General features: G+C 57.4%; 46 protein-coding genes and 2 pseudogenes. 34 read left to right on the forward strand and 14 right to left on the reverse strand.

What is annotated here, in order from left to right:
- Positions 1-52: 52 nt before the first annotated feature.
- From JRJ26_01525 to JRJ26_01645, 25 genes and pseudogenes are all read left to right on the forward strand, one after another.
- Positions 53-742 (forward strand): ATP-binding cassette domain-containing protein, encoded by a 690-nt coding sequence (locus tag JRJ26_01525; protein ID MBW2056155.1) that lies wholly within the window; start codon positions 53-55, stop codon positions 740-742.
- Positions 742-1,455, forward strand: coding sequence for an ABC transporter ATP-binding protein (locus tag JRJ26_01530; GenBank protein ID MBW2056156.1), 714 nt, complete (start codon positions 742-744; stop codon positions 1,453-1,455). Before JRJ26_01525 ends, JRJ26_01530 begins: the two co-directional genes overlap by 1 nt.
- A 2-nt stretch (positions 1,456-1,457) precedes the next feature.
- Positions 1,458-2,327 (forward strand): branched-chain amino acid ABC transporter permease, encoded by an 870-nt coding sequence (locus JRJ26_01535; GenBank protein ID MBW2056157.1) that lies wholly within the window; start codon positions 1,458-1,460, stop codon positions 2,325-2,327.
- Positions 2,328-2,331: 4 nt separating this feature from the next.
- Positions 2,332-3,321, forward strand: a complete 990-nt coding sequence (locus JRJ26_01540; GenBank protein ID MBW2056158.1) for a branched-chain amino acid ABC transporter permease — start codon at positions 2,332-2,334, stop codon at positions 3,319-3,321.
- Between the two features lie 49 nt (positions 3,322-3,370).
- Positions 3,371-4,225 carry a polysaccharide deacetylase gene (locus JRJ26_01545; GenBank protein ID MBW2056159.1) on the forward strand — a complete coding sequence of 285 codons (855 nt, stop codon included), beginning with the start codon at positions 3,371-3,373 and terminating at the stop codon, positions 4,223-4,225.
- A complete protein-coding gene (locus tag JRJ26_01550) occupies positions 4,222-5,046 on the forward strand; it encodes a polysaccharide deacetylase family protein (protein ID MBW2056160.1) in 825 nt (274 codons plus the stop codon). Before JRJ26_01545 ends, JRJ26_01550 begins: the two co-directional genes overlap by 4 nt.
- A gap of 149 nt (positions 5,047-5,195) precedes the next feature.
- On the forward strand, positions 5,196-6,488 hold the full coding sequence (locus tag JRJ26_01555; GenBank protein MBW2056161.1) for an ArgE/DapE family deacylase: 1,293 nt from the start codon (positions 5,196-5,198) through the stop codon (positions 6,486-6,488).
- Positions 6,489-6,513: 25 nt separating this feature from the next.
- Positions 6,514-7,758: an aminopeptidase P family protein gene (locus JRJ26_01560; GenBank protein MBW2056162.1), complete on the forward strand. Its 1,245-nt coding sequence runs from the start codon at positions 6,514-6,516 to the stop codon at positions 7,756-7,758.
- Positions 7,759-7,773: 15 nt separating this feature from the next.
- Positions 7,774-9,078, forward strand: a complete 1,305-nt coding sequence (locus tag JRJ26_01565) for an agmatine deiminase family protein (GenBank protein MBW2056163.1) — start codon at positions 7,774-7,776, stop codon at positions 9,076-9,078.
- A gap of 329 nt (positions 9,079-9,407) precedes the next feature.
- Complete coding sequence (locus JRJ26_01570) at positions 9,408-11,015, forward strand: amino acid permease (GenBank protein MBW2056164.1); 1,608 nt, start codon at positions 9,408-9,410, stop codon at positions 11,013-11,015.
- Positions 11,016-11,109: 94 nt separating this feature from the next.
- Complete coding sequence (locus JRJ26_01575; protein ID MBW2056165.1) at positions 11,110-12,093, forward strand: metallophosphoesterase; 984 nt, start codon at positions 11,110-11,112, stop codon at positions 12,091-12,093.
- An 18-nt stretch (positions 12,094-12,111) separates the two neighbouring features.
- Positions 12,112-12,954: a hypothetical protein gene (locus JRJ26_01580; GenBank protein MBW2056166.1), complete on the forward strand. Its 843-nt coding sequence runs from the start codon at positions 12,112-12,114 to the stop codon at positions 12,952-12,954.
- A gap of 40 nt (positions 12,955-12,994) precedes the next feature.
- Positions 12,995-13,666, forward strand: a complete 672-nt coding sequence (locus tag JRJ26_01585) for a hypothetical protein (protein ID MBW2056167.1) — start codon at positions 12,995-12,997, stop codon at positions 13,664-13,666.
- A 261-nt stretch (positions 13,667-13,927) separates the two neighbouring features.
- Positions 13,928-15,229, forward strand: a complete 1,302-nt coding sequence (locus tag JRJ26_01590; GenBank protein MBW2056168.1) for an aspartate aminotransferase family protein — start codon at positions 13,928-13,930, stop codon at positions 15,227-15,229.
- A 24-nt stretch (positions 15,230-15,253) separates the two neighbouring features.
- The gene (locus JRJ26_01595) at positions 15,254-16,237 is read left to right on the forward strand and encodes a trimethylamine methyltransferase family protein (protein MBW2056169.1); all 984 of its coding nucleotides are present in this window, start codon (positions 15,254-15,256) and stop codon (positions 16,235-16,237) included.
- Between the two features lie 12 nt (positions 16,238-16,249).
- Positions 16,250-16,708 (forward strand): trimethylamine methyltransferase family protein, encoded by a 459-nt coding sequence (locus JRJ26_01600; GenBank protein ID MBW2056170.1) that lies wholly within the window; start codon positions 16,250-16,252, stop codon positions 16,706-16,708.
- Positions 16,709-16,765: 57 nt separating this feature from the next.
- A pseudogene (gene mtbB, locus JRJ26_01605) lies at positions 16,766-18,175 on the forward strand ([dimethylamine--corrinoid protein] Co-methyltransferase).
- Between the two features lie 82 nt (positions 18,176-18,257).
- Positions 18,258-18,938, forward strand: a complete 681-nt coding sequence (locus JRJ26_01610) for a corrinoid protein (protein MBW2056171.1) — start codon at positions 18,258-18,260, stop codon at positions 18,936-18,938.
- Between the two features lie 41 nt (positions 18,939-18,979).
- Entirely contained in the window at positions 18,980-20,464 is a 1,485-nt protein-coding gene (locus tag JRJ26_01615; GenBank protein ID MBW2056172.1) for a trimethylamine methyltransferase family protein, read from the forward strand.
- Positions 20,465-20,558: 94 nt separating this feature from the next.
- The gene (locus JRJ26_01620; protein MBW2056173.1) at positions 20,559-21,467 is read left to right on the forward strand and encodes an ABC transporter permease; all 909 of its coding nucleotides are present in this window, start codon (positions 20,559-20,561) and stop codon (positions 21,465-21,467) included.
- Positions 21,464-22,255, forward strand: coding sequence for an ABC transporter permease (locus JRJ26_01625; GenBank protein MBW2056174.1), 792 nt, complete (start codon positions 21,464-21,466; stop codon positions 22,253-22,255). Before JRJ26_01620 ends, JRJ26_01625 begins: the two co-directional genes overlap by 4 nt.
- A gap of 178 nt (positions 22,256-22,433) precedes the next feature.
- Positions 22,434-23,567, forward strand: a complete 1,134-nt coding sequence (locus JRJ26_01630; GenBank protein MBW2056175.1) for a spermidine/putrescine ABC transporter substrate-binding protein — start codon at positions 22,434-22,436, stop codon at positions 23,565-23,567.
- 146 nt (positions 23,568-23,713) lie between these two features.
- Positions 23,714-24,856, forward strand: coding sequence for an ABC transporter ATP-binding protein (locus JRJ26_01635; protein ID MBW2056176.1), 1,143 nt, complete (start codon positions 23,714-23,716; stop codon positions 24,854-24,856).
- Between the two features lie 72 nt (positions 24,857-24,928).
- The gene (gene speB / locus JRJ26_01640) at positions 24,929-25,885 is read left to right on the forward strand and encodes an agmatinase (protein ID MBW2056177.1); all 957 of its coding nucleotides are present in this window, start codon (positions 24,929-24,931) and stop codon (positions 25,883-25,885) included.
- Entirely contained in the window at positions 25,882-26,952 is a 1,071-nt protein-coding gene (locus JRJ26_01645; protein ID MBW2056178.1) for a 4Fe-4S binding protein, read from the forward strand. The genes speB and JRJ26_01645 overlap by 4 nt, the downstream gene beginning before the upstream one ends.
- A gap of 30 nt (positions 26,953-26,982) precedes the next feature.
- Here the strand turns inward: JRJ26_01645 and JRJ26_01650 are convergent, their stop codons facing one another.
- Both JRJ26_01650 and ggt read right to left on the reverse strand, forming a co-directional pair.
- Positions 26,983-27,324: an MGMT family protein gene (locus JRJ26_01650; protein ID MBW2056179.1), complete on the reverse strand. Its 342-nt coding sequence runs from the start codon at positions 27,322-27,324 to the stop codon at positions 26,983-26,985.
- A 68-nt stretch (positions 27,325-27,392) separates the two neighbouring features.
- On the reverse strand, positions 27,393-28,979 hold the full coding sequence (gene ggt / locus JRJ26_01655; protein ID MBW2056180.1) for a gamma-glutamyltransferase: 1,587 nt from the start codon (positions 28,977-28,979) through the stop codon (positions 27,393-27,395).
- Positions 28,980-29,441: 462 nt separating this feature from the next.
- Here ggt and JRJ26_01660 point away from each other — a divergent pair, with 462 nt between their 5' ends.
- The 6 genes from JRJ26_01660 to JRJ26_01685 all read left to right on the forward strand — a co-directional run bounded on the left by JRJ26_01660 (position 29,442) and on the right by JRJ26_01685 (position 36,979).
- Entirely contained in the window at positions 29,442-30,140 is a 699-nt protein-coding gene (locus tag JRJ26_01660; protein ID MBW2056181.1) for an isoprenylcysteine carboxylmethyltransferase family protein, read from the forward strand.
- Between the two features lie 195 nt (positions 30,141-30,335).
- Positions 30,336-30,647, forward strand: a complete 312-nt coding sequence (locus JRJ26_01665) for a hypothetical protein (protein MBW2056182.1) — start codon at positions 30,336-30,338, stop codon at positions 30,645-30,647.
- A gap of 122 nt (positions 30,648-30,769) precedes the next feature.
- On the forward strand, positions 30,770-31,849 hold the full coding sequence (locus tag JRJ26_01670) for a radical SAM protein (protein ID MBW2056183.1): 1,080 nt from the start codon (positions 30,770-30,772) through the stop codon (positions 31,847-31,849).
- A 16-nt stretch (positions 31,850-31,865) separates the two neighbouring features.
- The gene (locus JRJ26_01675) at positions 31,866-33,851 is read left to right on the forward strand and encodes a RiPP maturation radical SAM C-methyltransferase (GenBank protein MBW2056184.1); all 1,986 of its coding nucleotides are present in this window, start codon (positions 31,866-31,868) and stop codon (positions 33,849-33,851) included.
- A gap of 170 nt (positions 33,852-34,021) precedes the next feature.
- Entirely contained in the window at positions 34,022-36,277 is a 2,256-nt protein-coding gene (locus JRJ26_01680) for a B12-binding domain-containing radical SAM protein (GenBank protein ID MBW2056185.1), read from the forward strand.
- Positions 36,278-36,541: 264 nt separating this feature from the next.
- Complete coding sequence (locus tag JRJ26_01685; protein ID MBW2056186.1) at positions 36,542-36,979, forward strand: NifB/NifX family molybdenum-iron cluster-binding protein; 438 nt, start codon at positions 36,542-36,544, stop codon at positions 36,977-36,979.
- Here the strand turns inward: JRJ26_01685 and JRJ26_01690 are convergent.
- Together JRJ26_01690 and JRJ26_01695 are read right to left on the reverse strand one after the other, a co-directional pair.
- Positions 36,900-37,184, reverse strand: a complete 285-nt coding sequence (locus tag JRJ26_01690; GenBank protein MBW2056187.1) for a hypothetical protein — start codon at positions 37,182-37,184, stop codon at positions 36,900-36,902. The genes JRJ26_01685 and JRJ26_01690 overlap by 80 nt on opposite strands.
- 99 nt (positions 37,185-37,283) lie before the next feature.
- Positions 37,284-37,463, reverse strand: a complete 180-nt coding sequence (locus JRJ26_01695; protein MBW2056188.1) for a hypothetical protein — start codon at positions 37,461-37,463, stop codon at positions 37,284-37,286.
- Positions 37,464-37,755: 292 nt separating this feature from the next.
- Here JRJ26_01695 and JRJ26_01700 point away from each other — a divergent pair, with 292 nt between their 5' ends.
- On the forward strand, positions 37,756-39,228 hold the full coding sequence (locus JRJ26_01700; GenBank protein MBW2056189.1) for a sodium:solute symporter family protein: 1,473 nt from the start codon (positions 37,756-37,758) through the stop codon (positions 39,226-39,228).
- A 158-nt stretch (positions 39,229-39,386) separates the two neighbouring features.
- Here JRJ26_01700 and JRJ26_01705 read toward each other — a convergent pair.
- The 5 genes and pseudogenes from JRJ26_01705 to JRJ26_01725 form a co-directional block, all read right to left on the reverse strand.
- Positions 39,387-39,551 (reverse strand): annotated as a pseudogene (locus JRJ26_01705) (histidinol-phosphate transaminase).
- Between the two features lie 158 nt (positions 39,552-39,709).
- Positions 39,710-41,092 carry a monomethylamine:corrinoid methyltransferase gene (locus JRJ26_01710; protein ID MBW2056190.1) on the reverse strand — a complete coding sequence of 461 codons (1,383 nt, stop codon included), beginning with the start codon at positions 41,090-41,092 and terminating at the stop codon, positions 39,710-39,712.
- A 247-nt stretch (positions 41,093-41,339) separates the two neighbouring features.
- On the reverse strand, positions 41,340-42,227 hold the full coding sequence (locus tag JRJ26_01715; protein ID MBW2056191.1) for an ABC transporter substrate-binding protein: 888 nt from the start codon (positions 42,225-42,227) through the stop codon (positions 41,340-41,342).
- Between the two features lie 126 nt (positions 42,228-42,353).
- Positions 42,354-43,787: a trimethylamine methyltransferase family protein gene (locus JRJ26_01720; protein MBW2056192.1), complete on the reverse strand. Its 1,434-nt coding sequence runs from the start codon at positions 43,785-43,787 to the stop codon at positions 42,354-42,356.
- A gap of 108 nt (positions 43,788-43,895) precedes the next feature.
- Entirely contained in the window at positions 43,896-45,281 is a 1,386-nt protein-coding gene (locus JRJ26_01725; protein ID MBW2056193.1) for an FAD-binding oxidoreductase, read from the reverse strand.
- Positions 45,282-45,638: 357 nt separating this feature from the next.
- On the opposite strand from JRJ26_01725, the gene JRJ26_01730 reads away from it, so the two are divergent.
- Together JRJ26_01730 and JRJ26_01735 are read left to right on the forward strand one after the other, a co-directional pair.
- Positions 45,639-47,375: an FAD-dependent oxidoreductase gene (locus JRJ26_01730; protein ID MBW2056194.1), complete on the forward strand. Its 1,737-nt coding sequence runs from the start codon at positions 45,639-45,641 to the stop codon at positions 47,373-47,375.
- Positions 47,376-47,606: 231 nt separating this feature from the next.
- The gene (locus JRJ26_01735) at positions 47,607-48,449 is read left to right on the forward strand and encodes a transporter substrate-binding domain-containing protein (protein MBW2056195.1); all 843 of its coding nucleotides are present in this window, start codon (positions 47,607-47,609) and stop codon (positions 48,447-48,449) included.
- Positions 48,450-48,521: 72 nt separating this feature from the next.
- On the opposite strand, the gene JRJ26_01740 is transcribed toward JRJ26_01735, so the two are convergent.
- The 5 genes from JRJ26_01740 to JRJ26_01760 all read right to left on the reverse strand — a co-directional run.
- A complete protein-coding gene (locus JRJ26_01740) occupies positions 48,522-49,406 on the reverse strand; it encodes an amino acid ABC transporter permease (protein ID MBW2056196.1) in 885 nt (294 codons plus the stop codon).
- Between the two features lie 63 nt (positions 49,407-49,469).
- Entirely contained in the window at positions 49,470-50,222 is a 753-nt protein-coding gene (locus JRJ26_01745; protein MBW2056197.1) for an amino acid ABC transporter ATP-binding protein, read from the reverse strand.
- Positions 50,223-50,271: 49 nt separating this feature from the next.
- Positions 50,272-51,084: an amino acid ABC transporter permease gene (locus JRJ26_01750; protein MBW2056198.1), complete on the reverse strand. Its 813-nt coding sequence runs from the start codon at positions 51,082-51,084 to the stop codon at positions 50,272-50,274.
- Between the two features lie 55 nt (positions 51,085-51,139).
- Complete coding sequence (locus JRJ26_01755; protein MBW2056199.1) at positions 51,140-51,535, reverse strand: VOC family protein; 396 nt, start codon at positions 51,533-51,535, stop codon at positions 51,140-51,142.
- Between the two features lie 51 nt (positions 51,536-51,586).
- The coding region (locus tag JRJ26_01760; GenBank protein ID MBW2056200.1) for an FAD-binding protein at positions 51,587-52,788 on the reverse strand (1,202 nt) is incomplete at its 5' end.

Raw genomic sequence — 52,788 nt, forward strand, 5'->3', positions numbered from 1 at the left:
GGACAGCGTATTTCATTGAACGGAGATGTTGCTTTCAGCCAGAAACCTGAGTATGAGATTCGGGAACCTCCTCGCCCTGAACTCGGTCAGTTTCGACGTGGCCGAGGGTGAGGTGTTCGGAATCGCAGGGCCCAACGGTGCGGGCAAGACAACCCTTTTCAACGTCATCACAGGATTCTATCGAGGGACGGGCAAGATTCTCTTCGGCGGCGGGGAAATTCAGGGCCTTCAACCTCACCAGATCTGTCACCGCGGCATAGCGAGAACCTTTCAGCTTCCCAACATCTTCGCAAGCCTTACCGTCTATCAAAACATCAGATTCGGAGCACACTTCGGCAACCCGGGAAGCCCGACCAAGGACAAGGAGATCGAGGAGATACTCGAGCTGACCGAGCTGGAAGAGAAGAGGGATCTGCGTACGAGAAGCATCGATCTGTTCGCCAAGAAAAAAACAATGCTTGCCAGCGCCGTTGCGACAAAGCCGAAACTCCTTCTCCTGGATGAGCCGATCGGAGGGCTCAACCCTGACGAAATCGATCATTTTCTGAATCTGATTGGAAGAGTGAGAGTCGAACTCGGTGTTACCTTCATGATCATCGAGCATCTGATGGAGTACCTCATGGAGCTCTCCGATCGTCTGATGATCTTGGATTTTGGTGAAAAAATCTGTATCGGTACCCCTTCGACGGTTGCCAGAGACAAAAGAGTCGTGGAGGTCTATCTCGGGGAAGGGTCGGCCTGATGCTGCAGGTGACAAGGATAGACACCTACTATGATGAATTCAGGGTCCTCAAAGAGATTTCTCTATCTGTTTCGGAGGGAGATCTTGTTCTTGTGTTCGGCCCCAACGGCCACGGGAAGAGTACACTGCTGAAAACCATCTCGGGACTGATAAAGCCGTCAACCGGAACGATCGAGTTCGATGGAAGAGAAATCCACCACCTCCCTATCGACCGGATCGTCGCGATGGGATTGGTCTATATTCCGGAAGAGAGACACCTGTTCACCGAAATGACCGTGCTGGAAAACCTCAAACTCGGGGCATACAACCCGTCGGCCTGGCCGAAGCTGCAACAGAGTCTTGAATTCGTTTTCAACCTGTTCCCGAGGCTCGAAGAGAGGAAAAAGCAGATCGTCTCGACCCTGAGTGGAGGGGAATTGAGGATGCTTGCCATAGGCCGAGGGCTCATGGCGGGAGCCAAGTTTCTGGCGATAGACGAGCCGTCTCTGGGATTATCGCCGATCCTCACAAGAGAGGTCTTCCGCAAAATCGAAGAAATCAACAGGAACAACATCACCATCCTCCTGGTAGAGCAAAACATAAAGGAGACCGCTTACATGGCCCGCCGTGTCTATCTCATGGAGGACGGCCGCATTACTTTTGGCGGCACCAAGGAGGAGGCTCTTCTGAATTCTAGAGTCAGGCAGGCGTTTTTGGGGAGAAAGAAGGCATAAAAGTGACCAGTCTCTTCGTTGAATCTCTCATAAGCGGCATTACCCTCGGAGCCGTCTATGCCGTAATTGCCATGGGGCTTTGCCTCGTCTACGGAGTGTCGAAAATCTTCAATTTCTGCCACGGAACGATGTTCACCCTGGGCGCCTATTTCGCGTGGCTCTGCATCAACAGGTTCCATCTCAACTATGGACTGACCTTCCTCATCGTCCTTCCCGTGATGTTCGGAATCGGTCTGGCCCTTGAGCGAATCGTGATCCATCCTCTCCGATGGAAATCCGACTGGCAATTCACGACCATTGTGGCGACCCTAGGAGTGGCCATTCTCTTGGAAAACATGATCCAGATAGTCTTTAACCCGAGAACCAAGATGCTCCCCCCGATTCTCGAAGGGACGGCTGGAATCGGCGGGTATGTGATCAGCAGGCACGAAGTGATCATCTTTTTCGTGGCCATTTTGACCATCGTCCTGACACAGTTCTATCTCACCAAGGCCAAGACGGGAATGGCGGTTCGAGCTGTCTCGCAGGACACCGAAGGGGCACAGATCGTCGGAATAAGGGTGGACCGTCTCTTCTCTTACACATTCGGCATTTCTGTGGTCATGGCGGCCATCGGCGGCATCCTGATGGCCCCAAAATTCTATATCACCCCCTCGGGAGGATGGGTACCACTGATCAAGGGATTCATCATCGTGTGTTTCGGAGGGCTTGGAAGCATCCCGGGAACCCTATACGCCGCATTCATATTGGGGATCTTCGAGGCCATGGTTTCGCTCTACATTGGACCTCTCTGGGTCTTTCCCTTTTGGACCCTTCTTTTCATTCTGATCCTCTCCTTCAAGCCGCGAGGGCTTTTGGGTGCATGGGGCTGAGTTCATGACCGACCGCAAGAAGTACATCGCACCACTCTTTTTGCTGTTCTTCCTGCTGTTCCCCCTCTTCGTCCGGGACCGCTATATCATTCATATCGTCATTCTGTGTTTCATATGGGGTGCGGTAGCCGAGTCATGGAATCTGATCATGGGATACGCGGGCATCTTTTCCCTCGGCCAAATCGGTTTTTTCGTGATCGGGGGCTATACCTCGGCCATGCTCTCCAAAGCCCTCGGCTTGTCCCCATGGCTGGGAATGCCGTCCGGCGGACTGCTGGCTGTCGCCGCAGGCCTGATAATCGGCCTCCCATGCCTCAGGCTCAAGGGTGTCTATATCGCCTTGCTCACACTGGCCTTTGCGGACTCTATTCCATACCTCATCATTCTGACGGAGGGAATCGGGAGTGGAGGGTCGAGCGGTTTGCCGGGCATCCCTTCCCTGTCTCTCGGGGGCTTCGATTACGGGTTCGAAAAAATACCTTACTACTACACGGCCCTCGTTCTATCCGGAATCTGTCTCTTGGTCATATACAAGGTGATCCGCTCGAACATCGGGCTGGGCTTCATGGGGCTCCGGGACTCGGAGGATTTTGCCAAGAGCCTGGGAATCAACGAGTATAAGTACAAGCTCCTCGTATTCGGAATCTCTGCTTTTCTAACGGGCATAATGGGGGCGTTCTACGGTCATTACGTTTCGTCCCTGGGTCCCAAGCTCCTTGGGCTAGATCTGTTTCTAACCGTTATCATGATGGTCGAGTTCGGTGGAACCGGACGCTTTCCAGGGGCCCTCCTCGGGGCGTTCATCATCACTCTGCTCAATGAATTCTTGAGGGCGTTCGGACTATACCGGCTCGTCATCTTGGGGGTCGTGGTTGTTTCATCCATTATCTTCATGCCCGAAGGAGTGATCGGGTACGTCGACTACATCGGTCGAATCCGTGTTCTGGCCGGAGCAGGCAGAGCAAGACAGAAGGGCGACACGGATAAGCTTTGAAGTGCCTCGTTTCCAGGCACCTGAAAGAGTATCGAACTCCGGGAGCCCTATGGATACTTTCAAGTGGCCACAAGGTTACAATAGCGCCGCCACTTTCAGCTTCGATGTGGACGCCTCTGCCGAGGAGATGCTCCATCACGGAACCGTTTCCGGGGCCTACTCGGCCGGAAACTACGGCCCCAGGGCCGGTCTCCCCCGCATTCTCGACTTACTCGACGGGCTCGGTGTAAAGGCAACTTTCCATGTACCCGGCTGGGTCGCGGAAGTCTTCCCGAGGGAAATCAAGGAGGCCCACCAGAGGGGACATGAAATTGCAGCACACGGATACCTTCACGAGAATATCAGCCTTCTTGATTCCGACACAGAGAGGGAAATCCACAGGAAATCCCACGGAATACTCGGCGATTTGACCGGTACCCCCCCTAGAGGCTTCAGAACACCCGGAGGTCCTTTGACTCCGAGGACCATCGAGATGCTCCTCGAGTTGGGTTATGATTATGACAGCAGCTCGTGCAGCGACTATTTCCCGTCATTGCTCACGGTGGGAGAGCACAGAGTCCGAATGGCTGAACTCCCCTGGTCATGGCTCCTCGACGATTTTCCCTTTTTCTGGGGAGGGGTGGACAGCGGCAATTTCGCTCCTATCAGCCTTCCAGACGATGCTCTGGAATACTGGATCGCCGAGTTCGACAGTATCCACGAAATCGGCGGTCTCTGCGTGCTTGTCAATCATCCCCGCTGTATCGGCAGACCTTCGAGAATCCGTATCCTGAAGGAGTTCATCAATCACGTCAAGGACACCCCCGGTGTCTGGCTCACCACCCAGGAAAGGGTCGCGGACTGGGTTTTGGGAAAGCATGAAACCGGTGACAAGCCCCTTGGAAGTCCGGGGAGTCGGCAATGAGGTTTTCATGGCCAAAAGGGGAAACCTGTGCCGTTTTGCTGAGCTTCGAGTTTGATGCTGAAAGCGTGGAATGGGGATATAAGAGGACCATTTCAGGGGCGGACGACATCGGCGGGTTTTCTCCGAAGTTCGGCATACCCCGAATCCTGGAAGTCCTCAACAAATACCGGATCAAGGCGACCTTCTTTGTTCCCGGGTGGGATGCCGAACGGTATCCCCGAAGTGTCCGAGAAATCGTAGAGGAAGGCCACGAGGTGGCGGCGCACGGCTACGTCCACGAGGACCTCTCCCGACTCGACGCGGGTGAAGAAACAGAAGTCTTTCGAAAAACCCATGACCTTCTGAGAGAAATAGCCGGAACCCCGCCTTGCGGGTTCAGGGCCGGAGCATACAACACGCCTCTGTCCCCCCATACACTTGCTATTCTGCAGAACCTCGATTATCTCTACGATAGCAGCTTCCTCGACCATGACCTGCCGTACCGTATCTCTCTGGATGGCAAGACCACGAAACTGATTGAAATTCCTTGGAGTTGGCCCCTCAACGACATCGTTTTCGCCTCTCCCCCTATCTCCTGTGGCCTCGGGTATGTGCTTCCGCCCAGGACTCCCGGATGGATTCTCGAGTACTGGAAAGAAGAATTCGAAAGCCTTTTCACAGAAGTAGGGTTTTTCCACCTGGTAATGCATCCAAGAGACATGGGGAGAGGTTCTCGTATCCCTATTCTGGACGGGCTCCTTGATTTCATGAGGGGCCGGAGTATCTGGTTCGCCACCTGCAGGGAGCTTGCCGAGTGGTGCTCAGGGCAGTTGGAGACGTGACAGCTAACCCTGGATGCGGCCCTGTGGCCTGTATCCCATGGGAGGCGGTGCCTCAGCGATTCAGAGAGACCCTCTCTCTTCACATTTCCCTTTTCCGGTGCTATACTGCACCCTGTTCCTGCCTGACGGAGTCACCGAAGGGGGAGGCCATGCTTTCCGAAAAAGAGAAGAGTCTCCTGGGCCTCATCGACGAGAACAGGGACGGGATTGTTCGATATCTTAGAAAGCTCCTCGCCTTCAGGACAGTGACACCAGCACAGGGTCAAAGAGCCGAAACCGGCGACTTTCTGGAACATCAGCGGGTCGTCTCCGAGACACTGGAAGAAAGCGGATTCCGAGTCGAGACGTGGGAAATCGAACCCTCGAAACTCGAGCCGTTTCCGGGGGTATACATCGATCCAGAGAGAGATCTCAGCAACATGCCCGTTCTGGTGGGAAGGCTCCGTGGACAGGGAGGGGGCAGATCCCTGATACTGAACGGCCATTACGACGTGGTACCCCCCGGTATCGTCGAAAACTGGAAGCATGACCCCTTTGGAGCGGAGATAGAAGACAACAGGATCTTCGGCCGCGGGTCCAGCGACATGAAAGGCGGCATCGCCGCCATGGTCCAGGCCCTGCGAATTATCCACACGTCGGGGATAAGACTAAATGGGGATGTCACCGTGGAGATCGTCCCGGACGAAGAGGCGACCAGCATGGGGACCCTGGCATGCTGCCAGAAGGGTTACAATGCCGACGGAGCCGTGATCCCCGAGCCTACGGACATGAACGTGCTCATTGCCGTGCGCGGCAACCTGAGCGGTACCATCACGGTCTTCGGCAGGGCCGGCCATGCCGATATCAACCAGCCCCACTGGAAGGAAGGAGGGGCCGTCAACGCCATTTCAAAAGCCGCCAAGATCGTCCTCGCCCTCGAGGACCTCACGCGGGAGTGGAGAGACAGACCCGACAAGAGGCATCCCTACCTCGACCCGGATATCATCGTCCCCACGACAATCAGCGGCGGCAAGTGGGTTGTCTCTTATCCTGAGGAGGTCAAGATAGGATTCACCGCAGACTTCAACTCGCCGGCCGCCAACCTCAGAGAAGAAATAGAGGCACAACTCAAGAGGGTGGCAGCAGCCGATTCCTGGATGAGGGAGCATCCGCCCCTCCTTGAGGCAGATCTCATGTACGGAGCGGAGATCGACAGAAACGAACCGATCGCAATGGCGGCCTTCACGACCCTCGAGGAACTCGGTTTCCAACCGCGGTTCTGCGGTTGGGGCACACTGACCGATGCCATCCACCTTGTGAACTATTCCAAGATCCCCACCGTCTCCATCGGGCCTGATGGAAGGACGGCCCATGAGACCGATGAATACCTCGACATAGAACAACTCACGGCTACGGCCAAGGCGCTGGCTCTTCTCATTCTGAGGTGGTGCGGATCGGAGTAAACAGAGCCCGTGCGGGAGAAGGACGATGAAAAAGGGCTTACGATATCGAACCAGGGAACTCTACCACCCGGAAAGGATCTCCATCTTCCCCATCGAAGAGTACACAAGCAGGATGACCAAGGTGAGGGAGGCCATGGCACGAGACAGGATAGATCTGTTGTACTGCTCCGCCCCCGAAAGCCTCTTCTACCTCACAGGTTACGAGAGCAGTTGGTATAGATCCGGAAGCCCCCGGGAGTGGCCGCCCCTGAGCGGGCTGGTCATCAAGCAGGATGTCGACGACCCGATCTTCTTCGAAATGGCGGAAGAGGAGGTTCTCGTGCGGACCACCTCCATAGTTGCCGATGTACGTATGCTGGATTTTGAATCCGCGGAGTACATAATCGACTTCGTGCTCAAGAGCCTCGACCACCAAGGGTGGCTCAGGGGAACGGTCGGTTTTGAGAAGTTGAGCTATCGCCCCCACCCTTACGCGAGCGGGCTCTTTCAGTCTGCCCTGGAAGAGCGGGGCCTGAGAGTCGTTGACGCCTCCCATATCGTCAGAGAGATACGGGCCGTCAAGTCCCCTCTCGAGATGGCCTACGTGCGGGTGGCCTCGAGAATCGCCGACATAGGCCTGAAGGCCGCTCTTGACCACGTATGCCCGGGCATGACCGAGATCGAGCTCCGCGCCGAGATCGACTATGCCTGTGCCAACGCGGGAGGAGAGAACCCCGGGCTTGCTACTTACGTCCACGGGGGACCAAAGAGCGCCGCCAACCACATGCTCGCCTCCCGGCGGATCATCAAGCCGGGCGACGTGGTGTACATCGATCTTTGCGGGGTCTATCACCGCTACCATGCGGACGTGGCACGGACCCTATGCCTGGGGGAACCAGACTCCGCAGTGGCCAGACAGGTCGAACTCTCTGCAAAGGCCTGGCCTCTCCTATTGGAAACCATAAGGCCGAACCTGCCATTTGCCGAGCTGACCAAGACCATGCGGGCCTATTATGAAGAGGCCGGAATCTGGGAAGACCGATGGTGGGTCGGCGGCTATGACCTCGGCATTGCCTTTCCACCGGACTGGGTGGGCGTCTTTTCATACGATCCGGAAACAGATCCCGGTGAGTGGGCCATGGTCCCGGGCACCGTGGTCAACTACGAGTCGGACTTCTACCTGCCCAAAGGTGCGGGCATGTCGGCCATCATGGATACCATAGCCGTCGGAGAGGACAAGGCGGAGATACTGAGCACGATCCCCCAGGAGCTCATCGTCGTGGAAGAATGAAAGGAATCCCAGGTCATGGCAAAGGCAGCCTGGAGCAGTGGTTTCTATCCTTTCCCTTTTTGGGCCATGGACCAGAAGATCTGGTACAGGTACGTCCAGGCCCTGCGGGGAGATGACCGCAGGAATCTGTCGAGTTATCCTTTCAAGTGGGCCTATGTGCCACCTGACAGTCCGGAAGAGGCGGTGGAATTCCTCAACGATACGGGAACGGAAATAGATCTGGTGAGTGCAGACTCGGTCCTCGGCAAGCTGGAGAACATGCTCGATTTCGAAGGGATGAGGCGCCAGGGGCTGGTGGAATGGAGAGATGCGAGGACCGGCGAGGAGCCGGCAGACGGTTTTCGAATGATCGCGGAATGGGAACCCATGGCCGGTGTGCTTCTCAACTGGCCGATCTTCTACCCCCCTCTCTGGGATACTTTCCATCAGATTATCGCCGCCCTGGACCACACAACAACCTTCCTCAGGATCCCCGAGGGTTACCTGGGAGCGGCCGTGCTGGCCTGGCTCGAAGCAAAAGGAATCGACCTCGACCGTGTCCGTCCCATCCCCGGTCCGGTGGGCGACATCTGGGCGAGGGACTACTCGCCGATATACGGGGTGAGCGGTTACAGCGGCAGGGGGGTCGCCCACAAGTTCTCCTTTGCCGCATTCTATCCGGACTACAGGATCACCTGCCGCCCGATCGTGGAGATAGATGACAGATTCGCCTGGACAGGGGGATTCACCCTCCGTCGCTCGACGATCCTGCTCGATGGGGGGAGCCTCATCACGAACGGACAGGGAACTTACGTGGTCACCCGAAGGGTACTGAAGGACAACTCGGCACTCCCGAATCTCCTGGCCCAGCTCGAGCACTGGCTGGGTGCGCGGCGGATGATCGTCATCGATGAAGAGCCCGGGGACCAGATCGGGCACATAAACTCTCTCAAGTTCATCGGTCCGAGCACGATCCTCGTGGGAAGGCCCGACAGGGAGAACTCTCCGATTTCAAAATACTACGCCGCTGTTGCCGGCCTCCTCGAACGGGAAGGTTTTGAAATCGTAGACATCCCCTATCCGGCCGGTCTGTCCCGTCCCCTGCCCGATGGGGAAAAGAGCGCCCACGGCCTTTACGCGAACTGTCTCATGATAAACCGCCGCCTCCTGGTGGCCCGGTTCGGAAGCGACGACTATGACGCCCGGGCTCTCGAGGTGTACCGCAAGGCCCTGCCCGACTACGAGATATTCGACATCGACTGCTCGGTTCTCGCAAATGGCGGTGGCGCCATAAACTGCAGTACCAAAGAGATCCCCGATGCATCGAAGGCGAGTCGATAGGAGATGCAGCTGAGGCCGATGAGTGTTCTTCTGCGAGAAAGACGCGGCCGTAAGGTCGACAAGTTCCGGGAATCCTTGACCGAGAACCTGGAAAACCAGGGTCTCTTTTGTCTTGACAAAAGACATCCCCTATCTTATAAGCTTTACTCTGTCTCATGTGGTATTTTGAAAGAATGCATGGGTTTCAAAAGAGGGTATCTGCTGGAACCCAACAAGGGGTTGTGAGGGCAGTCAAATCACAAAAGGGAAAGGAGGTGGAATCTCTAGGGATCTGACCCTTGTCGGTAGAGATATCCAAAAAGGGAAAAACAGAGGAAGGAGGGAAAGAAATGGCGAAAGAAGGAGTGGTATTTGCAAGAAAGGCCAGTGGGTTGACAAGAGAAGCGGGGCTTCTCGATACCACCTACTTCGGCATAATGAACAATGCCGTTCCTATCAGCATATGGTTTGTCCTGATGGCGTTCTACTGGCTTCCCGGGGCGAGTCTCACCCTTGCATGCCTGCTCGCCCTCGCAATGGTCGTCTTCGGTTTCGCCTCGGTCTGGGGTATCCTCGGGGGTTCCATGCCGCGAAGCGGAGGCAGCTACGTCTACAACTCGCGGATCATCCATCCGGTCATCGGCCTCGGCGTCAGTTTTGCCAATGCCGGCTTCGTCATGCTCTCCTGGATATGGGTGCTCGCTCCATGGGTGGGGGAGGTCGGCTTCCCCATCATGGCGGGCTGCCTGGGGATCCCCCTCGAGTCCGTTGAACCCTTTACCTCCGGGTGGGGTCTCTACGCGGTGGCGACTATTGTCAATGTCACAGCCTTTGTTGTGGTCATGTCCGGGATGAGGACCTACTTCAGAATCCAGAAGATCTTTGTCACCTGGTCTCTCATCGGGGCTGCCATTGCAGGTATCATAATTACGGCTACCTCCAACAAGGAGTTCGTGCAGGTCTGGAATAACCTTGCGGCCAAGATGGGATCGCTGGATTGGAATACCACCGTGGCTGCCGCCACAAAGGAGATCGGGGAGATACCGGATACCTGGAATTGGAAATCGACGATCGGGATGATGCTGCCGGTGAGCTGGGTAGCCATATACGGCTATATCATCACCTTCATCGGCGGCGAGATCAAAAGCCCCAGGAAGAACATCTTCACGGCCCAGATCCTCAATGCCGTCATCTGTATCGGTTTTCTCCTCTGGGTTGGGCTGGCTTTCAAGAGCATGACCGGCTGGAAGGGACTCCATGCGATCTCGTTCCTGAGCGACACGGAGAACACATTGAACGGGTACACGTTCCCGTTTCACACGACCTATATCAACGTGGCCTCCATGCTTGTGAACTTCAATGTCGTGCTTGGGATCATCATGGCCGGCGCCTTCATGGTGGCTGACTGGCTCTGGATCGCTTTCTCCTACATCGCCTGGAGCCGGGCGGCCTTTGCGTGGGGCATGGACGGGCTCGGACCTAAATGGTTCACCGACATCTCTCCCAAGTACGGCCAGCCGGTGAAGCTGCTGCTCGCCATGTTCATCGCGGCCCAGATAGCCCTGACAGAGTACGCCTTCAACCCCGAGGTTCTCGCCTCCATCTCAGTGGAGGTAGTCCAGCTCGGATCGGTCTTCGGCGTGACCTGTCTCGCCTGTCTGATATTCCCCTATGTGGGGAAGACTTCCCACATCTGGAACGCATCGCCTTACAAGAACTGGCGCATTGCAGGTATCCCCTATGCAACCATCGCCGGCATCATCGGGTTGGCTCTGGTGGTGATGATGGTGTACGCTTACTATATCACCGAGGAGTTCGCCTTCATGCACAACATCTGGACACTGATCTACGGGATCGTGTGGGCCATAGGGATCACATGGTATTTCGTCTGGAAGAACAAGAGGGCTAAAGAGGGCATCGACGTGACCCTCGCCTTCACCGAGATACCGCCTGAGTAAAGCAAGCCCTCAGGGTCTTTCGGCTTTTCCAGCGGACTTGAAATCCGGTCCGCTGGAAAAGCAAAACCTAAACGAGACAGGAAGGAGCCGGTTTGTGAAGATACTCTTTTCCACTGACGTTCATGGATCCGATGTCTGCTTCAGGAAATTCCTCAACGCCCTCAAGATCTACAAGGTCGACGTGGGTATACTCCTGGGCGACCTCTGCGGCAAGATGATAAACCCCATCATCAAACAGCCGGATGGAACGTATATCGTCCATCTCCTCGGAGAAAGGCGGCAGCTCAAGACCGAAGAGGAGCTCCAAACCGCACAGAAAGAACTCGCTGCCATGGGCAACTACTACATCCTGACCGATCCCGAAGAGGTGGAGGTTCTCAAGGCCGAGGGAAAGACCGTTGCCGGAAGGATCGATGAGCGGGCCACTCAGATCTCACTTAGTGCGGGAAAGGTCGAGACCCTGTTCAAGAAACTCGCCCTGGAAAGGCTCGAGAGCTGGATGAGACTCGCCGAGGAGAGACTGGAAGGCAGCAACATCGAGATGTTCATGGCCCCTGGAAACGACGATATCTTCGAGATGGACGAGGTCCTGGACCGGTCGACGTACGTAGTGAATGCGGATAATCGAAAAGTGGACGTCAAGGGCCACGAGATGATCACCCTTTCCTGGTCGAATCCCACGCCCTGGGACACACCGAGGGAGTGCTCAGAGGAGGAACTGGAAGAGAAGATCGAGAAGCTCGTCTCCCAGGTGCAGGACATGGAGACCGCCATCTTCAACTTCCATGCCCCTCCTCATGGAACCATGCTCGATGAATGCGCCAAGCTGTCCGAGGACCTCGTCCCATCCACGGAGGAGAGTATTTCAGCCGGGAGCGTGGCGGTCCTGAATGCCATAAAGAAGTACCAGCCTCTCCTGGGACTCCATGGACACATCCACGAATCCCGGGCCGTGCAAAAAATCGGAAGGACCACCTGTATAAACCCTGGCAGTGAATATACAGAAGCAATCTTGAGGGCCGTACTGATCACCCTCGAGAAGAACAAGGTGAAAAACTACATGTTTGTGGGTGGATGAGCGGGGAGAGGACAAGAAATGGAGACATTCAGACTCCCTTCCGAGATTCCGGAAGAAGAGTGGCCTGACCCATCTGTCTTCATCGAGGAGGCAAAGGCCTGCGTCCAGGAGGCCCAGGAAAAAGGAATAGTCATCAGGATCATGGGCGGTATGGCGATATACCTCCATTCCCAGGAGCATGAAGAACTCTGGAAAAGGCTCGGAAGACTCGGAAAGAAGGTGTTCACCGACATCGACTACGTCAGTTACGGCAAGTACCGAGCCAAGCTGCTCAAGTTTTTCGAGACCAGAGGATTCACCATAAACCAGAGAATGCTCTACCTCTACGGGAAGGCCCGGCATATCTACTATGGAAGCAGGATCCCCATGGTGGAGGTCTTCTATGACAAGCTGGAGATGAATCACACCATCCTCTATGCGGGAAGGCTTGAGGCCGATTCCCCTACCCTGCCCCTTGCCGAGTTGCTGCTCCAGAAGATTCAGATGGTGCACATGAACGAAAAGGACGTCAAGGATACCATCGTGCTCCTCCGGGCCCACGAGGTCGGGGATGACGACGATGACAGGATAAACCGCAAGGCGGTGGGTGAGAGGCTTCTCTCCGATTGGGGGTTTTACTACACCGCAACAAGCAATCTCAAGAAGGTGAGAGAATCTCTCACCGGCTACGACGCCTTGGATGAACAGGACGTTTCAGTGGTCGACAAGAGACTGGGCGAGCTCCTCAAGTACCTGGAAGAGGGCCCCAAGAGCGTAAGATGGAAGTTGAGAGCGAAGCTGGGAACAAAGGTGAAATGGTACAACGTCATCGACGACTGGGATGTCATCAGCAAGGAATCCTCTGAAACCGAGAAAGAGTGATAGAGGGGCTTGAATCCGGGTACAAGAGGTCCAGGCCGTTATGTTTCGATCAAAGAGGGCCCGACAAGACAGGACACCATCGAAACTGGAGCACCTCTGCTATCTGGTTGTACAGCTCGACTCGATCAGGGCCTTCAAGAGGATCGCACTAACGGAGATCGAACGATCCTTCCAGGAGATCCACCAGAGCAAGCTCTGGGAGGAGATCCGGCCCGACGTGGAGAAAATCGTCTATTTCCCTTCCACAATCCCTCGCGCCCTGAAACTCATGCAGGTCTCCGCCCTGCTCAGGCGGCTGTTCCCGATCTGCCTCTTCTCGGTGATTCTCTTTGTGCTCGATCAGGCTGGAATCGTATCGTTGCCCACTTCACCTGCGGCTTCTTTTGTCTTCATCATTCTCCCCATCGCCATCTTGATCGCTTTCGTCTACGCCGACCTCCTCACGAGGCGCACGATAATCCAATACGAACGCAGGCACCCGAATATGCAGACCAAGCAGAAGGAACACATCAAGACCGCCATTGAAAGGCTCATCCAGGAACTGAACAGAGAGATTCAGGCCGTGGGGAGGAAGCCCGGCAACTACAAGATGGAAGTCTTCTTTACAGATTACAGAGGAATAAACATCGTGAGGGAGAACAGGGCAAGGCTGTCGAGAAGGAAGTATCCCGTCTATCTCGCCATACCCGCCCCGACGGGGGCGGCCGAATAGTCGAGACCCGGCCCTTTAGACCAGAGTCCAACCATGACCCAACTCAAAGCCATACGGATGGAGACTCAAGGCGTTGCCGGGGCCGTCTCCACGGCTCTTTGTGTCTCCTCCCTTACCGAATCTCTCTTTCACCGAGTCCCACCGCACGCCCAACAGACTGGAAGGCCCAGAGGGTACCAGAGAAAGTCCCGAGGAAACCCTGTGCCCATCTTTCTGTTGTGTCGTCATAACACCAAACCCAAGAAGGAGGTATGAAAGGTTATGGAGAGTGGCAAGAAAAGCCGGGAAATGCTGAACAGAGCCCAACAGGTCATCCCCTTGGGGGTTAACTCGAACTTCAGGTACTGGGGTGACGACAAGACCCTGATCATCAAAAGGGGCCAGGGAGCCTATATCTGGGACCAGGATGACAGGAGGTACATCGACTACCGCCTCGGTTTCGGCCCCACCATCCTAGGGCATGGGTATCCCTCGGTCGTCGAGCGGGTAAAGGAGGCCCTGGAGATGGGGAACGTCTTTGCCATGACGAACGAATACGAGATCTCAGCCGCGGAGAAGATCAAGAAGCTCACAGGAGTAGACCTGGTGAGATACGCGAACTCGGGGACAGAGGCCACCATGCACGCCATCCGGATCGCCCGGGCGTATACGGGCAGGGACAAGGTGCTCAAATTCGAGGGATGCTACCACGGCTTCCACGACTACACGCTCTGGAACTGCCAACCTCCCATTCCCGGCGCCGGCTATAGAAGATCACCGGTGCTCGTGGCACAGGGCTCGGGAATCCCACAGGTCATCGCCCAATTGGTCTATTCCATTCCCTTCAACGACGAGGAACTCCTTGAGAAAAAGGTGAGAGAGAGCTGGGGAGATATCGCCTGCATCATCATCGAGCCTCTCATGGGAAACACGGCTTCCATCATGCCCAAGAAAGGCTTTCTCGAACTCGTCCGAAGCCTCTGCGATCAGTACGGAATCGTCATGATCATGGACGAAGTCAAGACGGGTTTCAGGATCGCAAAAGGCGGGGCCCAGGAATACTTCAACATCAAGGCCGACCTCGTGACCTATGCCAAGGCCCTGGGAAACGGCTTCCCCATAGCGGCCATCGGCGGCAAGAAGGAGATCATGGGCGAGATCGGCTGGCAGAAGATTCCCCACGGCGGAACCTATTGTGCCAATGCCGTGGCCGTCGCTGCCGCCGATGCGACCCTCGACGCCATCGCAGGAGGGGCTCTTGAAAAGGTCGATGCCCACGGCAGGATCCTGGCCGAGGGGCTCAAGAACGTCTTGAAAGAGAGAGGCGTTCCCGGAATAGTCCAAGGCCCTCCATCCATGCCGGGGGTGGTCTTCACGGAAAAGGAGGAGGTCCGCGAGTATCGGGACTGGGCCGATTCCGACCACGACACATACGAGGAGGTCATCCTGAAGCTCTTCGAGAAGGGCGTGATGCCGGACAAGGACTCCAGAGAGCCATGGTTCATCTCGGCCTCCCACAGCGACAGCGATGCGGACCAGGCAATCGGGGCCTTTGACGAAGCCGTGAAGGAAGTGTTCGGCTGAAATCCGGAGAAAGGAGGTGAACTCATGCGGAAAGGTCCAGTAGCAGGCACCGAGATGTCGACAGGCTGGGGCCTGAAGACCCTCACACAGGACGGCCTCGAGAAGATCCATGCGGCCACGCTCGATGTCATGCAGACCACGGGGATCTCGGTGGGGAGCGATGAGGCCCTCGACATCCTGGACAAAGGCGGGTGCTGGGTCAACAGGAAAACCCAGGTGGTGAGATTCCCCCCCCACATAGTGAAGGAAGCCCTTTCCACCTGTCCTGGCCGCATCCTGCTTGCCGGCCGTGATCCGGCCGACGATTTCATGATGGGCGGGCGGGAAGTCGGGTTTACGACCTTTGGAACAGGCGTCCTTGTGGTAGATCCCGAGACAGGAGAGGTCAGGCCTTCGACAAAACACGACATGGGGATGACAGCCCTTCTGGCAGACGCCATGGAGAACGTGGACGTACTCACAACTCCTGTAGCAGCCAGGGACAAGCCCGATTCATCCTACGATCTCCACATGGCCGAGGCGAGTTTTGTCAACTGCTCCAAGCACCTTCACAGCGATGCCGAGGACGGCCAGAGGGCGATAAAGATCATAGAAATGGCCTCGGCCATCGTGGGAGGCGAGGAACAACTCAAGGCGAGACCGATCGTCTCCTTGGCCATCTGCCCCACGAGCCCTTTACAGCTCATCGAGCCCATGGCGGAGGTGATCATCGAGGCTGCCAGACACTGGATTCCCATCGACGTCCTCAGCATGGCCATGGCCGGCGCTTCAAGCCCCATCTCGCTCTCGGGGGCCATGGTCACCCACAACGCAGAGGTCCTTTCGGGTATCGTCCTGGCTCAACTGACCAGCCCCGGCGCCCCGGTGATCTATGGCAGTTCCACCACGACCTTTGATATGAAAAGGGGAACCGCGGTCGTGGGGGCGCCGGAACTCGGGATGATAAGCGCCCTGGTGGCGGAGCTTGCCAACTACTACAACCTTCCGAGCTATGTCGCCGGCGGGTAGGCTGATTCGAAGATATCCGATGCCCAGGCAGGCCACGAGAAGACCGTTACGGCTCTGCTGCCGGCCCTGGCAGGGGCCAATCTCATCTACGGTCTGGGCATGCTCGAGATGGGCATGACCTTCAGCTTCGGCCAACTGGTCATCGACGATGAGATCGCGGCGATGGTCAAGAGAGTGGTTGCAGGGGTTTCTGTCGAGGACGAGCCGATGGGTGTGGATCTGATCAAGCAGGTGGGCATAGGGGGTAACTTCCTGACCCAGAGGCACAGCCTCAGGCACGTGGCCACGGAGCAATCTCAGGTGAGGATCTTCGATCGTCGCATGCGAGGAGCATGGGAGAAGAGAGGATCCAAGGATCTGCTTCAAGTGGCAAACGAGAGAGCCCTGGAGTTGCTGAAAACCCACAAGCCCCTTCCGCTACCCGACGGAGTCGAGGAACAGCTAGAAAGGATCGTGGCCAGTGCGGAATAAATCGCATGAAGGAATCTGTGGTCCGAAGAGAAAGGATTCTCCATCGAGGAGGGAGAAATGACGACCAATATCTTGACCAGGATGGGCGACGGGGAGAGGGTCTCCATGTTGCCCGACCAAGTCAAAGAGGACCTCTGGGCAGGGACCAGGGATGCGGCCCAGAGGGGTGGAATTCCGGAACTTTCCCAGGAGGAGGTGGAGCAGCTCTTCGATATTTTTGCCGACACCAACCGCATCGTCAGTGTCCGTCCAGGCCACGAGGTTGTCATGACGGACGATGGCGGTGCCATGTTGCTTGTCTGCGAGCAGAGCGATGGAGGGGTGGGGATTCCCATGAGCCGGCTCCAGTCGATTCTAACCTATGAGCGGGGTTGCGCGGCCGACACTGCATCGCTCGGACACCACGATTACAGCTACAAGGCCGTGAAGCCCCTGGTCTTCTATGAGATGCAGGAGTATTACGCCGCATCTCAGGTAACCACTATCCCCCTCTTTTACGGTTCGCAGCCCAATCTGGGCCTGTATTACCAGCCTGACGGCCCCTTTCCCAATCCAGCGGATCTTCTCCCCCAGGGCAAGATCAGGGAAGCCAGAGAGACCCAGGAAAAGGCGGCCGACCGCCTCAGGAAGGACATGGTCTATATCGGCACCAAACTCTACGAGGTCGGCTGCGAGGGCATCAACTTCGATACCGCGGCCTCAGCCGGGGACGCGGATTTTTGGGCGACCCTGGAGGCCGTGGCCGAACTCAAGGGTGCGGCCCCACACATGGCCGTGGAAGTGGGGATGTCCAGTGAGTTCGTCCTGGGCATGCACGGCGAGATCAAGTTCGACGGCAAGCGGCTCGCAGGTATGTATCCCCACGAACAGGTAAAGGTCGCGGAGGCTGCAGGGGCGGATATCTTCGGTCCAGCCGTGAACGTAAACACCACGAAATCGATGCCGTGGAACCTCGCCAGGGCTGTGACCTTTGTCAAGGAGACCGTTCGAGCTGCCAGAATTCCCGTCCACGTCAACGCAGGCATGGGGGTGGGAGGAGTCCCCATGTTTGAGATCCCTCCTATTGACTGTGTGACCAGGGCATCCAAGGCATTGGTCGAAATCGGGAAGGCAGACGGGTTGTAGGTGGGCACGGGGGATCCTTTCGGCATGCCTATGGCCCACATAATGGCTGCGGGTATGGGTGGCATGAGGACCGCCGGAGATCTGGTGGCCTGGATGCAGATGACCCGGAAGATGAAAATAGGCGAAGCCAAACATTATGTGGCAGAGAGATTGGGCCTGAGACCGGTGGACCTGTCAGACGAGGAGGTCATGCGCCGGGTTAGGGAGGAGCTCGGCATAGGCGTGATCACGGCGGTGGCAGGGGATGCTAAAGGAATAGCGGCCAAACTCAAGATCGCCGAACTGCTCGATATTCGGATCAATTCGGTCGATCTGTTCAAATCCAGGATCGGCTACCCGTGAATTGAGTCCAGAGCGGCGAGATCACTTTTCGTGATTCAAGGTCACCCGGTGAGAAGAGCTGTTCCAGGGAGGGATTCGCAACATGAACGAAGAACTCATGGCTGAGGCCAGAAAGTCCATTACGGAAGGCGATAAGAACAAGGCCGGAGAAATTGCAAGGAAAGGTCTTTCACAAGGACTCGACCCCATGGCGCTTCTTGAGGATGGCTTTATTCCGGCGATAACAGAGGTGGGAAGACTCTTTGAGCAGGAGGAGATCTTCCTGCCAGAGCTGATGTTGGCCGCCGAGGCGATGAAGACTGCCGCCGCGATCTGTAACGGGGCCCTGCCCAAGGAAAGGGTGAAGCAGATAGGTCGAGTGGTCATAGGAACAGTCGAGGGCGATATCCACGACATCGGGAAGAGCATCGTTGAATCCTTTCTCTCTGCCCACGGCTTCGAGGTCCACGATCTTGGCAGGGAGGTACCCACCGATGAGTTCATCAAGAGGGCCGTTGAGCTGAAAGCCGACGTCATCGCCACCAGCGCCATGCTGACAACCACCATGGGGGCACAGCAGGACCTGGAGGATGAGCTGAGGAAGAGGTTTCTCCGCGACAGGTTCAAGACGATCATCGGAGGAGCACCTGTGGACCAGCAGTGGGCGGATACAATCGGTGCTGACGCCTATGCAGAGGATGCCTCTGAGGCCGTGCAGAAGATCAGGGAACTCCTCGGATCCCAGGCCTCCGCGGCCCCTGAGAAAGGTCGAAAGAATCGGTAAAAGGGGTTCAGGCGGCCAAGACCGGAGGGGGGAACTAATTCATGGACACATGGCGAGAGAGGGCCAGAAGCGGCATAACCCCCATTGTGGTCAGACCTGGGATGAGAATTGAGCTTCTCAGTGGCAGAGAGCTCGAAAGGGTTCACCAGGCTACGCTGACGGTTCTCGGGCAAAGTGGCGTGAGATTTCCCTATGAAAGGGGTCTCAAGATCTTTGCGGAAGCAGGCGCAAAGGTCGATTTCGAAAGTAAGATCGTCCGGATCCCGGCTGATCTGCTGATGAGAAGCCTCGCCAACGCGCCGAGAACCATCGCCATGGCTTCCAGAGGCCCCGAGGATCTCGATCTCTATCTGGATGGAACCAGGAGTTACTGCGGGACCGAGGGGACTGGGCTGGCCGTAGTCGATCTGGAGACTCGCAAGCGAAGGCCTTCTACAAAAAGAGACGTGGCCATGATGGCCCAGATCTGCGACTATCTTCCTTCCATCGGCTTTTACTGGCCCATGGTGAGTGCCCGTGACGTCCCTCCGGGGGTGATCTCACTCCACGAACTCGAGGCATCCTTTACCCACACGGAAAAACACGTCCATATCATCAGCTGCACAGAGGCGAAGACCGCAGGTTATGCCGTTGAGATGGCCAGAGCCGTTGCAGGCGACAGCGAATCGCTGAGAAAACGCCCTCCCCTTTCCCTGCTGGTCTGTGCAACTTCTCCACTGACACAGGACAAAGGCTCACTGGAGGCGGCCCTGAGATTCGCCGAGGCGGGACTCCCTGTATGCTTCTGCACCATGCCGGTCGTGGGCTCCACCGGCCCGGGTTCCATGGCAGGGACCATGATCATGGGAAATGCGGAGATCCTGAGCGCCCTCTGCCTCATTCAACTGGTCTATCCCGGAGCGCCGGTCTGTTACGCTTTTTTCCACGACATGATAAACCCCTTCACCGGTCAATGCTGGGCCTCGGCGCCCCAGAAGGCGGGATTTCATACGGCGGTCGTACAACTCGGGCACTACTACAATCTCCCGGTAATGAGCGGCTATGGAGGCACCGACGCTCGCAAGCCGGAAAGTTGGCAGACAGGGAAAGACAACGCCATCGATGCCCTGTTCTCCTTTCTCACAGGCCCTGACCTTATGCCTTCTCTGGGGCTTCTCGAGGCCTACACTCTTCTGTACCCGGAGAAGATCCTCTTGGACACCGAGATTTTCAACTCCGTCAAGACCATGACAGAGGGAGTCAGAATCGATGAGGGGGCACTTGCCCTGGATGAGATCATGGCTGTTGGTCCTGGTGGCCACTTCCTCGACAGGGATTATACCTGCGAGAATCTCCGCAAGCTCTGGCAGCCCGGTGTCGCCAACCAGTGGTCTCCCCAAGCTGGAGGCTTTCTCGATCCACAGGAGGCTGCAATAGAAAAGATCAGGTGGATTCTTGCCAACCATCACCCGAACCCCCTTGAGGAGAAGGTGGAGAAAGAGCTCGCGAGGATCATCAGGACAGCCGAGAGAGAACTGCTGGGCTAGTCTCGATGGGCGAAGAAGAACCTCCAAAGGGAAGACAAGACATGAAAAAAGAGGCAGGATTTTCCGGCCTGAGACCCGAGCAAGGAGAATCCACGTGGAGGCGATCGAGATCAGCCGGGAGGCGGAAGCGGGTCTGAAGAAAAGACCCAAAAGCCTTTTTCCCTGGGAAATACCCTTCTACATGGGGCCGATCACGGTCCTGGTAGTGGTCTTTGTCTTTGCTCCCCTGGTGATCATCCTGTTTTTCAGCTTCCTGAAAGCAGGCCCTCTGGGCGAGATAGTGTACCGGTTCAACCTCGATAATTTCCGGGCCATCCTTGGAGGCGGCTATGGAAAGGTCTTTCTTTACTCCTTTTATCTTGCTGCACAGACAAATCTGGCATGCATCGTCTTGGCCTATCCGCTGGCCTACTTTATCGCGAGGTACGGAGGCAGATGGAAGATCTTTCTCATCTTCATGGTCATCATCCCCTCCTGGGTGGCCTATCTTATCAGACTTTACGCCTTCAAGACCATAGTGGGAAAACAGGGCCTCATCAACAGCCTCCTCATCCACCTCGGGCTCATCTCAGCCCCCATCGAGATGCTCTACACACCCTTTATCGTCATGGTCGGCCTGGTTTACACGTGGTTGCCCTTTATGGTTCTCCCTCTCCATGCCTCCCTGGAAGGGCTCGATCCGGCCCTACTCGAGGCTGCCACGGATCTGGGGGCCACACCCATCCGCCGCTTCTTCAGGGTCACCCTCCCCCTCACCCGGGGGGGGCTCATCGCAGGATCGATACTCGTGTTCATCCCCACTCTGGGAGACTGGCTCGTTCCCTATCTGCTGGGTGGGTCGAAGGTTATGATGGTTGGAAACCTGGTCGCCGAAAAGTTCATCATGCTGGGCAATATCCCGGAGGGCTCCAGCCTAGCCGTCATGCTGGCAGCCACGCTGGTCCTGATTCTATACCTTTCCATCAAATGGGGGGGGAAGGAAGCGATGGAGAGAATTCTGTGAACCGAAGAAATGTCGCCTCGAAACTCCTCGGCCTGATGTCTTTCTGCATCTATTTCTTCCTATGGGCTCCGGCTCTTGTCATCATCGTCTTTTCTTTCAGCAGCAATAAGTACGGCGTAAAATGGGAAGATTTCACCACCCGCTGGTATGTTTTCCTCTTTCACAACATGGATGTGAGAGATGCCCTCTTCCGGAGCCTTGTGGTCGCATCCGTCACGGTCATCGTCTCCACAGTGATAGGAACCATCACGGCATACGGCCTCTACAAGTTCCGTTTCAGGGGCAAACAGCTCCTGCGGACATCCATCCTTATTCCAATTGTCTTGCCCAGTGTCGTGACAGGAGCTTCGTTGCTCGTGTTTTTTACTAGGCTGATACACATCCCCCTGGGATACCCGAGTATCATCCTGGCCCACATAACCTTCAGTACGCCCCTGGCCGTATTTGTCATCCTCGGGAGAATGCAGAGAATAGACTGGGCCTGGGAAGAGGCCGCACTCGACCTGGGAGCAAACCGGGTCCGCACTTTCCTGAGAGTGACCGGGCCCCTCTTGCTACCGGCCATCATAGCCTCGGCGGTTCTGATCTTTCCATGGTCCTTTGACGATTTCGTTATCACTTATTTTGTGGCGGGAATCGGTACCACGACTCTACCGATCTATGTGTTCTCCCAGATTCGGTTCGGCGCCACCCCTGTCATCAATACCATCGGGACGCTCTTTGTGGCCGTGACCATAGGAGCGCTCATCGTTTTTCGGCTGGTAGAGAAGAAGGGGGAATCCATTTAGGGAAGGCGGATCTGGGGGAGAGAGACCAGGCCTCTTAGTCCACCTTCACGAAAGGGGGTGAGAGAAGAGCTTTCGGTATGGAGACCACATGGATCAGGAGAAGATTGATTCTTGAACAAAGGCTCTGTTCCATGAAGCCCTTGCAGAAGTAAGAACCTGCAGGAAGGAGGTCACTCAAATGAAGATGAAGAATCTCGGCAAGGTTGGCATGGCTTTTTTCTTCTCGATTGTTTTCACCATGGGTGTGCTGTCCGGCGCCCTGGCCGAAGGCAAATACAAGGATTACCCGGTACCAAAGGCCTGCATGGATCAGGTCCGCAAGGAGGGGAGCAGGCTTTTCATCTACGACTGGGCCGAGTGGTGGCCCGAGGATCTGTTTGCCAATTTCACAAAGGAATTTGGCGTAAAGATCACGAGGGATCATTTTGCGGACTCAGAGGAGATGGTGACAAAGATCAAGCTCAATCCCAAGGCCCCCTACGACCTTGTCACAGGCATAGGGCCTGAACATGTGATGCGGCTGAAGGGGTTGGGCCTGGTCCGGCAGCTCAACCATGACTGGCTTCCCAATGTGGATGCCTATCTGGAAGACCAATACAAGAAGCTACCCTATGATCCGGGCAACCATTTTCAGATCGGCGATTCTGTCTACTTTACGACCTACACGTACAACTCGAAATACGTGGACCCCAACGACCCCTTGATCCCCTCGTGGAAGCTGCTTTTCGAGGGCAAGAAGTACGCAGGCAAGATTACCATGATCGACAACATGTTCGAGACTGTCGGCACGGCCTTGAAGTATCTCGGATACTCGTACAACTCTGTGAACGAGAAAGAGCTGGAAGAGGCAAGAAAGGTTCTGCTCAAGCAGAAACCAATGGTGATGGCTTACGATTCCTGGCCGAGGCGACTCCTGGTGGAAGAGGAGGCCTGGATCTCGCACCTGTGGGTCGGAGACAGTTGGCTCCTCCATCAGGATATGCCCACTATACTGGGGGCCCTGCCGACAGAGGGGACTTTTATGGCCCTGAACACGGACTTTCTTCCCATAGGCGGTAAACATCCGGCGGCGGCACACCTGTTTCTCAATTATCTTTTCCGGACGGATGTGAACGCAAAGCTGATCCAATGGATCGGCTATCCTCCTGTCCACAAACACGTCATGGAGCTGATGTCCGATGAGATGAAGAAATGGCCCGGCTTCATCATCAAACCGGAATATGCCAAGAAGTGTGACATCTTCGATATCAAGGCTGTTACCGGAAGGGGAAGAGAGCTGAGAGCTAAGATATGGGAGGAGCTGAAAAAATAGCTCCTCTGCCGTCTCTGATACAGTGGGGAGGGGGGATTTCTTTGTTCCCCCCTCCCTGCTGGGGGGGCTTTGTAGTGCCTTGGGCGAGCAAGAGGAAAGCGCCGGAATCCTCTTGTTCTACTTTGCAGGACGAAGGGTCATAAGGGATGAAAATTGGGAACGGCAAACCGCCAGGCGCTGGCCAAACAGGACTCGCCCTGGAGGTAAGAGACGCGGTAAAACGGTTTGGAGAAATCACGGCGGTCGACCATGTAAGCCTGGCCATCAGGGAAGGGGAGATATTCTCGCTTCTCGGCCCCAGCGGTTGCGGAAAGACCACTCTCCTCCGGATTGTGGCAGGCCTGGAAACGCCGGACGAGGGTGATGTCCTGATCGCCGGGAGGGTGGTCAACAACGTGCCTCCTTACAAGAGAGACTGCAGCATCGTATTCCAGCAGCTGGCCCTTTTCCCCCACATGTCGATCTTCGACAACATCGCCTTTGGTCTGGTCGAAAGGAGGGTGGCCAGGGAGGAAATCAGGCAGAGGGTTTTGGAGGTGCTTGCCTTTGTCAACCTGGAAGGAATGGAAACCAGGAGGCCGAGCCAGCTCAGTGGCGGCCAGCAACAGCGGGTCGCTCTGGCACGTTCTCTGGTTCTGAAGCCCAAGGTGCTGCTCCTTGACGAACCTCTCGCATCCTTGGACCGGAAGTTGAGAAAGGAGATGCAGGTCGAACTGAAGAGAATCCAGCGGGAGGTGGGAACAACCTTTCTCTATGTTACCCATGACCAGAAGGTGGCACTCAGCCTTTCCGATAGGATCGGTGTGATGAAAGACGGAAGGGTCGTTCAGATAGGGACATCGAGCGAGATATACGAGACCCCTAAGACCACCTTTGTAGCTTCTTTCATGGGAGCAACCAACATTTTCCTGGGAGAGATGATCTCCAGGGGGAATGGAAAGATCCAGCTCGAAACCCGGGAGGGTCTTAGGATACTGGCCCCCGAACCTGAGGAGGCGGAGTGCGAGAAGATTACGGGCTGCTCCGTTCACCCGGAGCTGATTCAGGTTCTTTCCGAGACAGGTGAGGGACAGCCCCTTGACCCGGAAGAGAACAACGCCTTTCACGGCACAATCGACGAGGTCTTCTACCAGGGCGACTTCTCTGAACTCACGGTTTTGATACGACCGTCCGACACCCCCCTTACAGTTCATCTCGGTAGAGGCGAGGCACAAAATATAGAAGCTTCACCTGGCAAGGAAGTGATTGCGCGTTGGAACTGGCGCCAGAGCAACGTGTTGGTCGGCTGAGAAGGCTGGCTGTAGGGTTGAACACGAATACGGGCTCTGGGGATTTCAACTGCTTTTGGAGGAGAGATGGCTATGGAAGAACCAGATCCAGCCTATGGGGCCCATCTCATGGCCTACGCTGGGATCCCAACTTTCATGCACCGGCAAGCGAGCCGCAGGCTCTACGGAGTAGATGAGGCCATCGTAGGCATCGCCTTTGACAGCGGTGCCAGCAGTTTTCGTAGCGGCACCAGATTTGGCCCGCGGAAGATCCGCGAGGCTTCACTCGCTATTTGGGGATACAACAGGATTCTCGGTGTCGCACCCCTTGAAGTCATGAGGATTGTGGACTACGGTGACGTAGCCGTGCAGCCCACCGACATTCAGACCACCATAGAGGCCATAACCGCCGAAGTGGGGGCTCTTCTGGATCGTGGTCCTAAGGTTATCGCACTAGGGGGTGACCATTCCATCACCCTCCCGCTCCTCCGGGCCCATGCGGCAAGGCTAGGCCAGCTGGCCGTGGTACATTTCGACTCGCATGCAGATACCATGGAGGGAAGGATAGATCACGGAACACCTTTCCGCCACGCCATTGAAGAGGGATTGATCCATCGGGATGCTTACATCCAGATCGGTATAAGGGGTCCTCTTCTCGACTCAAGAGAGCTTGCAGCCGCAGAGAGCCTCGGTGCCAGGATACTGCCCATAGAGGCCTGTTTTGAAATGGGCATGCCCTCGGTAATCAGGACCATTCAGGACCTGATGGGCGGTCGTAGGGTCTACGTGTCCCTTGACATCGACGCGGTCGATCCGGCCTACGCTCCCGGCACGGGAACGCCGGAGATCGGCGGCTTTACAAGTTACCAGATGCTGCAGATGGTGCGGGGATTGGCGGGACTCGACCTGGTGGGATTCGACCTAGTAGAGGTGAGTCCCCCTTATGATGCCGGAGAGATCACCTCTATTTTGGCAGCAAACCTTGCATTTGAGTTTCTCTCTCTTCTGGCTGTGAACAGGCTATCATCCGAGAGGAGACCTGCAAGATGAATCATGACATGGGCATTTACGAAAGGCTTGCAGGGGCCTTGGACAGGCTACCCAATGGCTTTCCTAGAACCCTCTCCAACGTTGAGATACCGCTTCTCAAGAAGATCTTTTCTCTGGAAGAGGCGGCCCTTGCCTGCCAAATGGGTCGCACCTTTGAACCTGCAGAGACCATAGCCGAGAGGGCCAAACATCTTCCCGAGGAGACGAGGGCCCGGTTAATGAAGATGGCAGAACGGGGCCTTGTCTGGGTCGATCAAGACCTGCCCCGGCCGGGATTCAGACTGGCACCCTTTATCATCGGAATCATCGAGGACCAGGTTCTCCAAACCAGGGATCCCGAACTCGCCCGGCTCGCAGACAGGTATATGGCAGAGGGCGGCGCAAGAGGGATCATGAGTCCGGATCCGGCCCTTCACCGTGTCATTCCTGCACGGGGGTCGGTCAAGTCTGAATGGGTACTGCCCTATGACGATGTTCGAGCTATCCTGCTCACATCCAAGACCTTCCGTGCCAGGGACTGCTTCTGCCGAACCCAGCAGGATTTGGTGGGAGGCCGGCGGTGTAGCTATCCCATCAGAAACTGCCTTATTTTCTCGTCGGAGTCCTCGGCACATTCTTCTGAGCACGAAATCTCCCAAAAGGAAGCTCTTGCCCTTTTGGACGAAGCAGAGCATATCGGCCTGGTTCACACGGTGAGCAACGTGGCAGGAGGGATTGGTTATGTCTGCAACTGCTGCGGATGCTGCTGTGAGATCCTCCGGGCAATCAACGATTGGGGGGTGGAAAACTCGGTCGCTGCTGCCAACTACTTCGCGGTCATCGACCCTGACAGGTGCGTGGGATGTGGAACATGCATCGATCGATGCCAGGTTCATGCCATCTCTAAGCAGGAAGGGGTGGCCCTTGTAGACCTGAAGCGCTGCATCGGGTGCGGCCTCTGCGTCACAGGATGCCCCAACGGTGTGGCAAGGCTTGAAAGAAAACAAGAAAAAGAGCTCCTCCAACCACCGACCGACTACATCACGTGGGAAGAAGAGCGCCTCCGCAACCGCGGACTGACCGAGTAGCAGCGGCCTTTCCCGCCATCCCTTACCGGCCTAGAGATCGTCAAAACGGTAGACATCCTCTCGCCTGGAAAGCCGGTCGCCGTCGAACCTCACCCCTTCGCGGGCCAGAAGCGCCTTCTTCTCCTCAATACTCGGGCCTTCGACCTGTCCGGAAAAACCACCGATCGTCAGGTCGGAGCGGATCACCCGGTGGCACGGAACCTCGGGTGCAAAGGGGTTCACTCTGAGCGCCTGGCCCACGGCCCGGCTAGAACCACAACCGATCGCCCGGGCCAGATACTTGTATGTGGTCACCTTTCCTCGGGGAATCTTTCTCGCAGCAGCATAGACCCGGTTTTGAAATTCGGTGACCTCTCCACGCTTTCTCTTCATAGCCATTGGGCCTCCTCTCTCGGGCCGCATATTCCTTCAAGAAATCTCCCTGCCTTCCTCGTAGCCTTTCAGTATCCGATGGCACACCCGTCCTTTCGTGGATCAGATCCACCTATCAATACGCCTCCTGAAGGCTCCAGCCACACGCCCTGAAATCCACCGAAAACATCAACGGCCTCCCTTATCCTGTGCCCCCGTGCAAGGAGCTTCTGCCTGGTCCTGTATGGAATCGAAGACTCGAGGTGCAACTCGGTGCCGTCATGGAAAAACCTCGGCTCGTCACAGGCCTCCTGAACTCCCAGGCCGAAAACATAGAGATCGTTCAATATCTGGACATGACCCTGGGGCTGCATGTGTCCCCCCATGACACCGAAGGCGAGCTCGGGTCTCCCATCTCCGAGTACCATGGCGGGGATGATCGTGTGGAGGGGCCTCTTGCCCGGTTCAAGGCAGTTGGGGTTTCCCCTGTCCATGGAGAAGAGACTCCCCCTGTTCTGCATGATGATCCCCGTATCACCTGCCACCAGTCCTGAACCAAAGTGGGAGAAGATCGATGAGATGAAGGACGCGACGTTTCTCTCCCTGTCGACGGCGACAACATAGACAGTATCCGAGGGGCTCTGCCTGGTCTGTACGGTGGACGCCCGATCGGGATTGAACCAGTTCTTGAACCGCCCGATCCTCTCGTCGGAGACCAGCCGGGTCCAGCCCTGCCCGATGAAGCGGGGATCCCCGAGCCGGGTGTCCCTGTCGAAAAAGGCGAACTTCTTGGCCTCCACCAGCAGATGGATATAGTCCGGCGAATTCAAACCCATGGCCTCGAGATCGAAATCCTCGAGTATCTTCAGCATTTGCAAGACGGTTATCCCCTGGCAGTTCGGCGGAAGCTCGTATACCTCACGGCCCCTGTATTCCGTAGAAATCGGCTCGACCCACTCCGGAACAAAGGACCTCAAATCCCCGATCGAAAGCGGCGATCCATGGCAGGCCATGGCACTGCAGATCCTCTCCCCCAGTTCGCCCTTGTAAAACGATTCCACCCCTTCCCGGGCCACGGTCGAGAGAGTCGCTCCAAGAGGCCTGTTTACGAAAACCTCACCCGGCAAAGGCGCCCTCCCATCAGGCAGATAGAGCAGAGCCGAGCCCCCGTGTTCACGCAAAAAGGGGACCGCACGCCTCCACTGGCAGGAGATGACCTCAGTCACGGGAAACCCGGCCTCTGCATAGCCGAGAGCCGCTTCGAAGAGTCTTTCCCAGGGGAGCCTTCCATACCTCTCATGAAAGGCGGCAAGCCCGGCCAACGCTCCCGGAACCGTGATGGTGAGAGGGCCACTCTGAGGCATGGTTGTGAAGCCCCTTGCAAGGACCGTCTCAACGGACAAGCCGGCAGGCGCAGGGCCGCTGGAATTCAATCCCACCAACTCTTTTCGGGCTGAGTCGAAATAGAGCCCGAAAAGGTCGCCGCCCGGCCCGTTCATGAAGGGCTCCACGACCGTGAGGGTATTGAGCATGGAGATGGCAGCATCGGCGGCACTCCCGCCCTTGCGCATAATCTCGACCCCTGCGAGGGTCGCCAGGGGCTGGCTCGTTGCGCAAATCCCCCCTGCCGAATAGACTGCGCAGCGGTAGCTCCTCGTCTCTGCCGGTCTATCCACGAGATCACCCCGGAAGGTATCGCCCCTTCTTGCCAGGAGCCTGCCCTGTTGACAGCCTCACCTGTGCCAGAAACCAGGAGGCATCGGTCGTGTCCACCTCTGTTTTCTATCATACTCTCGGGCTTCGAGGAGTCAAGCATATTGGCAGATATGAGACGGCCAAAGGGGCATGCGGGCCGAGGTGAGCCGTCGGCCCTCGATTTGTTCCGGTCTGCGATAGTGGTTTCGCCCACACCACCTCCAGGGCGGGCTCATCCTGCACGAGGCCTTGCTCAATTCTTCCGAGCCTGATAACTTCTCCCATGGAAGCGCGATCCCCTGTGCGGAAGGATTCAAGACACGGTGCAGGATGTGCCTGCCCCCCCCTCCCAAGTCCGAAGGTACCGGGCCGGAGGCTCGAGAGGCCTTTCCCCTCGTCCCGCAACAGTGAGGGCCGGCGCAAAACAGGAGTCTTGAGTCGAAATGGTGAAGATTCGAGAGCGATTGAGGAATCCGGTCTTCCTGCAGGCCGTGAAGAAATCGATCTTTGTCACCCTCCTAACCATGCTGACTGTCTTCCTGGCGGCGGGACGGCTGACATACTGGCAGGGCTGGCTCTACATCGGAATCCTGTTGGGCGACCTGTCGGCCGTCATCCTCTTCGTGCCGATCGATCTTCTGCACGAACGAATGAAGCCGGGACCCGGAAGGAAGAGGTGGGACAAGATCCTGGTCGCTCTGCTCTTTCCTCTGAGCTATTCGGTCGTCGTCGTGGCGAGCCTCGACGCAGGTCGATACGGCGAGGGCCTTTCATTATCGCCGTACGGGTTGGGCATGGTGCTCCTGGTCTATGGATTCTCCTCCGTGATTTCCATTTGGAGCATGCTCGTCAACCCGTTTTTTTCGAGCGTCATGCGGATTCAGGCCGACAGGGGCCATCAGGTGATCTCCAAGGGGCCCTATTCGGTGATCCGGCATCCGGGTTATCTCGGGGAGATCTTGGGTATTTTGGCAACCCCGCTTCTGCTCGGCTCTCTGTGGGGTTTGGTCCCGGCCGGAGCCGTATCCGTCCTGATCGGCGTCCGGGCATATCTGGAGGACACGACCTTACGGCGCGAACTCGAGGGATATGAAGAGTACACCCAGGAAGTCAGATATCGCCTCCTGCCCGGTATATGGTGATGGGTGTGGGTCGTTTCTGCCTCTCGGCAATCCCCTTTTGTTGCGCCATGGTCCTGTCGAAGATGAAGCACGGGGACGGACCTTCGGGTGAGACCGTGCCGGGTTGCGGTGGGCAAGCGGGTGGGGAAACCCGGGAAGAGATGGAAGATAAGGCAAAGGAGGAAAAGCGGAGAAGGGCCGAAAAAAAAGATTAACATGTCAAGTTCTGTACAGTATAAGTCAACTGATGTCAAAAGAAGTCAAATCCAAGGGAGAGGAGGGAAGTGTCTGCCTCAAGCCAGGAATCTGAAGATCAGCTCCTTTCGCGGACTCCACAAGATCGGGCTCAAGCTCCGGGATTCTAAATCCGAGCGCGACAAGTTCGTGGAAGATCCGGTCAAGTATCTTGAAGATGCCGGCATCTCGGTTCCTTCGGAGCTCGAGGTACAGCTCAGAAACCAGGCTTTCAGCCTGGAGACCGTCCTGACCGGGAAACACGACCCGGTTGCGGCCATTCCGGTGGCTTGAGTGGCGATCTGAATCTCCGGTACGGAGATTACACGTCATCTGACGCTAAGGGGAAGGGGTAGGGTATACACCTTCCCCTGTCTCTTCCGTGCTCGGCCAGTGCCTCGGGGAAGGTGATCGGTGTGTTTCTGAATTCAGTTGGGATGCTCCTGACCTTTCGATGCAATGCGATGTGCCGCCACTGCTGCTTTGAGGCCGGGCCGGAGCGTACTGACCGGATGCCCATCGAGGATGCCAGGCGCTTTGTTCGAGAGGTCTCCCGGGCCGGCGGGCGCGGGGTCGTCTTCACTGGCGGGGAGCCTTTTGTGGAGTATGAAACCCTTCGAGCCGTGGTAGCCGAAGCCGGCCGCCTCGGACTGCGGGTCCGGATCGTAACGAACGGACTCTGGGCGGCCAGTGAACGTCATGCCAGACGCCTTCTCCGGGTCCTTTGCCAGGAGGGCTTGAAAACCCTGACCGTGAGCTACGACGAACCTCACGAGGCGTGTGTACCCGGCGAGCGGGTCCGAACCGCCGTTGCCGTGGCACTGGATTTGGGGCTCCGCGTCATCGTGAGTTCTGCGATCCTGGACGGCGACCTCGAATCGGCGGTGTCTTCCCTCCTCGAGCGGCTCGATCTCCCACCACATCCCTCTCTCTGGGTGAAGCCGGGGCACGTTTCCCCCAACGGGCGGGCTCTGTCGAGTTTCGATTCCTCGTCATTTGCCGGCCTCGATCTCTCGAGTGGCGCAAAGCGCCTCGATGGACCATGCGCGTTCGTCGTGGCCGAGCCGGTGGTGACACCGGCAGGAGATCTCGCCGCATGTTGCAGTCCTGCCACCGCGACACGGACCGGTTTCCGCCCGGAATTCGTTGTCGGCAATCTTCATCGGACTTCACTACGCCGCCTCCAGGAGGATTTGGAGACGGATCCCCTTTTTCTGTTCCTCATGCTCCGAGGTCCCTGGGCTCTTCGCCAGGTTGCCGGGGAGTCGGGGGTCGAACCAGACACCAGGACGCCCATCGTCAACCAGTGCGATCTCTGTGCGGCTTTGCTCCATGACGGAGCTGCGACACGGGCCCTCAGGGAATTCCTCCTTCCCAGAAGGGCCGAGTTGGAGCTCCAAGCCATTCACCTCGCGGCCAGCCTGGGGGACCGCTACGACGATTACCTGGAGGCAAGGGCAGGACTCCGGCGACTGGTTGGGGCAGGGTCCGCATAGCCCCTGAGAACGAGGAATGTCTGAACAGGTCTGTCTAATCAATCCCCCCTTCGGGGCCATCGAGCGACCGAGCGTGGGATTGGGACTGCTAAAGGCAAGCGCCTGCAAGGCCCGGGTGCCGTGCCGTGTCCTCTATGCCAACCTGGCTTTTGCCGAGCGAATCGGCCTCGACCTTTACTTCTGGTTTGCAAACACGGGCGAGTACATCGACCTCTTCGGCGAATGGGTTTTTGCGGGGGTCCTGTTTCCAGAGAACCATGAGGCCTCGGAGGGGTATATTCGACGCTTCGTGGCCGGCGGCTACACGGAGAGCACCTTCAAGGCCGTCCTGCCGGGCCGGGATCTCATGGAGACCCTCCAAGAAGCCCGACGGTGGGCGGAGGAATTCGTAGAAGCGTTTGCCCTGGCCGTCGTCGAGACCCGCCCATGCGTCGTGGGCTGCACGTCGTCCTTCCAGCAGAACTGCGCTGCACTGGCCCTTCTGAAACGGATCCGGGAACTCGATCCGGCCGTGGTGACCCTCTTGGGAGGCGCGAACTGCGAGGGGCCGATGGGTCGTGCGCTTCGTCGCGCATTCCCCTGGGTCGATTTCGTGGTATCAGGGGAAGCCGAGTCGATCTTCCCTGACTTGCTGCAGCAGATACTCGACCGCGGGAGGACGCTGGATGAGAACCTCTTGCCGGAGTGTGTGATCGGTTCGGCCCGTGCCGCGGCGCTGGAGCAGTCCGAAAAGGCACGAGCGGTGGTGTGGGACCTCGACACGACCGAACCGCCCGACTACGACGATTATTTTGACCAACTGACCCGCTCTCCCCTTGTTCACTCCATCCGCCCGGGGTTGCTGCTGGAGGCATCGAGGGGTTGCTGGTGGGGACAGAGGCACCGCTGCAGATTCTGCGGCTTGAACGGTGCGGGGCTCACCTACCGCTCCAAGTCGGTCGGCCGCATCTTGAGGGAAATAGACGATCTCTGTACCCGTTACGGGACTCCCCGGGTGGAGTTTGTCGACAACAACCTCGAACCCGGGCTCGTGGATGAGGTTTTCCCCCGCCTGGCCGACCGAAAGGACGGGATCTCTCTCTTCTTCGAGACCCGGGTCATGGCCAGACGCCAGATCGAATCCATGGCTCGAGGTGGTGTCCGATGGCTCCAGGTGGGTATCGAGAGCTTTCATCCGCGCCTGCTCTCTCTCATGAACAAGGGAACCACGGTCCTCCAAAATATCGAGGTCCTGCGCTGGGCTTACGAGCTCGGGATCCGAGTCAGCTACAACCTCCTCTATGGCTTCCCCGGCGAAGAAGACGAGTGGTACGTGGAGATGAGCCGCCTGCTTCCCCTGTTGGCCCATCTGGAGCCGCCTCGGAATCTCGTTCCCCTTCGTTACGATCGGTTCAGCGTCTACCACGAGAACCCCGAACCTTTCGGTCTCCGGCTCGCCCCGCGAGAGGCTTACCGGTTTGTGTACGCCCTGCCCGCTGACCTGATTGACGACATGGCATACTTCTTCGAGGACGTCGGCACAAAACGCCCCGGCGGCGAGCGGCCTGGTCTGGAAGCCGTCAAACAGGAGTGGCTCCGGTGGCGCAAGGCGTTCTGGACATCCGAACCCGGACGGGAGCGGGCGGTTCTCCACGTGCTGCCCTGCAGTGGGCGCCAAGAGAGCGTACTCTATGACACGCGGCCATGCGCCGTCGAGACTGGAACCATCCTGACCGCGCTCGAAAGCCTCGTGCTTCGCTTCTGTGATCGCGCCCGCCGACTCCCTGAGATCGAGACCCGTTGCATGAGGGGAGGAGCGAATCGCAGAGCGGACGTATCCCGAGCCCTTGGAGGCCTCGTGGAGCGGAAGGTCCTGGTCCACCAGAACGGGAGATTCCTCTCCCTCGCCGTCACTCCCCCCCGGCAGGTCATGCTCCAGACCAGGGACTTTCCCGGGGGATTCTACTATCCTGAGAAAAGAGCGACTCCTGCCGGGAAAACCGGTGCCTCCCCGGATGAGTGAAGAAAAGAACCATGGATCGGTCTCCCTTTGAGTTTCAGCTCTGCGGGTTCATATCATCGAGCACGATGTGCCGGTTCCGTTGGCCGGCAGGGAGCCTGCCGCCGGCCTCCGACGGGGCGGGGAAAGACGTCCGGTGGAATAACCGGGACGGGATTCGATAAGGAGGCCCTGTGGTTGGACCAAAGGCCGTAAATCCGTGCGACCTCGTCATGGTCTTCCCTCAAAACATCGGCCAGGGAAACCAGAGCTTCTTGTACAATCTCGGTGCCGGCTACGTATTGGCATACCTCAAGCAAAAGGGGGTCTCCGGCGTCCAATTCGTGCCCCAGGGGTACTTGAGTGTCGCCGAGGCGGCCGAACGGATCGTGGCTCTCCACCCCCGCGTGGTCGGATTCACAGTGTACTTCACCAACTTCGACACGTCCAGCCTGGTCGCCCGGGCCGTCAAGACCCGCTCGCCCGAAACAATCATCGTTTTCGGCGGTCCAACACCTACCACCATGGATGAGGATGTACTCCGACTGGCCCCTGCGGTCGATGTCTGTGTTCGAGGCGACGGCGAAGAGACCATGCTCGGGCTGATGGAGAGTCTTACCGAGCTCGGCTCTGGAAGGGACCGGTCCCTCCTGGAGGAGATCGAAGGAATCACGTTCCGGAGACGCACGGCTCTTGTTAGGACTCCGGATCGGGCTCGCGTACCAGGAGCCCGAGGTCTTCGCGATCCCCTGGATGCCTATCCTTCCCCCCATCTGGAACACCTAATCCCGTCCGAGGCCGCCCTGGGCCGGAACGGGACCGGAATCATCACCGCACGGGGGTGCAATCAGCATTGTACGTACTGTAACTGCGCGATCCTTTCCGGGCGCCGGGTCTATACACACTCCCTTGACCGGCTCATCGACGAAATCGGTTACATCTCGGGCACGCGGTCGGACGATCGGATCCTGGTCGTTCAGGACGACGCCTTTACCCTCCTTCGGTCGCGGGCCCGCCGGTTATGCGAACAACTCCTCAAACAAAAAGTCCGAGCCCGGCTGAGCTGCATTACCCGCTGTGATCTCGTCGACGCCGAGTTGCTCGACCTTATGCACGCCGCCGGTTTCGTTTCGATCGGGTTCGCCCTGGAGAGCGCTACGCCGCGCGTGCTGCGCGCCATTGGAAAGACCGGGCCGGCCGAGGACGACCCTACCGATTCACTCGAACGGGAGAGGTCCTTCATAGAGCGTTTCAAATGGGCGGTCTCATACTGCCGGAAGCGGGGCTTCGGAAGCGTGTTCGCCAGTATCATGGTAGGGCTGCCCCATGAAACGCCCCGGGAAGCGCAGGAGACGGTCCGAGTGGTCGAGAAACTCGATCTCGACTTCTACATGCACAACCCCCTCATCATCTTTCCCGGCACTCCGATCCACGCTCACCATGCAAGATACGGGTATCGGGTCGCATGTTCGCCAGGCTCCATGACGACCCACCACCCATTCAATGTCCTGCGGGAAGTCCCTCTTGGGCGTAAGGCCGACCGGTTGGCGGGTTCCATACGGGACAATCACCTCGTCTCGATTGCCCTGAGCCTTTCCCCTTTCCGGAATGGAACGAGTCGGGGCTTTGAGGGCCTGATTTTCGTCCGGGATGTATTGAGAAGGGAGGATGTGGACTGGTTGAAGGACGTGCTGGTTATCGACGGCCTCGTCGTCCAGATCTACTCCTGCCGGGATGCGGCCGAGACCTGGCGGAGACAGAATACAGACCTCATCAAGACCACGTTGAAACCGACCAAGCGCTGGTTTTCCTATGTTCCGGATCGGTCCGAATTCGGCCGTGAGGTTCTGCGCTTGCTCCGTGACTTCACGACCGTTGTAGACGTCGATCGAGCACTTTCGCTGAGCTTTGTGCCGACATCGAAGATGGACGCCGATCCACGCGAATACGGCGTAGCCAGCCCCTCATTGATGGTCTGCGTGGATCGGACCAGGGAAGACGGCCTGGCGCTGCACCGGTTCCTTTCGGAACTCACGGGCTCGGAGTCGCGTTCCCCCACCCCTACAGCTTTTCGCAGAGGCCCCATGCCGCGGTTCAGTACCCTCTGCCGGTGGACTCGGGACGCGGGCAACTGCCGATCGATGCGGTGGGCCATCGTCGACGCCTCGAACGGTGTCCGCCTGTGCTGGTCTGCTCTGCCCCTGGGGTCCGTGGGAGAGAGCTTTGCTCGCCTTCGTGCCAGGCACAGGAGTCGGACGGCCCGGCTTCGAGCCAGGCGCCGGTGCTCCACGTGCCCGGTCCGTGAGTCCTGTATCACCTGTGCGGCGACCTCCCCCTTTCCAGGGGACGAATACTGCCGGATTCGACGCAAGAGCCCGATACAAGGCTCCGCCGATTTCTTTTCGGCTCTCCTTGCCCTGAACGACACGGCATTCGGGGGTGGGGTATGATGAGCGATCCGGAGGCTTCGGCCTCGTGGCTCGTGGTTATACGATCTCGAAGGAGATCCTGGGAAGTCTCTGCCGCGAAAGTCAAAGGGCTTTCGAATAGGAGGCCCCGATTCATGCGTGCGAAGAGACTCGAGTCTCCTCGGTTGTTGACATGCAGGGCTGTTTCTTCTATCCTCGATACATGAGCAAGCGGGGCGGAGGTCTTTTCACCCCCATTACCTCTGGCGGGCCATCGGGTGGTAGGGGGCTTCGAGAACGAGCCTAATACGGCCTGCAGTACCGCAATATGCAAGGAAGGGAAAACCAGTGGAAATCAAATTGGCACTAGGAACCGACGACGGGATCAAATTCAGCGATGGACATTTCGGATCATCGAAGTATTTTCTGGTCTATGGACTGGATCTGGAAACAAATAGACTGAGATTCATAGAGAAATTGGACAACTCGTCCCCCGAAGAACGATCCCATGGAGATCCCAGAAAAGCAAAGAACATCTCGCAGTTGCTCAGGGGAGTATCCGTCCTGGTCGGTTTCAGGATGGGCCCTAACATCGTTAGGATTAGAAAGGGGTTCGTTCCTGTCATATCAAGGCAGAAGGATATCGAGACAGCCCTGGAAAAGATCAAGGGACTCGGCCGCCGAATAGAGGCGGAACTGGAAAAAGCACCTGGAACCGATAAGAAAATCCTCCACCTTGACTGAGAGAGGAATTCATCTCTGCACCGGATTCCGAAAGTCGCAAAACGCTTCTGATCCGTTCGGTCTTCTCTTCGTCCAAACCTTCCGGGTCTGTGAAATCGAGCCGTCTATCCTCGATCAGCCTGGCAAGAACCAAAACAAGCATCGGGTATGTGAAATCGTACTTCTGGTCGACTTCCTTCCTTTTGTCGGTCAGGAGTTCAGGCAGATCCCACGTACCGTCCGGTTTTCTGACCCGGTTCGCCCTGGCAAAAAGATCCCATTCCTTCCCGCACCACCGTCAGGAGAGTCTCCCCAAGAGACGTTTTCAAGAGAACCCCACCCGGCAAGGGCGCCCTCCCACCAGAAGGGTCGCCGCGGCTGGCTCGTTGCGCAGGTCCCCATCTGCCGAGTAGACCGCGGAACGGTAGCTCCTCGTCTGTGCCGGTCTGTCCACGAGATCACCCCAAAAGGTGTCGATCCCCTCTCCCGGTCGAAACGGCCCCATCCTCTCCTTGGAAGGGACCTCGTCCTCCCTTTCCTGACATGCAGAGACCAAATTTAAAAGAAAAAAACCGTCGCGGAGTTTCCTCAGTTTTCGGCCGAGGATTCTTGCAAGTATGTGACTTTGGAGTCTTTTTCTGTTTCGGCAGGACAACAGCCCTGTCCCCTCGCTTTGGAGTTCCGGCGTTACAATTCCGGGGCTTCCCATTCGTCAAACATCGGACAAAAAAACCGAAAAGAACTTGACAAGTACCAAAGAGGACTGTAGCATGCCGGCCAAAAAAAAGGAGGGGCATATGGAAGCTTTTCATATCATTGCCATCGTCTTTCTAGTTCTCTATTTCGCCTTTGTTATCGGACTAAGCCTTTACAGGCGGATGGTGAAGTCCGAGGTAGACTACTTTCTCGCCAGCCGGACATTCCCTGCATGGGTTCTCGCCGTCTCCTATGCGGCTTCGTGGTTCGGCGGGGCCTCGGCCATCATCTCCGCCGATAAGGCTTACAAAGGGGGACTCAGTGCCTACTTTGTGATGGGCGGACCGACCATCGTTTCGGGCATTGTCTTGTTGTTTCTGGCCCAGAGAATCAGGCTTTTCGGTCCCCTGTCTCAACCTGAGATCACCGAGGCGAGGTACAACAAGACTGCCAGAATCATCCAATCGGTTGTCATCTGGTGGTATATGACAACCTGGGCCGCATCACAGATGATCGGAGCCGCGGGCTTTGTCGGTGGGTTTTTCGGGATGAGCTATGCCGCGGCACTGTTTCTTATCGTTGTTGTGGTATGGTTCTACTGCATGTTCGGGGGGTTCAAGAGCGTTGTAACAACAGACCTTGGGCAATTCGCCTGGATAGTCGTTGCATTGGTGATCATTCTAATTGCGGCGATAGCCGGCTCTGGCGGCTTTGGTAATGTTTCAAAAGTCGTCGCACAGAAAGGGATGAAGGACTTCTACAATATCTTCGGGAACGCCAAGTACAGTCTCTTCTACATCATTTCATTTACATTTGCCTGGGTGATCTCGGCCGAAATCTGGCAGAGATTCTCGGCGGCCAGATCGGTGGAAGATGCGAAGAAGGCGTCACGAGGAGCGCTCTACATCAATATACCGCTGTATTGTTTTGCCATCATCATCGGAATGCTTGCAGTCGCCATGTTTCCGGAAAAACCGGAAGGCCATATCATGGTGGCGATCATAAAGGGCTATGTCCCTGCCTTTTTCGCAGGGATTGCCTTTGCCGGTCTTCTCGCGGCCCTTATGTCCACAATGGATACGGCGATCAATACCGGCTCCCTCATCCTCACGGAAGATCTCTATCACAGAGTTATGAATCCCGACGCTTCGGAGAAACAGCTCGTGATGTTTGCCAGAATAGCCGCAACGATCATGGCGGGCTGCGGAATCTTTGTCGCCCTGGCCATCAAGGACCTCCTATGGGTCCTGTGGATGGCAAGCGATATCCTGGCTGCAGGTGTCTTCTGGCCGCTGATCCTTGGAATGTACTGCAAATGGGGTACGACAAAGGGAGCCATCTCCAGCATGATTGTCGGAGGTATATACGTGGCCTGGAACTACCTGATCGATCTGGGAGTCGGACTCCCGAGCATCACCCCGGCTTGGCCTGGAAAGACATGGCCGTTTTCCATCTTCTGGGGGATCGTCCTCGGATTCGCCGTCTACCTGGTTGTGAGCCTTGCAACCCGATCTCCTGAAGAGACGGAGAAAGCAGAGAATTTTATGAAGAGATTTGCCGAGACAGAGGCCTAGATCACCACTTCCAAGCGCCTGGTGTGTAACGCTTCTCTGGGTTACACGCCAGGCACTCTTCCCCGAGAGCCCAGACCGACATGCACGCCCAGAGCTTTTCTCGAGTCGAGATAGCCGGCATCGGGATAGAGGTGGTATTCCAGGGGGGTCTGGCAGAGGGCCTCCATGGCTCTCGGGGAAGGCCCAATGGGATTCTCGTTGGAGGCCATCTTGATAACACTCGAAAGCCCCAGCTCCCGCTGGATCTCCTCCGCCGGCTTTCCCGGAACATAGGCCTTTACTCCTCTAATGCCGGGATTGAGAAGGGATTCAGGCCATTTCATCTCTCAGGTTACCCCGCAGATCTCTCGGAGGGTCGCCTCCAGCCCCCGAGATTTTTCTTGGGAATGTGAGTCCCAGGCTGCCCGCGATCCCCCACCGGGCAGCCCTGACGAATCACGAAGACCCCCGGAGGGAAGCCCCATCACCTCAAAGCATCCTCTCAATAAGGGAAGTCGATCCCCATTGCGGCCAGTTCTTGTTTTGCTCTTCTGTACATATCGAAGTGCTCCCGGGTGGGAAGAGCCGTGGCCACATCGTAGCATTGCTGGTATTCCTTGCCCATAGGAGCCGTGGCCGCACTGTCTTGGTATTTTTCCAAGAGCCGCAAGGCGAGTCGATTCGCCTCTTCTCTGGTCATCCCTTGCCGGGCAACTGCGTGGCCGACCTCCATGGCCAGTCGCGCCTCCATCGGGGTGGCCCTGTTCCGGTATTTGTTCCTGGCCGAGCCTATCCCCCACAGGTGCCACCCGCTTACTGTGCTGACCACGGCAAAACACGCTGCCTCGTAGAAGATCATCTCGGTCATGGGGCCTGCGTTCGTATAACCCGCCATCAGGTAAAGGAGCCCGCTGTTTCTCGCCATGGCTTGCCCGGCCACTGCGATCGACCACAGCAGCTCCCTGGTCGTGTTGCTCCCCCAGTTGAGATGAAATGGAAAGTGCAGATTGTAGATGGCGCCATGAATGCAGAGGCCGCTCAACGTATAGGCAACCGTCGCCACAGCAACCCCTTCAGACCCGCCGCACCAGCCGCCGTAGATGGGACCGCTGAGGTTTCCCACGTAGCAGCCGTATTGGTGGCAATGTACCACCCGGTTGAGCAGGGTGTCCGCTGTCTTGAACTCCGTCATGGTGCCGACCAGCCGGGAGTCCGTGGTCCGAACTCCCCACTCCTCGTTTGAGACCGCAATCTGGCCGCTGTCATGCTCGGCCGTTCCCACGGCCACCAGGAAGACCCCGGGACGCCCGACCTGCTTGGCGGCAAGCCGCAGGTTGTATATGTGCTGGGTGCATCCGTTGATCTCAAAAGGAGAGGCGGACCGAATCTTCAGCCCCATGGAATCTTCCAGGATAGGAGCACAGAAGCCCTCAAGCAGGGGTTCCTTCAGATACGCCAGGCACATGGAGTAGTGGAGCTCCTCCGAGCACGTCTGGTCCCCGCTGAAGAGGCAGAAGGGAGGCTCCCTGTCCTCCACCTGCCGGTGCTTCCACAGGACAGAGTCCTTGCCGGCCCCTACCCGGTAATAATCCCCGGCAACGCAGAGCGCTTCATCGATCTCCTCGTCAGAAACCGTGATGATCCGGTGGGTGTCCGTATTGTAGAGCCCCACCTCACGAAAGAGTTCCCATCCGGCCCGCCAGACCCTGTCGGCCAGTTCGTCGTCAGCAGGCACCGGTCTTTGAGGATCGTATTTCACCCCATATTTCTCGACGATTCTCTGGAGTGTGGGAGCAAATATCCTGCTCAGAAATTCCTCTTCATCGCATGGCGGACCGGTATTGGACCGCTCCTGAATCTCCCAAAGTCGATAAGGAACAGACATGACAAGATCCCCTCCCTGCTGTCAGACGCAAACCCCAGGTCCGGCCGGTCTTGGAAAGCACCGACCCACCCCTTCGGGCAAGAACGGCGGCCCGGAGAGTCCGCAGTCCTCGGTCCCGGGCATTTCCTTCCAGTGAAAGCCCTCGAGTTTCCTGCCCCTTGGAAGCCCGGCCATCCCCGAGCGGGATTGCGGAAACGGTTGAATACCGGGCGAATGTGAGCAGCAGGACAAACAAAAAAAACGCCCCTCACATTTCGAGTACCATGTCTTCCTTTTTCAGATCATCCCCTACGGCTCTCATCTGTTCTTGGATTTGGACGGCATTTTCGAGCCCCGGCTGATCTATCCTCGTTTCGGTCTCCCAGTTTGGAAGGCTCCGCTCCAGGGCCTTGCAGAAAAGATCCCTCCCCATCTTGAAGAGCCTCGCCCCGGGGGAGATACACTCCTCCGGGTTTTCCTTGATAAACCTGCTCGCTTTCCGATACCCCTCAAGGAGGTTCTTGACAAGGAGAGGACTCTCCCCGATGAGCCCTTCCCTCGCGAAGATGATGCCCCACTGGTATCTCGGGAAGTGGTCGCCCACACGGGTGAGAATCCTCAATATCTTCCTGTTCTCTCCCAGGGTCACCATTGGCTCCACAAAAAAGGCCGCATCGACCCTTTTTGAGGCGAGGTAGTCCAAATCCCCATAGGAGCTTCCAAGGGGGGTCAGAAGGACCTCCTTTTCGGGATCGATGGATTCCTTCTCAAGAATACGCCGGATAAAGTAGCTGTCGCAGCTTCCCGGGGAGAGAATGCCTATCCTCTTCCCCCTTAGGCCGGCGAGGGTCTCGATTTCGGGCAGGGCCACCAGGTAATGATCGAGTTTCTGTGTTACCGCGCTTCCTACGATTTTCGCCGGCAGCCCATCGTAGAAGGCTTTTATGAATGAGGGGGCACCCATGTTCCCTATCTGGACTCTCCCCTGCCTGACCGCACTGGCCAACTCGGGCCCGCCGTGAAAGTACCTGATCTCGAGATCGATCCCTCTCTCCGCGAAGAGGCCGCGCGACCTGCCGACATAAAGGGGGAAAAGGTTGATCCAAAAGGAAGGAGCCCCCCACACGACCCTCTGTCTTGAGATTCCACCCTTCATTTCTCAATCCTCCCCCGCGGGTTTCCCCGCGGTCGGCGCCGATGCCGGCCTCGCAGTGAAAAGGACGCATCGGGGCCGGCTTCCAGCCATCCGGCCATAAAGCCGCCGGACAGATCCGTGATTCTTTCAGTATTCTTCCACCAGTCTGTCGATCCTGGAGGCTATCTCTCTCTCGATAGGCACGGATTCGCGTTTCTTGAGAATGCCCAGGACCCTCTCGCGGGCCCTCTGCTCAAGGGAGAGAGACCCCGATGCCTTCCACTCGTCGTAACCGTCCCGGCTGATCAGTCCGGGACGCCACTGGGTCTCGCGAAGGTGGGCAAGGGTATGGTCTGCCGTCAGGAAGTGGCCTCCCGGCCCGACGCTCTCGATGACCGGCAGCGCCAGGGTCTCCTCACTCACCGGAATACCCTGAAGGAGTCTCTTTGTCTGGGCAATAAACTCATCGATGATGACCATCATCTCCAGGCTCCCGGTCTTACCGAAATCGAGGTATCCCACATCGTGGTTCAGGTTTGCACCCGCCATCCCGGAAAGGAAGGTCAGGAGCCCGCCTTCGAAACAGGCCTGACCGTCCGGGATCTGAGAATCGCTCGTACCGGCTATCCCCCAGCTCGGAAGGTCATAGAAATGACACATCTCTATGTCGGCCAGGTATGCGAGGTATATCTCCGGCGCATTGTACGAACACTCGCCCGTGACCATGTCGAGCGAAGATGGACCGAGGCCGAAGACCACGGGGGCCCCCTCTCTTTTGAGTTGGGCTATCACCAGGCCGCAGAGACTCTCTGCAAGTCCCTGGGCTACATGTCCGGCAATGGTGATGGGAGAGGTGGAACCTATTATTGGAGCCGGCGAGTATATGACAGGGATTCCCTTTTCCACGCAGAAGAGGAGCTCGTCCAGAGCCTCGAAGGTCTGCCTAAGCGGGCTGATGGGTTCTGCATAATGGATGAAATAGGGCCTCTGTCTCAGGCCGGCTTCACCACCTCTCAGGGTCTTGGCGATCTCCCACATGACCCTCAGATCCGCCCTGCCCTCGGCAGTCGAGACGAGGGGCTTCCGGGAGCTCTCGGCCATGGCCTGGAAGCTGCAGAGATAGGCCCTACGCGGCTCGACATCCGAAGGGTGGGCCGAAGACATGATGAAATCAATGTTGGGAAGACTGTCGCAAAGCCCTGCAGCAAGGCGGACGTCCTTTACCGTGCTCAACCGGCGTTGCTGTGTCTCTATGTCTATCGTGTAGAGAAGATCCGAGCCCGATCCGAAGTAGATACGGTACCCTCCGAGATTCATGGCCGGTCTTGCTTCCCTGTCGAATATCTCGATCTGCCGGGGAGCCTTTCTGATGGCCTCCTCCACCACCGTGCCTGGGATACGAACCATATTCCCCCCTCCGACCTGGCACCCGGCATCTTTCAACAGGTGGAGGGCCTCTTCGTGGCGAATCTCCATCCCTATCTCTTCCAAAATCCGGAGGGCCGCCCCGTGTATCTTCCGCTTCTCCTCGTCGGAGAGAAAAGACATCCGGGGTCTCATCGAGAATGCGTCTGGCTTCATGATTTCTTTCCTTTCCCCCTTGTTCGTGCCACGAACACGAGAAACGAAACACGGAAACGACCTCGCCGAGATTCTGCATCAGGGGTTCCGGCAACCTCTCCTGGATCCCTACGGGAAGATCTTACCTGGGTTGAGGATACCTCTGGGGTCGAAGAGGTCCTTTATTCTCTTCATAACCTTCACGGCCTCTCCATGCTCCTGAACCATGTACTTCCTCTTGCCGATACCCACCCCGTGCTCGGCCGTGGCGGTCCCCCCCACGGAGATTGCATAGACAACGATCTTCTCTTGGGCCTCCGTCATCTTCCCGGCACACTCCGGGTCGTCCATCCTGCCGAATATGTCAAGATGTAGATTGCCGTCCCCCGCGTGAGCCCAAATATAGGATATCAGCCCGTAGCCTGCCACCGTCTCGTTGGCGTATTCCACCAGATCCGGAAACCTGGAGAGCGGAACCCCGGCATCGATGTAGAGAACATCGAGATCTGGATGGCGTCTCTCTATCGCCTCTGAGGCCTCGTGCCGGGCCTTCCAGAGACGGTTCCTCTCCTCCCTTCCCACGCCCGATTCAAAACCGATACACCCACGGGCCTCACAGATCTCCCTGGTCAGTTTCAGATCCCGCTCCAGGCCGATCCGGCTGGCGCCGGAAAACTCCAGAAACAGGGTGGGCTTTTCGGCCAGATCGAGCTTCCCTTCCTCGTTCATGGCCCGCACGGTCCCCGAGTCGAGAAGTTCGAGGGCACCGGGTATCAGCCCCGAACCCATGATCTCGTATACCGCATTGCTCGCATCCTTGACGGATTCGAAGATCGCGACGGCAGCGCTGTAGTTCTCCGGGATTCCCACGAGGCGGAGGGTGATCTCGGTGATGATCCCCAGGGTTCCTTCGGATCCCGTAATCAACCTGACCAGATCGTATCCAGAAGAAGTCTTGGGGGACCGAGAGCCTGTATGGAAGACCTCGCCCGTGGGAAGTACCACCACCAGCCTGAGCACGTTGTCCCTCGTGGATCCGTACTTCACCGTCCTCACCCCGGAGGCATTGTTGGCCACCATCCCCCCGATCGTCGCGTTTGCCCCGGGATCCGGGGCAAAAAAAAGCCCGTGCCTGGCCAGAGTCTGATTCATGTCTTTGTATCTCACTCCTGGCTCAACATCTACCTGAAAGTCCTCTGCCCGGACGGACAGGATCTTATCCATGAACTCGAAATCGAGCACAATGCCCCCTTCCACGGGGATGGCGTTCCCTTCCAAACCGGTCCCTGCTCCCCACGGTGTGACCGGGATCATCCGCTGGTTGGCCATCTTGAGGACTTCGCTCACCTCCTCTGTAGATTCCGGCCACACCACCAGATCGGGTCGGACTCCCCTGTGAGGGGACTGGTCTCTGGCATGGAGATTGAGAATCGATTCTCCCTTGGAGACCCGTTCCGCCCCCAAAAAAGACTCGAGCTTTCTCACATCATCCGAGGTAACACGATTGAACCCCATTCCGCCTCCCCTCGTTCTTCCCAAGCCGGTCCGCACTCGATCCCGCCATCCCTGTCCAGATGCCGCCCTGCACAATATCTCATTCACCGGCCCAACAAATCAAGGCTTCCCTCATTCGGGGAAACCCTGGCCAAAAAAACCTTCAACACCGGTGCGGTTGGTGGTATACTGGTCGGCACTTGAAAACGGCCGCGGACCGAAGGCCTTGAAGCTTCCGGGGGCGGTCCCTTGGGAGCAGCCGACGCCTCCGAAAAGGTGAGTCCCGGTCGCGGGGGCCACCCGGTCGAGTTTAGAGATGGAGCCGAGAGAGGCTCAGAAGGGACGAGAATTCCCTTCGTAGACCCGAATACGATGAAGATGAAAAGGAGAGGGACGAGCATTACCTCGGTGCAACCCGTTTCACATAGCTGCCACGTACTGGTCCTGGGGGGAGGCCTTGCCGGGTGCATGGCGGCAATCCGGGCCGCTGAACTGGACGATCAGGTCATCCTCCTGGACAAATCAAACCCGGAGCGGTCGGGGTGTGCAGCCACGGGGATCGATCATATCTGGGCCTATTTCCCGGAGATCCAGGAGGCAGAGGGCGTAAGCCTCGATGATCTGGTGCAGGATCACGTCGAAAACATCGCAAAGGGACTCATCAATCGAAAAATACTCCACTACATCGCCGAGACGAGTCTGGACCGGATTCTAGACCTGGAACGGTTCGGGGCGAGAATCCGTTACGACGATTCCACACTTCCGGGGAGGTTCCGGCTCCAGTATCAGCTCCATCGGTGTCGTAACACCCTCCATTTCGACGGAAGAGACGTAAAAAGGCTCCTCGTCCGAGCCGCACGTGCCAGGGGGGTCGAGATACTCGGACGGATCATGGTGGCGGACCTTCTCATCAGGGACGGCCAGATCGCCGGCGCCGTCGGCTATGGCACCCGAGACGGGCGCCTCCATCTGTTCCGGTCAAAGGCCGTCGTAATGGCCACCGGACGGCCCAACCGCCTCTACAAGACCGAAACCGGCCTTGCCTTCAACACCCGCATGCCTCCGGCCCTTACCGGAGACGGGAAAGCGGCCATGTTTAGGGCAGGGGCCGAGATCATCAACATGGAGTTCGTCTCCATTCCGGGACGCTGGTCTTCCAAGAATCTCGTCCGGGGCGGGGGTCTCCCGGGGGGGTCCTACCAGCCTCCTGGAATCGGCCTCAACGCCTTCGGCGAAGTCATCAGACCTCGAAACCACGAGCTGGAGAGTTACGGGGAGAAGTGGCAGGGCACCTCGACCGGGACGGGGACGGGAAGGACCTTTATGTCTGAACTCAAGGCAGGAAGGGGGCCCATATTTGCCGACATGTCCTGGGGAAGCGAGGCCGATCAGGAGTACATGCGCTGGGCCCTCTCCAATGAGGGGTCCGGATCGGCTTTGCTCCACCTGATGGACCGGTACAACCTCGATTTCCGCCGCCACAAGATAGAGATCTCGCCCCTCGAGCCCGAACACTCGGCAGCCGCAGCAGGAGGACCCATCATCGATTCCAACTGCCAGACCACACTGCCCGGTCTCTTTGCAGCCGGAGACGAGGCGGGTGGAATACCCCAAAGCGTGGTACCAGGGGCGTTGACCATGGGTTATTTGGCAGGCGAATCGGCGGCCCGGTTCGCCCGTAAGATCAGAACCATGCCCGACGGGGACGGAGCGGACCTCGTCTCGGACTTCTGCAGACAGATCATCAGCCGGAAGAGAGGGGACTCGTGGGAGGATGCCCAGGCCGCCCTCCAGAACGTCATGAGCTACTACAACTGCGAGATCAAGTCAGAGACCATGGCGAGACGGGGACTCGAGAATCTCTCTTACCTGAAGGACGCCATGCGGTTGGTGGCTCGGAATCCCCACGAGATGGCACACTGTCTGGAGGTGAGAAACCTGATCGAGTGCGCCGAGATGATCTTGCGGGCGACGATCGAGCGCAGGGAGAGCCGTTATGGCCTTTTGAGGCGGGCCGACTTCCCGGAAAGGGACGATGAGAACTTCTTCTGCTTCCTGGCACAGCGTAAGGAGAAGGGGAGAGTCGTCTTCGAGAAGCGGTTTCCCGAAGCATGAAGGGGGAACCCATCGCAATTTCGATTGACAATTCCCGAGGCATCCTGTTAACCTGACCCTGTATGCGAGGAAAAGGGGTGACATGATTTCTACTGGGAGGAAGGGGGTGGTAGAGAGCGACTGTTTGCTTGAGTCTTCGTTTATCCTGGTGGTTTTCCCGGCAATAGGCAGGGCTGGGTTGCCGAGTTCGACCGGCAGAGAACCATGGCAGCACGTGAAAGGAGGAAAAACATGAAGGTGCGTTCGTTCTTGTTCGGGGCCATCGTCGTGGCCCTGGTCGTTGCAATGCCTGCGGGGACGGTCCTGGCGGGTAAGATACAGAGGGCTTTGATCAAGGAGAGCACCCTGGAACAGATCATGAGGCGCGGGACCTTGCGTGTGGGATTCTCTACTTTCATCCCATGGGCCATGAAGAACAAGAAAGGCGAATTCATCGGAAACGAGATCGATGTTGCCAGAAAACTCGCAGAGGACATGGGTGTGAAGGTCGAGTTTGTCAATACAAAATGGTCCGGCATCATCCCGGCCCTCCTCACCGGCAAGTTCGACATCATCATAGGCGGTATGGCGATGACCCCTCAGCGGAATCTCAAGGTGAACTTCACCATTCCTTACTACTACGCCGGAGGGGCACTCGTCGCGAACAGAAAGCTCTGCGAACCCTTTCATCCTACAAAACTCGAGGATTTCAACCGGCCTGAAGTGATCTTTGCCGAGAGGATGGGTGCAACCCCTGTCGAGTTCATCCAACAAAACCTGCCAAAGGCCCAGATACGGCTGTTCGATGACCAGGCTCCGGCCTATCAGGAATTGCGCAACGGCAAGGCCTACGCGATCATCGGGGACGCTCCGAGGCCGTTCTTCGAGGCTCTCGACTATCCCGATCTGCTCTACCTGCCCCTGGGGAAGCAGAAGGTCTACGAGTTGGCGATAAGCTTTGCCTTGAGAAAGGGTGATCTCGACTGGCTCAACTATCTGAACAACTGGATCACCTACCGGCGGACCGACGGCTGGATACAGAAACGATACGACTACTGGTTTACCACCAAGGAGTGGGAAGACCAGATCAAGTAACCGTAGGGTTCTTTCCGTGGCGGCTGGGGCATGACAAATCGCCCCAGCCGCCCGGACTCTCTCCTCGTCCCCTCACGCCAGGCTTCTTCTCATGTGGACCTCGAGGCGGGCTACGGCCAGGGAGAGAAGGAGACACACCACGAGGTACATCCCCGCAATGGTCAGCCAGACCTCAAAGGTGAGGAGCGATGCGGCCATCAACTCCATGCCCTGGAAGGTCAGCTCCTGAATGGAGATGACCGAGACGATGGATGAGTTCTTGATGGTATTGATGAATTCCCCGGCCATGGGCGGCAGGATCCTCTGCACCGCCTGGGGTAGGACGACATGGCGCATCTGCTGCCACCAGGACAGTCCGAGGGCATAGGAGGCCTCCCATTGCCCCCTCTCGATCGACTGGATCCCCCCTCTCACGATTTCGGTGATATAAGCGCCCTCAAAAAGGCCGATAGTGATCACCGCCGAGAGAAAAGTGGAGAAGAGCTCCGGCCGGGTGGAAAAAAAAGCGAGAATCTCCTGAAATCTCTCGGACCGGGACCTGATGAAGTCATCCACACCGAGAACGGGCATGATCTGGTCGCTGAGGAAAAAGTAGAAGATAAAAACAAGCACTAGAGGCGGGATATTGCGGATCAGTTCCACATAGGTCCGCCCGATGAGTCGCTTGAAAAGGCTGCTGCTGACCCTGAACATGCCCATGATCGATCCCACGATCGTGGCGAACAGAATCGACCAGACGCTCAAGGCGAGGGTCGTCTTGAGCCCCTCCATCAAGAGGTTCATCACCCACCTGTGTTTCTCCTCGTCATAGCGGAACAGATACTGGGGAATGACACCCCAATTCCAGTGGTAGTTGAGCCCCACCCTGATCCTATAGAAAACGTAGACCCCCGCCCCGAGAAGGATAAGGGCGATGGCGATGTCGAGCACCGTGATTCTTGTCTTCTTCTTTCTCAAGGGGAACCCCTAGTAGTCGGGCCCTTTAAGGCATGGCCGACACGTTGGAAAGGCCCTCTGATATCAGAGAATCTGGCTCAGAAAGAGCTTTGTCCGCTCCTCCCTCGGAGCGGTAAAGAAGTGCTCCGCCGTCCCCTCTTCGACGATCCGCCCGTCCTCCATGAAAATCACCCTGTCGCTTACCTCCCGGGCAAACCCCATCTCGTGCGTCACCGCGATCATGGTCATCCCTTCCCGGGCCAGATTTTTCATCACCTCGAGAACTTCCCCGATCATCTCGGGATCGAGGGCGCTTGTGGCCTCATCGAAGAGCATCACCTTGGGTTTCATCGCCAAGGCCCGGGCAATGGCGACCCGCTGCTGCTGACCGCCGCTGAGCTGGCCCGGGTAGCTGTCGGCCTTCTCCGAGATGTTGACCTTGCGGAGGAGGTCCATGGTCATCTCCGTGGCCTCTTCCTTTGTCTTCTTCCGGACCAGCCGCTGGGCGAGATTGACATTCTCGAGCACCGTCAGATGGGGAAAGAGATTGAAGAGCTGAAAGACCATGCCCACCTCTTTCCTGATCTCGAGGCGGTGCTTCTTGTCGTCGTCGAGGGGTATGCCGTCAATGACGACCGAGCCGCTGTCGATCTCTTCAAGGCCGTTGAGACATCGGAGAAAGGTCGATTTCCCCGAACCCGAAGGACCGCAGATCACCAGCACCTCACTGCGGCGGATACGGGTAGAGAAATCGCGGACCGCATGAACTCCATTGGGAAAGGTCTTGTTGATCCTGTCGACCTCGATAATGTACTCACCTGAGCCTTCCATGCCCATGGCTGATCTCCTTGCGCTATCCCCACTCCGCGGCCGTTTTCGGTAGCCGCTAGGTGTAGATTTTCATTCGGTTCTCCATGACATTGACGACTACAGAGAGCGTCGCCGTGAGTAAGAGATAGATGGCAGCGATGGTAAAATACATCTCAAAGGTCAGAAAGGTTTGAGCCACTATCGCGCTTGCCTGCATGGTCATTTCGTAGACGGCGATGGTACTGACCAGGGCCGAGTCCTTGATCAGAGAAATAGCCTGACTCGTCAGAGGCGGAAGGACCCGCCGGATCGCCTGGGGCAGGACAATATGACGGTAAGTCTGTAGGGTGCTCAACCCCAGACTGTGAGAAGCCTCCCACTGGCCCTTGTGGATGGAAACGATCCCGGCCCGGAAGATCTCGGACGCATAGGCGCCCTCGAATATGCTCAGTGCCAGGACCGCCGAAGTCATACGTTCCAGGTCGAATATCGGCCCCAGAACGAAATAGATGAAAAAAAGCAACACCAGCATCGGCGAGTTTCGGACGGTCTCGAGGTACACCCGAGCCACCACCCGAGCCATGAAGGAGTTGGACAGCCGGAACAGGGCCGTCAGCAACCCAAAGACAAAGGCCAGAATCAGGCTCATCCAGACGATGTTCAGCGTAACGGCCAGCCCCTTGAGAATCGGCCCGGCCACAAGGTGCCCGTTTTGAAAGGAGAGCACGTAATGAGGAACGCGATACCACTGCCAGAAGTAACCGAGTCTCTCGGTTCCCCGCGCCAGCAGCCATGCGATCGCCAGTATCACCAGAGCGAACTTGACCACTGCGAGCACGTTTGAACGCGTCGTCTTCGACCGGATTCGCTTCTTACCCTCGACGTCCATGTACTTGCTTCTCAGGATACAGCCCGGGCCAGGGCCGAGACGAGCGCCTTCCAGACTACCTGGAAGACGATCCGGGCTGGAAGAGTTCGATGGTGATGTCATCCGGGCCCTTGAAAAAGGCTATTTTCCCGTCTCCGGCACTCACAGGAGGAACGGTAAAGGCAAATCCCGCCCCTTCCACCTCTCGGCACGCTGCATCCAGGTCATCCACCTCGAAGCCCAAGTGATCGTACCCGTATCGCTTCCCGGTTCCAGCGTCGGTAATCGTTTCTCCCTCCTGCGCTTCCCGCAGATAGATCGGTGCGCCGTGGAGATCGAGGATCGCGCCCCCTGCGGTTCCGAATCTCTGCCTCCTGACAAGCCTTGCCCCCAGGACATCCGCGAAGAACCTCTCGGTCCGTTCAAGATCGCTGCAGATCAGATGGAAATGATCGAACCTGTAAGCCGTCATGGGTCTCCTCCTGGAAATCCGTCCCCATGGGAAATCGCGTGCCGGATTGTTTCACCCCCGGGGCGGATGTTTCTCGAAGACGATCTTCCCCCCCACGAGCCTCTGGCCGAGGAAACAGAAAAAATTCTCGTCGTCCTTTTCCGGGTAGTCGAGCCTTATCAGTTGGGGGAAGCGGGTCTCACGCCGCTCGATCGTGGCCCGGAGAATCATCTCCGCGCACTCTGTGAGGTTTCTCACCTCCAGGCAATGGGTCATCTGGTGGGGGTTCGAAGCCCGGAGCCGCATGGCCCTCCTCAGATAGGCGAGGTTCTCGAGTCCCCGTTTTGCCATGGTTTCAGACTTGGTCTCCAGGTTGTAATAGCTCATCGTATTCTGAAGCGCAGCCTGTGCATCCTCCCAGGGATCACCCTTGACTCGCTCCATGATTTCCAGGCAGAATTCCAGGACCTCCTCCTCGCCCTTTCCCTCGGGGACTTGCCTGATCCTCCTCACAAACCCCGCTGCGGATTCGGCCGCCAAGTACCCCATGGTGAAGGCCCCCGGCGCCACACTCCCCGGGATTCCGCCCGCTTCGTCCCCTGCCGCGTAGAGTCCCGGTATGGTGGTCTGGCAGGTTCCATCAACGAGAGGGCCGCAGGCAGAGCCGCTCGAGTGTTCAGGCTCGTTTGGAAAGAGTTCTATCTTGTGGCGGCGCCAGTCGAGTCCGTACTGCTCCATTACGTGGAGAAAGGCCGATCCGCCGCCTTCATTGGAGATAGCCCACTTCATGTACTCCTGATCCTCGTCGCTTCCCCACGACATGTCTGCAAAGACCGGCCCTCTACCCGCCTTCAACTCGGAGAGCCAGGTTTTGCCCGTTCCGGTGGGAGTACCCAGCCCCTGCCACTTTGCCTGCAGCTCGTGATTCCGGGGTTTGATAACCTCTCCCAGGGCATTGACGCCGATGCCGGGAGGTTGATAACTGCCCCCTGGAAGCCCTCCCCCCCGTACGAAAGCCGGGCACATGAAGGCCATACCAGGAGGAGCAGAAAACTCCATGTTGATGATCTCGGCTCCTGCCCGAAACATTGCCGCTTTCCCGTCGCCGGTCAGGGTCGGAGGCATGCGGGTGTTGAAAATCAGTCCGGACCTGGTCTTGTAGAGGCGCTGCGGCCGCCCTGTCGCCATTATGACCGCCTTGGAGCGAAAACGATGGATGCATCCGTCCCTGGTGCCGTAGCCCACGGCCCCGGCGATCTGGCCGTGATCGAGCA

Source organism: Deltaproteobacteria bacterium, from assembly GCA_019308905.1.
GTDB lineage: Bacteria > Desulfobacterota > BSN033 > WVXP01 > WVXP01 > JAFDHF01.

Bases quoted from the DNA above. Each gene is read 5' to 3' on its own strand.
- JRJ26_01750 (MBW2056198.1), bottom strand. From the start codon at position 51,084: ATGGACGTCGAGGGTAAGAAGCGAATCCGGTCGAAGACGACGCGTTCA.
- JRJ26_01610 (MBW2056171.1), top strand. From the start codon at position 18,258: ATGAACGAAGAACTCATGGCTGAGGCCAGAAAGTCCATTACGGAAGGC.
- JRJ26_01665 (MBW2056182.1), top strand. From the start codon at position 30,336: ATGTCAAGTTCTGTACAGTATAAGTCAACTGATGTCAAAAGAAGTCAA.
- JRJ26_01550 (MBW2056160.1), top strand. From the start codon at position 4,222: ATGAGGTTTTCATGGCCAAAAGGGGAAACCTGTGCCGTTTTGCTGAGC.
- speB (MBW2056177.1), top strand. From the start codon at position 24,929: ATGGAAGAACCAGATCCAGCCTATGGGGCCCATCTCATGGCCTACGCT.
- JRJ26_01545 (MBW2056159.1), top strand. From the start codon at position 3,371: ATGGATACTTTCAAGTGGCCACAAGGTTACAATAGCGCCGCCACTTTC.
- JRJ26_01700 (MBW2056189.1), top strand. From the start codon at position 37,756: ATGGAAGCTTTTCATATCATTGCCATCGTCTTTCTAGTTCTCTATTTC.
- JRJ26_01695 (MBW2056188.1), bottom strand. From the start codon at position 37,463: ATGGGGCCGTTTCGACCGGGAGAGGGGATCGACACCTTTTGGGGTGAT.
- JRJ26_01720 (MBW2056192.1), bottom strand. From the start codon at position 43,787: ATGAAGCCAGACGCATTCTCGATGAGACCCCGGATGTCTTTTCTCTCC.
- JRJ26_01730 (MBW2056194.1), top strand. From the start codon at position 45,639: ATGAAAAGGAGAGGGACGAGCATTACCTCGGTGCAACCCGTTTCACAT.
- JRJ26_01630 (MBW2056175.1), top strand. From the start codon at position 22,434: ATGAAGATGAAGAATCTCGGCAAGGTTGGCATGGCTTTTTTCTTCTCG.
- JRJ26_01675 (MBW2056184.1), top strand. From the start codon at position 31,866: ATGTCTGAACAGGTCTGTCTAATCAATCCCCCCTTCGGGGCCATCGAG.
- JRJ26_01635 (MBW2056176.1), top strand. From the start codon at position 23,714: ATGAAAATTGGGAACGGCAAACCGCCAGGCGCTGGCCAAACAGGACTC.
- JRJ26_01585 (MBW2056167.1), top strand. From the start codon at position 12,995: ATGTTTCGATCAAAGAGGGCCCGACAAGACAGGACACCATCGAAACTG.
- JRJ26_01555 (MBW2056161.1), top strand. From the start codon at position 5,196: ATGCTTTCCGAAAAAGAGAAGAGTCTCCTGGGCCTCATCGACGAGAAC.
- JRJ26_01660 (MBW2056181.1), top strand. From the start codon at position 29,442: ATGGTGAAGATTCGAGAGCGATTGAGGAATCCGGTCTTCCTGCAGGCC.
- JRJ26_01565 (MBW2056163.1), top strand. From the start codon at position 7,774: ATGGCAAAGGCAGCCTGGAGCAGTGGTTTCTATCCTTTCCCTTTTTGG.
- JRJ26_01715 (MBW2056191.1), bottom strand. From the start codon at position 42,227: ATGAAGGGTGGAATCTCAAGACAGAGGGTCGTGTGGGGGGCTCCTTCC.
- JRJ26_01570 (MBW2056164.1), top strand. From the start codon at position 9,408: ATGGCGAAAGAAGGAGTGGTATTTGCAAGAAAGGCCAGTGGGTTGACA.
- JRJ26_01755 (MBW2056199.1), bottom strand. From the start codon at position 51,535: ATGACGGCTTACAGGTTCGATCATTTCCATCTGATCTGCAGCGATCTT.
- JRJ26_01645 (MBW2056178.1), top strand. From the start codon at position 25,882: ATGAATCATGACATGGGCATTTACGAAAGGCTTGCAGGGGCCTTGGAC.
- JRJ26_01540 (MBW2056158.1), top strand. From the start codon at position 2,332: ATGACCGACCGCAAGAAGTACATCGCACCACTCTTTTTGCTGTTCTTC.
- JRJ26_01580 (MBW2056166.1), top strand. From the start codon at position 12,112: ATGGAGACATTCAGACTCCCTTCCGAGATTCCGGAAGAAGAGTGGCCT.
- JRJ26_01590 (MBW2056168.1), top strand. From the start codon at position 13,928: ATGGAGAGTGGCAAGAAAAGCCGGGAAATGCTGAACAGAGCCCAACAG.
- JRJ26_01595 (MBW2056169.1), top strand. From the start codon at position 15,254: ATGCGGAAAGGTCCAGTAGCAGGCACCGAGATGTCGACAGGCTGGGGC.
- JRJ26_01745 (MBW2056197.1), bottom strand. From the start codon at position 50,222: ATGGGCATGGAAGGCTCAGGTGAGTACATTATCGAGGTCGACAGGATC.
- JRJ26_01560 (MBW2056162.1), top strand. From the start codon at position 6,514: ATGAAAAAGGGCTTACGATATCGAACCAGGGAACTCTACCACCCGGAA.
- JRJ26_01735 (MBW2056195.1), top strand. From the start codon at position 47,607: ATGAAGGTGCGTTCGTTCTTGTTCGGGGCCATCGTCGTGGCCCTGGTC.
- JRJ26_01525 (MBW2056155.1), top strand. From the start codon at position 53: ATGAGATTCGGGAACCTCCTCGCCCTGAACTCGGTCAGTTTCGACGTG.
- JRJ26_01650 (MBW2056179.1), bottom strand. From the start codon at position 27,324: ATGAAGAGAAAGCGTGGAGAGGTCACCGAATTTCAAAACCGGGTCTAT.
- JRJ26_01530 (MBW2056156.1), top strand. From the start codon at position 742: ATGCTGCAGGTGACAAGGATAGACACCTACTATGATGAATTCAGGGTC.
- JRJ26_01615 (MBW2056172.1), top strand. From the start codon at position 18,980: ATGGACACATGGCGAGAGAGGGCCAGAAGCGGCATAACCCCCATTGTG.
- JRJ26_01710 (MBW2056190.1), bottom strand. From the start codon at position 41,092: ATGTCTGTTCCTTATCGACTTTGGGAGATTCAGGAGCGGTCCAATACC.
- JRJ26_01725 (MBW2056193.1), bottom strand. From the start codon at position 45,281: ATGGGGTTCAATCGTGTTACCTCGGATGATGTGAGAAAGCTCGAGTCT.